General features: G+C 61.9%; 37 protein-coding genes, 1 tRNA gene and 2 pseudogenes. 18 read left to right on the top strand and 22 right to left on the bottom strand.

From position 1 onward, the window contains the following. The 7 genes and pseudogenes from DI606_RS09510 to DI606_RS09540 all read right to left on the bottom strand — a co-directional run. The coding region (locus DI606_RS09510) for a LysR family transcriptional regulator (protein ID WP_367119468.1) at positions 1-785 on the bottom strand (785 nt) is incomplete at its 3' end. A 12-nt stretch (positions 786-797) separates the two neighbouring features. Continuing rightward, positions 798-1,664: a nucleotidyl transferase AbiEii/AbiGii toxin family protein gene (locus DI606_RS09515; protein ID WP_293982056.1), complete on the bottom strand. Its 867-nt coding sequence runs from the start codon at positions 1,662-1,664 to the stop codon at positions 798-800. Further along, positions 1,657-2,343, bottom strand: coding sequence for a hypothetical protein (locus DI606_RS09520; RefSeq protein ID WP_293982059.1), 687 nt, complete (start codon positions 2,341-2,343; stop codon positions 1,657-1,659). The genes DI606_RS09515 and DI606_RS09520 overlap by 8 nt, the downstream gene beginning before the upstream one ends. A gap of 244 nt (positions 2,344-2,587) precedes the next feature. Beyond that, entirely contained in the window at positions 2,588-2,719 is a 132-nt protein-coding gene (locus DI606_RS09525; RefSeq protein WP_293982062.1) for a hypothetical protein, read from the bottom strand. Next, positions 2,706-3,623: a recombinase family protein gene (locus DI606_RS09530; RefSeq protein WP_367119469.1), complete on the bottom strand. Its 918-nt coding sequence runs from the start codon at positions 3,621-3,623 to the stop codon at positions 2,706-2,708. Before DI606_RS09530 ends, DI606_RS09525 begins: the two co-directional genes overlap by 14 nt. A 153-nt stretch (positions 3,624-3,776) precedes the next feature. Further along, positions 3,777-4,183: pseudogene (locus tag DI606_RS20340) on the bottom strand (recombinase family protein); the annotation flags it as partial. A 225-nt stretch (positions 4,184-4,408) separates the two neighbouring features. Next, entirely contained in the window at positions 4,409-5,221 is an 813-nt protein-coding gene (locus tag DI606_RS09540; RefSeq protein ID WP_293982070.1) for a hypothetical protein, read from the bottom strand. Between the two features lie 637 nt (positions 5,222-5,858). Between DI606_RS09540 and DI606_RS09545 the strand changes: the two genes are divergently transcribed. Together DI606_RS09545 and DI606_RS09550 are read left to right on the top strand one after the other, a co-directional pair. Continuing rightward, complete coding sequence (locus tag DI606_RS09545) at positions 5,859-6,338, top strand: TonB-dependent receptor plug domain-containing protein (protein WP_293982073.1); 480 nt, start codon at positions 5,859-5,861, stop codon at positions 6,336-6,338. Between the two features lie 143 nt (positions 6,339-6,481). After that, a complete protein-coding gene (locus DI606_RS09550; RefSeq protein WP_293982076.1) occupies positions 6,482-6,631 on the top strand; it encodes a hypothetical protein in 150 nt (49 codons plus the stop codon). Positions 6,632-6,825: 194 nt separating this feature from the next. Here the strand turns inward: DI606_RS09550 and DI606_RS09555 are convergent, their stop codons facing one another. Continuing rightward, positions 6,826-7,668 carry a shikimate 5-dehydrogenase gene (locus DI606_RS09555; RefSeq protein WP_293982078.1) on the bottom strand — a complete coding sequence of 281 codons (843 nt, stop codon included), beginning with the start codon at positions 7,666-7,668 and terminating at the stop codon, positions 6,826-6,828. Continuing rightward, positions 7,665-8,669 (bottom strand): LacI family DNA-binding transcriptional regulator, encoded by a 1,005-nt coding sequence (locus tag DI606_RS09560; protein ID WP_293982081.1) that lies wholly within the window; start codon positions 8,667-8,669, stop codon positions 7,665-7,667. Before DI606_RS09560 ends, DI606_RS09555 begins: the two co-directional genes overlap by 4 nt. 157 nt (positions 8,670-8,826) lie before the next feature. Between DI606_RS09560 and ptsP the strand changes: the two genes are divergently transcribed. The 4 genes from ptsP to DI606_RS09580 all read left to right on the top strand — a co-directional run bounded on the left by ptsP (position 8,827) and on the right by DI606_RS09580 (position 15,489). Continuing rightward, on the top strand, positions 8,827-11,367 hold the full coding sequence (ptsP, locus tag DI606_RS09565) for a phosphoenolpyruvate--protein phosphotransferase (protein ID WP_293982083.1): 2,541 nt from the start codon (positions 8,827-8,829) through the stop codon (positions 11,365-11,367). Further along, on the top strand, positions 11,367-12,338 hold the full coding sequence (gene pfkB / locus DI606_RS09570) for a 1-phosphofructokinase (RefSeq protein WP_293982085.1): 972 nt from the start codon (positions 11,367-11,369) through the stop codon (positions 12,336-12,338). The genes ptsP and pfkB overlap by 1 nt, the downstream gene beginning before the upstream one ends. Further along, positions 12,335-14,032, top strand: coding sequence for a PTS fructose transporter subunit IIC (locus DI606_RS09575; protein WP_293982088.1), 1,698 nt, complete (start codon positions 12,335-12,337; stop codon positions 14,030-14,032). The genes pfkB and DI606_RS09575 overlap by 4 nt, the downstream gene beginning before the upstream one ends. 62 nt (positions 14,033-14,094) lie before the next feature. Beyond that, positions 14,095-15,489, top strand: coding sequence for a carbohydrate porin (locus tag DI606_RS09580; RefSeq protein WP_293982153.1), 1,395 nt, complete (start codon positions 14,095-14,097; stop codon positions 15,487-15,489). A 65-nt stretch (positions 15,490-15,554) separates the two neighbouring features. On the opposite strand, the gene DI606_RS09585 is transcribed toward DI606_RS09580, so the two are convergent. Then, a complete protein-coding gene (locus DI606_RS09585) occupies positions 15,555-17,846 on the bottom strand; it encodes a TonB-dependent siderophore receptor (protein WP_293982091.1) in 2,292 nt (763 codons plus the stop codon). A 189-nt stretch (positions 17,847-18,035) separates the two neighbouring features. Here DI606_RS09585 and DI606_RS09590 point away from each other — a divergent pair, with 189 nt between their 5' ends. From DI606_RS09590 to DI606_RS09600, 3 genes are read left to right on the top strand one after another with little or no spacing between them, the layout of a single operon-like run. Next, entirely contained in the window at positions 18,036-18,290 is a 255-nt protein-coding gene (locus DI606_RS09590; protein WP_293982094.1) for a hypothetical protein, read from the top strand. After that, the gene (locus DI606_RS09595; protein WP_293982097.1) at positions 18,287-19,885 is read left to right on the top strand and encodes a PepSY domain-containing protein; all 1,599 of its coding nucleotides are present in this window, start codon (positions 18,287-18,289) and stop codon (positions 19,883-19,885) included. The genes DI606_RS09590 and DI606_RS09595 overlap by 4 nt, the downstream gene beginning before the upstream one ends. After that, on the top strand, positions 19,875-20,192 hold the full coding sequence (locus tag DI606_RS09600) for a DUF3325 family protein (protein ID WP_293982099.1): 318 nt from the start codon (positions 19,875-19,877) through the stop codon (positions 20,190-20,192). Before DI606_RS09595 ends, DI606_RS09600 begins: the two co-directional genes overlap by 11 nt. A 174-nt stretch (positions 20,193-20,366) precedes the next feature. Here the strand turns inward: DI606_RS09600 and DI606_RS09605 are convergent. Continuing rightward, positions 20,367-20,461 (bottom strand): annotated as a pseudogene (locus DI606_RS09605) (IS5/IS1182 family transposase); the annotation flags it as partial. A 462-nt stretch (positions 20,462-20,923) separates the two neighbouring features. On the opposite strand from DI606_RS09605, the gene DI606_RS09610 reads away from it, so the two are divergent. From DI606_RS09610 to DI606_RS09620, 3 genes are all read left to right on the top strand, one after another. Continuing rightward, positions 20,924-22,882: a CocE/NonD family hydrolase gene (locus DI606_RS09610; protein WP_293982101.1), complete on the top strand. Its 1,959-nt coding sequence runs from the start codon at positions 20,924-20,926 to the stop codon at positions 22,880-22,882. 317 nt (positions 22,883-23,199) lie between these two features. Beyond that, positions 23,200-23,691, top strand: coding sequence for a DUF3299 domain-containing protein (locus DI606_RS09615; protein ID WP_293982103.1), 492 nt, complete (start codon positions 23,200-23,202; stop codon positions 23,689-23,691). Between the two features lie 854 nt (positions 23,692-24,545). Then, the gene (locus tag DI606_RS09620; protein WP_293982106.1) at positions 24,546-26,675 is read left to right on the top strand and encodes a TonB-dependent receptor; all 2,130 of its coding nucleotides are present in this window, start codon (positions 24,546-24,548) and stop codon (positions 26,673-26,675) included. A gap of 76 nt (positions 26,676-26,751) precedes the next feature. Here DI606_RS09620 and DI606_RS09625 read toward each other — a convergent pair whose 3' ends face one another. Next, entirely contained in the window at positions 26,752-27,177 is a 426-nt protein-coding gene (locus DI606_RS09625) for a MerC domain-containing protein (protein ID WP_293982108.1), read from the bottom strand. 307 nt (positions 27,178-27,484) lie between these two features. Here DI606_RS09625 and DI606_RS09630 point away from each other — a divergent pair, with 307 nt between their 5' ends. Then, positions 27,485-27,949, top strand: coding sequence for a hypothetical protein (locus DI606_RS09630; protein ID WP_293982110.1), 465 nt, complete (start codon positions 27,485-27,487; stop codon positions 27,947-27,949). 216 nt (positions 27,950-28,165) lie between these two features. Next, positions 28,166-28,729, top strand: coding sequence for a DUF1826 domain-containing protein (locus DI606_RS09635; protein ID WP_293982112.1), 564 nt, complete (start codon positions 28,166-28,168; stop codon positions 28,727-28,729). 45 nt (positions 28,730-28,774) lie between these two features. Here DI606_RS09635 and DI606_RS09640 read toward each other — a convergent pair whose 3' ends face one another. The 8 genes from DI606_RS09640 to DI606_RS09675 are packed head-to-tail and all read right to left on the bottom strand — an operon-like array spanning position 28,775 to position 36,832. Beyond that, on the bottom strand, positions 28,775-30,547 hold the full coding sequence (locus DI606_RS09640) for a M14 family metallopeptidase (RefSeq protein ID WP_293982115.1): 1,773 nt from the start codon (positions 30,545-30,547) through the stop codon (positions 28,775-28,777). A gap of 12 nt (positions 30,548-30,559) precedes the next feature. Beyond that, positions 30,560-31,939 (bottom strand): alkaline phosphatase PhoX, encoded by a 1,380-nt coding sequence (locus DI606_RS09645; protein WP_293982118.1) that lies wholly within the window; start codon positions 31,937-31,939, stop codon positions 30,560-30,562. Beyond that, positions 31,936-34,056 (bottom strand): M3 family metallopeptidase, encoded by a 2,121-nt coding sequence (locus DI606_RS09650; RefSeq protein WP_293982121.1) that lies wholly within the window; start codon positions 34,054-34,056, stop codon positions 31,936-31,938. Before DI606_RS09650 ends, DI606_RS09645 begins: the two co-directional genes overlap by 4 nt. Before the next feature lie 2 nt (positions 34,057-34,058). Next, a complete protein-coding gene (locus DI606_RS09655) occupies positions 34,059-34,520 on the bottom strand; it encodes a Fur family transcriptional regulator (protein WP_293982123.1) in 462 nt (153 codons plus the stop codon). Between the two features lie 44 nt (positions 34,521-34,564). Next, a complete protein-coding gene (gene hisI, locus DI606_RS09660; RefSeq protein WP_367119470.1) occupies positions 34,565-35,032 on the bottom strand; it encodes a phosphoribosyl-AMP cyclohydrolase in 468 nt (155 codons plus the stop codon). 2 nt (positions 35,033-35,034) lie between these two features. Then, positions 35,035-36,195 carry a GTP-binding protein gene (locus DI606_RS09665; protein ID WP_293982127.1) on the bottom strand — a complete coding sequence of 387 codons (1,161 nt, stop codon included), beginning with the start codon at positions 36,193-36,195 and terminating at the stop codon, positions 35,035-35,037. Beyond that, positions 36,192-36,425, bottom strand: coding sequence for a hypothetical protein (locus DI606_RS09670; protein WP_293982130.1), 234 nt, complete (start codon positions 36,423-36,425; stop codon positions 36,192-36,194). The genes DI606_RS09665 and DI606_RS09670 overlap by 4 nt, the downstream gene beginning before the upstream one ends. Beyond that, positions 36,422-36,832 (bottom strand): MerC domain-containing protein, encoded by a 411-nt coding sequence (locus DI606_RS09675; protein ID WP_293982133.1) that lies wholly within the window; start codon positions 36,830-36,832, stop codon positions 36,422-36,424. Before DI606_RS09675 ends, DI606_RS09670 begins: the two co-directional genes overlap by 4 nt. 86 nt (positions 36,833-36,918) lie before the next feature. Between DI606_RS09675 and DI606_RS09680 the strand changes: the two genes are divergently transcribed. The 4 genes from DI606_RS09680 to DI606_RS09695 all read left to right on the top strand — a co-directional run bounded on the left by DI606_RS09680 (position 36,919) and on the right by DI606_RS09695 (position 40,671). After that, positions 36,919-38,142: a GTP-binding protein gene (locus DI606_RS09680; RefSeq protein ID WP_293982136.1), complete on the top strand. Its 1,224-nt coding sequence runs from the start codon at positions 36,919-36,921 to the stop codon at positions 38,140-38,142. Further along, positions 38,139-38,735 (top strand): DUF1826 domain-containing protein, encoded by a 597-nt coding sequence (locus tag DI606_RS09685; RefSeq protein WP_293982139.1) that lies wholly within the window; start codon positions 38,139-38,141, stop codon positions 38,733-38,735. Before DI606_RS09680 ends, DI606_RS09685 begins: the two co-directional genes overlap by 4 nt. Then, positions 38,732-39,883 (top strand): TonB-dependent receptor, encoded by a 1,152-nt coding sequence (locus DI606_RS09690; RefSeq protein ID WP_293982142.1) that lies wholly within the window; start codon positions 38,732-38,734, stop codon positions 39,881-39,883. The genes DI606_RS09685 and DI606_RS09690 overlap by 4 nt, the downstream gene beginning before the upstream one ends. An 80-nt stretch (positions 39,884-39,963) precedes the next feature. Continuing rightward, on the top strand, positions 39,964-40,671 hold the full coding sequence (locus DI606_RS09695; RefSeq protein WP_293982145.1) for a superoxide dismutase: 708 nt from the start codon (positions 39,964-39,966) through the stop codon (positions 40,669-40,671). 296 nt (positions 40,672-40,967) lie between these two features. Here DI606_RS09695 and DI606_RS09700 read toward each other — a convergent pair whose 3' ends face one another. Beyond that, positions 40,968-41,384, bottom strand: coding sequence for a hypothetical protein (locus DI606_RS09700; RefSeq protein WP_293982147.1), 417 nt, complete (start codon positions 41,382-41,384; stop codon positions 40,968-40,970). 231 nt (positions 41,385-41,615) lie between these two features. Further along, positions 41,616-41,702, bottom strand: a tRNA-Leu gene (locus tag DI606_RS09705). Positions 41,703-41,714 lie beyond the last annotated feature (12 nt).

Below are 41,714 nucleotides of genomic sequence, written 5' to 3' on the forward strand. Positions count from 1 at the left end.
AAGGCTGCTGGCGCACGCGTCGAGATGAGCATCGGCGAGACCGCCGCGTGATATTGGGTGAAACGCGAGGTTGCGATGGCAACCAGTCTGCGGTTGAGAACAAGATGAGGCAAAACGTCGAGCTTTCTGGCCGTCGCAACGATGTGGCGCCGGGCGAGCAGATGGCGGGCCGGCGAATCCTCGGGCCAGAAAAATCGTTCGCGGTCAGTCGGCAGGGCTGCGTGATCGAGCTTTGCGAACATCGCCTCGTCCGGTTCCTGAATGCCAGCATCGGCGTGAAGCAGGCAGGAAAATTCCTCGTGAAAAATGGGATGGCTGGGTTCGGCGGGATTGGCGGCCCATTCGGGCAGGATGAACAGATCCGGCCTTGGTTCCTCCACGCCCTGGAGCGGATAGGCCACCGCCTCGACCGTGATGCCGGGCGCGTCGAGAGCGAGTGCGGCAACCAGCTTGGGCATCAGGAAAAACAATGTCGTCTCAGGCGCGGCCAGCCTGAATGTGCGCGTTTCGGAAGAAGGATCGAAAGCCCTGGACATTTCAAGCACTTCGCGGGATTTGAGCAGGATTTCGGCAACTCGGGGCTTGAGTTGTTGTGCCAGCGGGGTGAATTCTGTTCGTCCGTGATCGTAGCGCACGATCTCGTCGTTGAAAGTTTCCCGCAGTCGCTTCAGTGCCAGACTCATGGCCGGCTGGCTTAGATGAATACTGCGAGCCGCCTCGGTTAAAGTGTCGGACCGCAATATGGCGTCGAGTGCAAAGTAGATATTGAGATTGAATCGAGCCAAGCAAAATTCCCTTTACTGATAGACACCTTTAGTAGCCCCGATTTTTTCAAGCTTTGCGAGGAAGAAGCGGTCGCTCCATAATTCCAGCGACTTCGCCTCCGCTGGGCGCAGGAAGCGCATGACGTCGTTGGCGGCGGCTTTCCAGTCGATAGTGGCTATGGTGTTCCGCAGCGTGGCCTCCAGCCATGCCATATTGATCTTGAGGTCTTCCTGCCCCGCCCATGGGCCCGCCTGGATGAGGGCCGCCTGGAGATGCGCCAGATTGGGAGACACCCCGTTCGAAACATACCAGGAAAAGTCATACCAATCCCTGCCCTTCAGATATCCTCGGCAAAGGAGCGCATGGATTTTCAGCGCGAAGTTGGACGGCAGATTTTGATGCCGTACCTCATAGTCGGCGGGGAAATCGAGAAAGGTGCCGGCTTCGCCGGACCCGGGCGGTGGATTGGTGTCGATCTCCAGCTTAATCCTGATCGTTCGGCGGCGTCCCGTGCCCGCAAAGGTCAGATCGAGCTGACTCGCGATGGAGTCATCCTTGAGCACTGCCTCCCGAACCGCCTTGTCCATCCTCTCCTTGGGCTGGGCATCGAGCTTCAATCCGAACTGCGCGAAAACCTCGACCAGAATTTTGAGATAGGGCGCCCAGTCAAACTCGGGGTTCGGCGACCTGAGCATGAAATCGAGGTCTTCGGAGAACCTGGGCAGGCGGTGCAGAATGCGCAGGCTGGTGCCACCCTGGAAAAGAGCGACGTCGAAAAAGTCGCTACGCCAGAGCGCGTACAGGGCGATCTCCTGGATGATCTCCTTGGTCGCATTCTCCTCCTCGACCGCGTTGGTCGCTCGATATTGGCGAAGCTTCTCCTGAATGATTTCAATCATCCGCGAGGCGTCCTTTGGCTACGCCTTTGTTCGCCAAAATAGCGCCCTCGAGTGAATGGAGAAAATCGTTGGCGGCTTTGTGCTTGTACACGGGCCGGAGTGCCGAGAAATCCTTGCGCTTAAGCGACAGCAGCCGATCCAAGTCAATCCGCATGCCGGTGATGAGCCAATCCAAACCGGACCAATGCTCCTTTCGTAATGCGACAAGATCCATCAGCGCCCTCAAAGGCTGCGCGACGAATGCCGTGAGCTTGCCGAACTTTTCCCGTTCCACGCTCGTCAGGAATTGGTATTCCCGGAGCGCGAGTGGATGAAAGCTGAATTGCCCGAGGGATGGCGTATCATAGGTAATCGTCTTGCGGCCCGGTGAAACGCTTGCCGTGGTAAAGACGGCCTCCGGAATCCAGCCGTGATAGGCCAACGCTGTTTCAAAGGAGATATAGCTCCCTGGCAAGAGCGCCTGCGCCACGGAGAAGGGATGACCCGCCTCGCTGCGGCTGCTTTGGCCGAGCATATAGGTGGCCCGCTTGAGACGGATCAGCGAACCGTCTTTCAGCGCCCTGTTGACCAGAGCATAGCGGCGGGCATCGCTGTCGCCCAGCAGTTCACGAAGCTGGCTTTCGTTGAAGACCCGCTCAGCGAGGCTCGACCCCATAATCTGTTCAGAAAGCGCGCTCATAAAATTCCAGATACTTTCAAATGATGAAAGTTTCAAGAATTTCTTGAATCGGCAACGAGGGCGACCACCTCCCCAAAGCAGCTTATCGAATCACTTGAGCACACTCATAATTTCGGGGCTTCAGGACCCGAACCGCTCCGACAAAAAGTCCCTGGGTATCGATCATGGTATCAGCTTGCGGCAATGCTGAAGAAATGGCGGTTTTCCGTGCCAGAATCACTTGTTTTTGAGTCCTCTTCTGGCATCATTCCCGGTCAAAGATGGGCACCATGCCCATCAGGCGCGGGACACCGTTGCAGACGCCATTCTCGAGCACGGCCTTCGGGCCAGAGATGGTGATCTGCGCATTGGAAACGGTGATCTCAGACACCAGCATGCGCAGATAGTCCTTCCGCAGCGTCATCGCGCAGTCTGGCTGAAAGCAGTTCGCCAAAGCGGCTGATAGTTGCAGGCGTGATCTTGCGCGATCCTTTTGCAAGCTGCGTCTCAAGAGCATTGATGCGCGTGGTGGCCGCAGCAAGCGCAGATCGATTCTCGTCCATCCGCTTTGCGAAAATGGGATCACGGGACCCCATCTGCCCGGTCTCCACCAGGATGAGCAGGCGTTCGATGCCTGTTCTCAGGCGGGTCTGCTCGGCTCTGGCGTGAGACAATTCCTGCTCGCGCTGGACGCGCTTCTGATCGGAGAGGTTTAGCACGTCGGCAAGGAGTGATTGCAGACGCTCGGGTGCAAGCAATTGCTTTTCGACGGTGTCCAGCACGAGGTTGTCCAGCACCTCCCGCCGCATGCTCGGGGTCGCGCAAGCCTGTCCCTTGTTCACGCGGTTAGCGCAGACATAATAGCTGTATCGCCCACCCTTTCCGGTGCGGATCGTCATTGCGTAGGCGCAGCCGGCCGTCCCGCACTTCGCGATGCCGGTCAGCATCGTAGTGCCGGCGACGATATGGGGAGGGTTGCGGCGCGGATTGCGAGACGCGCGCAGCGCATTGACACGGTCGTACCGGGCCTGATCGATAATCGCCGGGCATGGTACTGCGATCCAGTCTTCCGGATCAGGCGCATTGCCGTCATCGTCCATGGTCTTGTCGTAATAGACCCCGGTATAGGTGATCCGGCTCAGGATCCCGGCGAGATTCCCGTTGGAGAACTTGGCCCCGCGCAGCGTCGTGCCACGCGCATTGAGCGTCTTGACGATCCAGCGTCCGCCACGTCCCATGTCGGCCCAGTCAAAAATCTGATCGACCACCGCAGCTTCCGCAGGGACCGCGCGCAGCTTCATCCGCTCTTTGTCGCCATCCTTTCTCGCGACATAGGTCTCATAACCAAAGGGCACTGGACCGCCATTATAGAAGCCTTGGCGGGCATTTTCCCGTCGGCTCTTGGCGGTGAAGATGGATGCCTCGACAGCGCCCTGTTCGGCGACGAAAGCCGTGAAGGTCTGTCCGAGACGTTTGGCGCGTCCTTGGCCAAAATTCTCGGTAATGGAGACGACTTCGACACCCTCGTCGGCAAGACCATCCAGTGCATTGAAGAAGATACGCATATTACGCGCCATGCGGGAAAGACGATAGAGCAGCACGATGCCGACGGGATTGGTGCCGTCGGTTGCCTGGGCGATCATCCGGTTGAAGGCTGGACGTTTGTCGGACTGGCCGCTCTGCCACTATCGACGAACTCCTCGACGATCTCGATGCCGTTTTTCAGTGCATAAGCGTTGATGGCATGGCGCTGCGCCTCGATGCTCTGCGCCTTGCCATCCTCCTTGTCGACGCTGAGCCGCAGATAGACATAGGCCCGCAATCTGCTGCTGCCCTTGGATCCACGGCCACGCTTCATCATCCATCCTCCAAAAATAAGGCTGCGAGGTCAGGACCCAGCGCCGCCAGAACGATTTGAATCTCTTCGCGGGCAATAGGCAAGTCGGAAGCGAACTGGCTGTAGACTGGAATGGTACGCGTGCCGCCACGCGTGGATTTCCCACGCGCAGCGGCCTTGCGACCCGCTCCGGAGCCATCATACTGAGGATGTCGGGCCACAGCCGTTCGCTCCGCCTGCCTCCTTTCCTCAGGCCAGGCCGAAGTGCCGCCGGATCTCGGCGATGAAGGCTTCGGCGGCGACCTCGCGCTCCATCACACTCATGTCGGCGACGTTCGGCAGGCGCAGACGTTCGATATTGTCGGCAAGCCTCTCGCGGGCACCGACCGGCTGCTCGTCATGGCCCAGGATTTCATCGCTTTCGACCGGGGTGATCGGCTTGGGCTGCGCTGTGCGAGCTCTGGCCATCGGTACCATGCCAAGCAGTTCGAGGGCATCTGCCGGCTTGAAGCGCATCCCGTCACCGATGGCGCGCTCGGCGATATCGAGGGTCTGCCGAACTTGCGCCATGCCCAAGCCTCGCAGCGCGGCTGACGCGGTCACGCCGTAGGAGATCGGCGCCTTGTGCGGCGCTTCGAGGATGTCGAAGACTATGGGAAAGTCCTGCTGAAGCCGCGCAGCTATGAGCATGCGGCTGACTTTGTCCTGGTTGAGGCCGGGATAGCGTTCGGCCAGCGCGATCTGGCTGATGTGGCAGGCACGCTGGAGGCTAAGCAGGCCATGAGCCATTTTCATCTTGGTGGCGACGGCCGAACCCAGCACATCGTCGCACATGGCGACCACGGCTTCCGCCTCCGTGCCGGGAAATACGACCGCCCGGATCAGGATGGTATCGTCATCGGGGTATGCGGCCTTGATGGCCTCAAGGATGTACCGTCCATTCTTGAGATGATAGCGGCCATCCTTCGCGGAGGCGCGTGTCCGGCGCGACGAAGCCAAGAAGAAGATTGCCGAGGGGATCGATCCGGCGCTGGAGAAAAAGCGCGCGAGGATCGCCGCCAAATATGCCGCGGCCAATACTTTCGAGGCGGTGGCGGAGGAATGGCTCGTCAAATGCGAGCGCGACGGCCTCGCGCCCGTTACTATCGACAAGATTCGCTGGTTGCTTGCCAAGGCCTATCGAAACGGGCAACGGCTGACTTGGCCCCCACCAGCCTGCCGTGTTGCGGCCAATAGCGCGTTGGCATCGTCAGCCGCGCTGCGTACAGCAATAGGATCTCCGGAGGGAAACGGGAGGATTGTAGCCGCCTGAAATACAGCAATGTCAACGGCGGTCGAAAAGGACAGTATATCGACGACGACCAGGACGGCGACACGCTCCCGGAACATCTCTACCCCAGTCAATCCCCACTCGCTGTGTGCCAACGTCATGTGGACCGCACTTCATAAATATCGATTGTTCAGATGCCGGATGACATCGTGGGGGACAAGTAATTGAAGCGCCTGCTCCTTCGGCAAGCGTCCTGTCGACACTTCCGAAGGCCCTCGAACCTTCATGCGATCTGTATCTCGATCGCACGGTCGAGCTTCCGAGCTTCGCTTCCGTTATTGAGCCGTAAATAAAATATAACCTGCCGCTATCCCGCGACCAGGGTGATGCGTCCTGCACTTCGATAGCCATTTCTAATCGGGGGACGACATGACGATCAGCGGAAATCATCTTTTCGGCATTTCTCTTGCAGCGCTGGTTGCCATGCAGGCTATAACCGTTGCGGCTCAGCAGAACGCCGCCGTAGCCGCGCGGCCGGCCGCCAACGACGAAATGGCAGGCGGGCGCGATGACGAGATCGTCGTGACGGCGCGCAAACGCGAAGAGCGCGCTATCGACGTGCCAATCGCCCTCACCGCCATCAGCGGCGAGGCCCTCGAACAGCGCGGCGCTAAGAATCTGTCCGACTTTCTCCAGGAGGCACCCGGTGTAGGCGCGTACGACCAAGGCTTGCGGAACCAGAAGATCACGATTCGGGGAATTTCAACTTCGCTTGTGGCGAACGAGAACGGCTATTATCTCAATGACTTGCCGTTCACGGGGGTAGCGGTGCAGATCGCACCCGACGTGCGCGCATGGATCTCGACCGCGTTGAAATTCTGCGCGATCCGCAGGGGGCGCTGTTCGTAGAAGGCTCCATGGGCGGAACGATGCGCATTCTGACCAAGGGGGCGGATCTTGAAAAATAGGAAGCGAAGGGCTCGGCTTCCATTTCGCAAACCCAAGACGGTGGTACCAATCGCGGCATCAAGGGAGCTTTCAATGCGCCGATAGTGCCTGGCGTACTCGCGGTTCGCGTCAGCGGCACCGCGGAGCGCTTCCCGGGTTGGATCGACAATGCAGTGACCGGCGAGACCAATATCAACGACCAGACTTTCAAGACCTTTCGCGCCAAGGCGCGCTTCGATACCCGTTACGATTGACGAACCGTCCACTTCAACGGCTTAGTCCATCTCGCCGCCGCCATGGCCTGGCAACGTTCAATTGCGATCCCGCCTTAGCGCGGTGGCGGACACTTCATAGGTCGGTTCCGGCAGCGTCGGCGTAAGGCGACATTGATTGCAAATACTCTGAACCCGTTATCTTGCAGGCGACACGGCGAAGCGCCGCCCCATATTCAGTCGATCAGGCTGGCGGCGACCGCTTCGCCGTGCGCGAATGCCGCCGCGTCGCGGATCTGGTCGGGCGACGGACGAATGCCGGTGTAAAGTACGAACTGTTCGATGGCCTGCAGGACGATGACCTCCGCGCCCGAGATGACCGTCTTGCCTGCAGCCTGCGCGGCCTTGAGAAAAGGCGTTTCTGCTGGCTGCGCGACGACGTCGAACGCAATCTGCGCGGCGGCGATCATTTCCTTGGGGAACGCCAGTATGTCTGCATCGGCACCGTCCATGCCGAGCGGCGTTACGTTGATCAGAAGCGGTGCGCCCTGTTCCGAAAGATCCGCCACCCAATCATAGCCATAGGATGCAGCGAGTGCAGAGCCCGCATCGCCGTTACGCGCCACGATCAAACCCTTGCCGAACCCCAGATCGCGCAACGCCGCTACGACCGCCTTCGCCATACCGCCGCTGCCGCGCAGTATGAACGGAAGTGCCGGATCGATCTCTCGCCGTTCCAGCAAAGCGCGCACGGCCACAAAGTCGGTGTTATAGCCCGTCAGAATGCCCCCATCGTTGACGATGGTATTGACACTCTCGATCGCACGGGCGCTCGGTTCGAGGCGATCGATCAGCGGGATGACCGCTTCCTTGAATGGCATAGAGATCGCGCAGCCGCGAATATCGAGTGCGCGAATGCCGCCGATTGCTGCCGGCAGGTCTCGGGTCGAGAAAGATTTGTAGACGAAATCGAGGCCGAGCGCTTCGTAAAGGTAGTTATGAAGGCGCGAGCCCGCATTGCCGGGCCGTGCCGACAAAGACATGCATAATCGTGTGTCGCGGCCTATGGGCGGTTTCATCCTGTCGCCTTATCGCAAACGGGCGCGCGGCTGGAGCCGCGTGCGACGAGACGTCCGGCAAGCACGACCTTGCGCGCCGCAGCGTCGGGGTGATCGAGTCGGTCGGCCAGCATCGCCATGGCCGTGCGACCGATCTCCTCCACCGGTTGTTCGATCACCGAAAGACCGCCGCCGACCAGATCCATCCAGCCTTCATTGTCAAACCCGGCGAGCGCGATATCCTGCGGCACGCGCAAGCCGAGGCCATGGAGCGTGCGCAAGGTGGCCATCAGCGCGACACCGTTGCTGGCGACGAGAGCCTGCGGTGGAGCCGACCGCGCAAGAAGATCCGTCACGACCCGTGCGGCTTCGCCTTCGCCATGGGGAACGGCAACGGCGTCGGCATAAAGGCCCAGCCGCGCCGAGGCCGTCTCGAATCCAGCGCGACGCTCGACTCCGGTGCTGCTGGAGGCACCGAAGAGGCCGGCGATTCGGCGAAAGCCCCGATCGTTGAGATGCTCGACCAGCAACTCCGCCATCGCACCATTGTCGAGCACGACACAATCATGGGTAATGCCGGGCGCGGTACGGTCGATCAGGATCATCGGATAGTCGGGCTTGGCCTTCGCGACCTTGGCCAGGCCCTGTCGGGTGGGCGCGAGAATGACGCCGGTTACTCGCTCCTCTTGCATCAGTTGTAGGTACATCGCCTCCCTCGCGGGATCTTCGTCCGTGTTGCAGAGGATGACCCGCAGCCCGCGCGCATAGGCCTGATCCTCGATTGTGCGTGAAACGGCGGTAAAGAACGGATTGCGGATATCGGCAACGATCAGGCCGATGGTGTTGCTATGCTGCGAGCGTAGTCGACGGGCAGCGAGGTTGGGACGATAGCCGGTTGCCTTAACGGCGGCGTGAACGCGTTCCTGCATGGCCGCATCGACGCTGCGCCCCGCAAGCACGCGTGAAACCGTGGCGGGGGATACGTTGGCAACCCGAGCTACGTCCTTGATGCCGACGCTCATGGAAATCGTTCTCTCCGGTAATCACCGCTGCGGCCTCGTATGACTCCCCATATGCCTTTCACGCAAACATTCTTCAAGATCTATTGACAAGAGTTTGAGAAAACGTTTTCTATAAGGCAAGTGCGAAGACAGACTCGCGCTGGAGAGGCGGAAAGACATGCTCACCAAAGCCCCATTGCCTGCGGTCCGTCCGGACCTGATCCGCCTGGACGTCAAGGCGGTCGACAAGGAGGACGCCATCCGTCAGGCAGGCCAGCTGCTGGTCGCCGCCGGGTGCGTTGCCGCCGGTTACGAAGACAGTATGATCGCCCGGGAGGCTGTGGCTAATACCTTTCTCGGCGCTGGCGTCGCGATCCCCCACGGGCTGGGCGAGGACAGGGCGCTTGTTCGTCGGGACGGGATTGCGGTCCTTCAATTCGTCGATGGAATCGAATGGAATCCCGGCCAGATAGCGCATCTGGTGGTCGGCATTGCCGCCAATTCGGACAGCCATATCGCGATCCTGCGCCGCCTTACCCGCCTGATCCAAGACGAGGCGCGCCTGCGCCAGCTTGCCGCTACCGACGATCCGGCACTCATTGCCCAGGCGCTTGCGGACGAACCTGCCGGTCCTGGCATCGCGCGACTCGCTGCCGAGGATCTTGACGAGCGCATGTCCTGGACGGTCGATTATCCAGCGGGCCTCCACGCTCGGCCCGCTGCAGCCTGGGCAGAGGCGGCAAAGGCTCTTTCCGTTCCGATCCGGGTCCGTAACGGTACCGAGACGGCCGATCCCCGCAGCCTCGTCGCCCTGCTTCAGCTCGGTCTGAAGGCGGGCGACACTGTCACGATCTCCGCTTCGGGGGCGGGAGCGCGGAACGCCCTGGAAATCTTCCGAGACGCGATCAGCCGCCTCACGATCCGTGAAAAGGCCGATGCGGAGCGCGCTGCGCAAAAGGCAGTGGCCCCGGTGAATGGATGGAAACCCGTGGGCACGCCAACGATGGTCGCAGGCGTGGCCGCCAGTCCGGGTCTTGCAATCGGCAAAGTCCATGTCCTCGCCGCAGCAGAGCTTCATGTGCCTGATCGCCCGGTCGATCTCGCCATCGGCGGCACGATGCTCGACGATGCGCTCGTGCGCACCCGCGCGCAGATGAAAGCGCTGATTGACGACACGACCCGTCGCCTGGGGGCGGGCGACGCAACGATCTTCAAGGCGCAGGCCGGGCTTCTCGACGATACCGACCTTATCACGCTCACCTGCCAGATCATGGTGGAAGGCCATGGCGTCGCCTGGTCCTGGCACCAGGCCATCGACCGTATGGCAGGTCAACTCTCGGCACTGGGCAATCCGGTGCTGGCTGCACGCGCCGCCGACCTGCACGACATAGGGCGGCGCGTGCTAGGCCAGATCGATCCGGGGCTTGCGGCGGGCAGCTTGAGCGATCTTCCCGACGAGCCTTGTATTCTGGTTTCGACCGACCTCTCTCCATCCGATACGGCGACGCTCGACACCGCCCGCGTCGTTGGCATTGCCACCGCATTGGGCGGACCGACGTCGCATAGCGCTATTCTTGCACGCACGCTCGGCATCCCGTCGGTGGTGGCCGGTGGCGCGAGCCTGCTCTCGCAGGCCGCCGGGGCGGTCGCAATCGTCGATGGCGATACGGGGCGGGTGTGGCTCAATCCTTCCGACGACGATCTTGCATCTGCTCGCGATTGGATCGCGGACATTGCAGCGAAACGTGCCGCGGAGGAGGCTGAACGCGGCCAGCCCGCCACCACCGTCGACGGTTACAGCCTTGCGGTCGCCGCCAACGTCAACCGGCCCGATCAAGTCCCGTTCGCGATATCGCAGGGCGGGGAGGGCGTCGGCCTCATGCGCACCGAATTCCTGTTTCTCGAGCGAGGCGAAAGCCCCAGCGAAGACGAACAGTTCGAAGTCTATCGCGGCATGATCGAAGCGCTTGAAGGCCGACCGCTGATCGTCCGCGCGCTCGACATCGGCGGGGATAAACAAGTGCCGCATCTCGACCTGCCCCAGGAGGAAAATCCTTTCCTCGGAGTGCGCGGTGCGCGCCTTCTACTGCGCCGTCCCGATCTTCTGGAACCGCAGCTGCGCGCATTGTACCGCGCGGCGAAGGTCGGGGGCGACCTGTCGATCATGTTTCCGATGATTACTTCGGCGAGCGAACTGCTGGTGCTGCGCGAACGGTGCGAGGCGGTGCGGATCGCGCTGGATGCCCCGACCGTGCCCATCGGCATCATGATCGAAGTGCCCGCCGCCGCCGTTCAAGCCCACGCGCTGGCTGCCCATGCCGATTTCTTTTCGATCGGCACCAACGATCTGACCCAATATGCGCTGGCGATCGACCGGCAAAATCCTGAGCTCGCCAGTGAAGCCGATAGCATGCACCCTGCCGTCCTGCGCTTGATCGCGATGACGGTGGAAGGCGCGCGGCGGCATGACCGCTGGGTAGGGGTGTGCGGTGGCCTTGCCGGGGACCCATTCGGCGCAGCGCTGCTGGCGGGGCTTGGCGTCACCGAATTGTCGATGACGCCACGAGACCTCCCTGCTGTGAAGGCGCGCATCCGAAAAAGCGAGCTGACAGCGCTCAAGGCGTTGGCGGCGCGAGCGCTCGACATGGAGAGCGCCGCCGATGTGCGCGCGCTGGACGTTGCACCAGAGGATGGGGCACAGGCGAGGGATGCCGCTTGATGCGTATCGCTACCGTCACCTTCAACCCCGCCATCGATCAGACGATCGTGCTCGACCGACTGGTGCCGGGCGAAGTCCACAGGGCTCGCTCGATCCGCCAGGATGTCGGGGGCAAGGGGGTCAATGTCGCGAGTTGCCTTGCCGATCGCGGTGAAAGTGTCAGCGTTTTCGGCCTGCTGGGCGAGGGTAACGCGGCCCTGTTCGAAAACCTGTTCGTGCAGAAAGGGATTGCGGATCATTTCTTGCGTATAGCCGGCGATACGCGCGTCAACATGAAGATCGTCGACGCCGCGACCACTACGGACATCAATATGAACGGTGCGGCGGTCGAAGATGCCGAGGTCGCCAAGGTGGAGACAGCTGTCGCAGACTTCGCCGGAGGGGATGCGCTCGTGATCCTGTCAGGCAGCCTTCCGCCGGGATGCCCACCGGATATTTATGCTGATATGGTCCGCACGCTGAACGCCCGCGGTGCGCGCGTCGTGCTCGATACCAGCGGCGCGCCGCTCACCCAGGCGCTTCGTCCGGGCGTGCCTCTTCCTTTTGCGGTCAAGCCCAATCGCGGCGAACTCGCCGCCTGGGCCGACCGGCCACTCGATAACATCGACGATGTTATATCCTGCGCGGAAGCGCTCCATCGGCGCGGCGTCGAGCTTGTCGCGGTTTCGATGGGTGAGGATGGTGCAATGTTCCTGTCGAGCGAAGGCGCGGTCACCGCGCATGTGCCGGTCGGGCAGATCAGCAGCACGGTCGGGGCTGGCGACGCCATGGTTGCAGGGCTTGCCGCCGCGCTTGCCGAAGGCGGAGACCTTGAGCGGATCGCGCGCCTGTCCACGGCGTTCGCCGTCGGCAAGCTGGGGCGGCCGGGGCCCCATTTGCCGGATTTCGCGACCGTCGAAGCGATCGCCGACCGGGTCACGATCACCCGGGCCAAAACCGTTGGCCCGGTCCTGCTGGGAGAGGTGAAATGAAGCGGTTCTTTGCAATCGTCGATGCCGGTGACGCTGGCGTCACGGGCGTGCTCGCCAGCGAGGCGCTACGCCGCGTCGCGCGTGAGGCAGGACATTCGATCGAAATCGAACTGCGGACCGCGCAGGGCGTGGTCAATCCCGTGGCGCCGGGACCGGCAGCGGATGGCGACATGCTGTTGTTTGTGGGCAATGAGACGCGCGCAGATCAGGCGATCCGTACGCGCGCCGATCGTTTGCTCACGGTCGAAGCCGTGCTGGCCGATCCGGCAGCAGCGCTCGAGGGAACCGAAGCCGTCGACCGTACCCGTAACGCATCGGTGAAGAAGATCGTCGCGATCACCTCTTGCCCGACGGGTATCGCTCACACCTTCATGGCGGCAGAGGGGTTGCAGGAGGGCGCGCGTCAGCTCGGCTACCACATCCATGTCGAGACACAGGGTTCTGTGGGGGCCGGTACCCCGCTCACCTCAGAACAGATCGCCGAAGCCGATGTCGTCATCATCGCTGCCGACCGGGAGGTCGATCGCGGTCGCTTTGACGGCAAGCATGTCTTTGCCGGCGGCACGAAGCCCGCGATTACCGGCGGAGCCGCGCTGATCGAAAAGGCGTTGGTCGAGGCCAGGGTTCAGGGCGGAACTGCCGGACAAGGCGCAGTTCCTTCGTCCGCCGCCGATCGCGCCGGTCCCTACAAACACCTGATGACCGGCGTGTCCTTCATGCTGCCCTTCGTGGTGGCAGGCGGCTTGCTGATCGCGCTCGCCTTCGCACTGGGCGGCATCCACGCCAATGAGGACGCCGCCGCAGGCACGCTCGCGCACGCCTTGTTCGAGATCGGCGCGAAGGGCGGGTTCGCGCTGATGGTCCCGGCACTCGCCGGTTATATCGCCTATTCGGTCGCAGATCGGCCCGGCATTGCGCCCGGCATGATCGGCGGCATGCTGGCCAGTAGTCTGGGGGCCGGTTTCCTCGGCGGCATCGTTGCAGGCTTCATCGCAGGCTACGGCGTCCATTGGCTGAACCGGGCGATCCGTTTGCCCAAGAACCTGCAAGGTCTCAAACCGGTATTGATCCTTCCGTTGTTGGGATCGCTGCTGACCGGGCTGCTCATGATCTACGCTGTGGGAACGCCGGTTGCCGCGGCCCTTACCTTCCTCACCGAATGGCTGCGCGGCATGCAGGGTTCGAGCGCCATTCTTCTCGGGTTGATCCTTGGCGCGATGTCCGCCTTCGACATGGGCGGCCCTGTCAACAAAGCCGGCTATGCCTTCTCAGTCGGGCTGATCGCAAGCCAGGTTTACACGCCGATGGCCGCGACCATGGCAGCGGGCATGACTCCGCCGCTCGCAGTCGCGCTCGCCACGCGGCTTTTCCGCAACCGCTTCACCGAGGACGAGCGCGAGGCCGGAGCCGCGGCCGCAGTGCTGGGCCTGGCCTTCATAACCGAGGGCGCGATCCCCTTCGCCGCGCGCGCTCCGTTTCGGGTGATCCCGTCGCTGATGGCAGGATCGGCGGTCACCGGCGCCATTTCGATGGTCGTGGGTGTGGAACTGAGAGTGCCCCATGGTGGCATCTTCGTGCTGCCGATCCCCGGCGCCGTCTCTCACCTCGTTGCCTATGTCGTGGCGCTTGCTGCCGGGGTCCTTGTGAGTGCGCTCCTCCTAGGGTTTCTCAAGCGTCCCCTGACGCAGAGCTGAACCGGGCCCGAAGAGGCCATACGCACAACCATTATCTTGGAGGGGTATTCGACATGGCTGGGATGAAGAGCCTCGCGGCGATTGCGGCGCTTGGCATGGGGATAGTCGCGTTCGGCGCTCGCGCTCAGGATATCGAGCCAGGCGCTGCTGAGCCGACAACGAAACAGGCCCCCCGGCAGGTGGCGAAAACCGTTCCGCCTGCCCTTAGGACACAGAAGAGCGGGGCCGCTACCTGGCAGCCCCTCGCTGAAGATGGCATCGCCCTGGCGTTGAACTACACAGGCGAGGCCGCCGCCAACGCGACCGGCGGCTTGCGCCGGGATGCCGCCTATACCGGGCAGATCTACATCGGGGCCGATCTCGATTTCGGAAAGATCGCCGGGCTGGACGGGGGCACTCTTCACTTTGCCGTTACCAACCGCCACGGCAAGAGCCTTTCGCAGATCGCCATCGGCAACAACACTTCGGTTCAGGAGGTGTGGGGCACGCAAAACACCCACCTCGCCATTCTCACATGGGAGCAGAAGCTGTTTGGCGGTGCGCTCGATATCGAGGCAGGCAAGAGCCAGGCGAACATCCATTTCCTGAATTCGCCGCTCTATTGCAACTTCCAGTCCAACTCGACCTGCGGCAATCCGACCTTCGTCTTCAAGAACAGCAATTTCACCTACTTTCCGGCGTCGAGCTGGATGGCCAGGGCTAAAGTGAACATTGCCGACCGCTGGTTCGCGCATGTGGGCATCTATGAGGTCAATCCCAACCGCAAGCGCGCGAACGACGACGGGTTCAGTTTCAGCTTCAAGGGCGGCACCGGCTTTATCGTGCCTTACGAGCTTGGCTATGCCTCCGACTTCACCACCGATCGGCTGCCTCGTCATTATATCCTGGGCGGCTGGATAGATCGCGGCGACTATGCCGACCCGCTGCGCGACGACCGCGGTGGCGTCGCTATCCTGACGGGGCGGCCTGCCGCCACGCTCAAGGGACGAAGCGGCATCTACGTCCGGTTCGACCAGATGCTGACGCGACCCGATCCGGCGTCCGAACGAGGGCTGTCGATATTCGGAGTGGCAATGACCAACCTTTCCGGACGGGTGGAAGAGCGGCATTTTCTGGAGCTGGGCCTGCTCCAGACCGGCACCTTCGCGGGACGGGAACATGATACGATCGGGTTCGTGGTGAATCGGCAGAGCTTCTCCGACCTGGCAATGGAGCGCATGCGGGCCGCCCGCATTTCAGCGGGCGGCGACGGCAATATCCATCGCAATCAATATATGATGGAACTTGCCTACGGCGCACAGATCGGGGCGGCCATCCGTCTGTCGCCGAACATCCAGTACATCCTCAATCCCGACCAGACCGGCGCACCCTTCCGATCCACCGGTATCAAGAACGCGCTGGTATTCGGGTTCAAGTTTACCATAGACGCGTTGCCGTTGATCGGCGGTATGCGGTGACGATCCACCGCAGCATCCGGGAATAGTTCCCCGAATGTCCCTTGTCGGCGCAGCCGTCTGGATATCTACCAGTTGAACCGGAGTGACGCCATAACCGTCCGCGCTGCGCCGTAGTAGCAGCTGTTATTGAAGGGGCAGGCCGTGATGTGTGTCTTGTCGAACAGGTTGGCCGCATTCACCGCCAAGCTCCAACCCTCCAGGCCGGGTGCGGCCTTGCCGAGATCGTATCCCAGCATCGCATCGACCAGCGCGAACGCCTTGGTGTCGAACCGCCGGAATGTGGTCACGTTGTTGACGATCGCGTAGGTCGTCGTGCCGTCTGACCCTCCCACATAGCGCAGGCCCGCGCCGAAACTAAATCCAGCCAACGCTCCGCTTGCCGCGCCGCTCTTGCCGAAATCGTAGGAGAGGAAGGTGGAGGCATTCCATTTGGGTGTGCCAAGCTGGCGCGTGCCGGTGGTTGTCGGCGTGCCGGAGTTGGTCGCGGTTGCCGGAATGGCAGGGGTGCCCTGCGTTATGATCGCATCGGTATAGCTTGCCGCCGCCACGACATCGAAGCCCGGAACTATTTCGCCCCGCCCTTCGAATTCCACGCCGCGAACGCGTGTTTCGCCGATCTGTATTTGCGAGGTCGAGGGGATGCCGTTGGTGCCAGCTGCCGGATCGGAAACCGGTACGTTCTGCCGCCGCAGGTCATAGGCGGAAAGGGTAAAAATCGCACCCGTGCCGACAGGCTGATATTTGAAGCCGCCCTCGTAGCTACGCCCCGTCACCGGAACGAATGGTGTGCCTTGCCAAGTGGCGCCTGCCTGCGGCTCGAACGATTCTGAATAGCTGAAGAACGGCGAGACGCCGAAGGAGAATTCGTAAAGCGCACCCAGCCGCATCGTGAATGCTTTTTGCGAAAGCAGAGCAACGCTCCTGTTTTTCAGATTGAGCGTGTTCTGATCATACCAGTCCTGTCGACCGCTTGCGATCAGCTGAAGGCGTCCAATCGAAATCTGGTCCTGAAAATAGATGCCGAGCTGATCGCGTTTGCTGTGGCCATTCGTGTAGGCACTCGATAGCAGCCTGAGGTCGAAGCTCGGCATGACGCCGCCGTACACGGGGTTGAACAGGTTGAGATTGGGGATGCTGGTCAACGGGTTTGCGGTCTGGCCCGCGTTGAACTGCTGAACATTCTCACCGGTGATGCGCTGATAGTCGACGCCGACCAGGATATTGTGCGCGATGCTGCCGGTATCGAAGCGGGCATTGATGCTGTTGTCGATCGTCGTCGTGTCGAAATCCTCGTCCGCCCCGCCGCCGCCGCGGACGATGGTGCCGAAGTCCGAATTGCGGTTCGCTCCGGTACCCGTGGTCGTGAAGCCGGTGATATAAAGTTGGCGATAGGAGAGCTTGTTGTTTTGAAAGCGCGCGCTCGACCGAACGGTGAGGTGTTCGTTCAAGGCATGACGGAAGAAGAAGGCGACCGACTTCGCCTTGTGGTTGTAGCGCTCATAAGCCGGATCGCCGGTATTGATGTCGCGGGGCAAGGTTCCGCGCCCGCCGTTGTCGAGCACCGTGCCATAAGCGGGAACGCCGGAATAGCCGCCGCCGCTCGGCGAATGCTGATAAGATGTGACGAGGGTGAAGCTGGTGTCCGCATCGGGCGCAAAGGTGACCATCGGGCTGACATGATAGCGCTCGCTGAACGTCCCGCTCGTCAGGCCGTCGCCCTTTTGCCAGCCGCCGACAATGCGAGCGAGCAGTCGCCCGTCCTTATCCAGAGGCTGGTTCACATCGCCTGTAAAGCGTAGCGTGTCATAATTGCCGATCTGACCTTCGAAGCGCCCCGATGCCTGCTCTTCGGGCATTTTGCTGGTGAGGTTTACAAGGCCGCCGGGCGTGGAATTGCCGTAGAGCACCGATGCGGGCCCTTTCACCACATCGATATGGTCGATGCGGTTGAAGTCGATCTGCGGCATCGAATAGGGGCCGGCGAGAAGGCGCATGCCGTCCAGAAACACGCCTGGCGCAAAACCGCGTAGTATGAGCTGGTCGTAACGCGTCACCATGCCGCCGCGCTGATTGGGCGAGACACCCGCGACATAGCCAAGCGCCTGGTTTATCGAGAGTGCGTTGCGGCGAACGAGTTCCTCATTGTCGATGACAGTGATGGACTGAGCGGTCGCCATCAGCGGCGTATCAGTCTTGGTTCCCGATCCGGTCTGCTTGTCCTTCAGGCCGGTCACGACGATCGCTTCACTCGAACGTGCGGCTTCGGCATTCGCGCCTGCATCGCCCGCCGCATGGACAGGCATTGCAACAAGTGCGACGACCGCGATCGGGGCGGCACCGAGAAGGCGAGTGCGCATGTGATGCCGCTTGGCTAAAGCCGGACGATGTGCAGCGTCGATCATATATCCCCCTGATCTGTTACGACTGATTCGCATTTGCAGTTATTGGCATCATTAGCTAGACGCAACCCACTTGCACGAGGGGGAGCAGTTTTGACCGGAAGACGCGCTGCTGGAGGAAAGCCAAACGTACGCGGCGCTGCCGCCATGGGGCTGCGCGCCTTCACCGCTCTAGTCGGCGGCTACGCCGCGGCGGCAGGCGTCGCATCGCTGCTGGCCAGATCGCTTCCTGTCGCTCGTGTCGAAGCAACGGCATGGGGCATGATTTTTTCTTTTGCGATCTTTGCAGCTCTTGGGCTTTGGGCCTTTCACGAGGCGAGGCTGTCGCGCGTTGTCCTGCTGATCTGGGGACTGTCGGCTGCCTGCATTGCGGTCACGGCGATGCTGGGGCCGCGCGCGTGAAGACAGTGTTGCCCGATCAGAAAAGCCTTCGCCAGTCGATGGCGTGGGTGCATACTTGGCTCGGCCTGCTGGCTGGCTGGATCCTGTTCGCCATGTTCCTCACCGGAACCGCAAGCTATTTTCGGCCTGAAATCACGACATGGATGCAGCCGGAAATTCACTCCGGAACAGTCTCGCAAGGGCATGCGGCCGAGGCAGCGGTGCGATACCTCCGGTCGACCACGCCCGACGATTTGCAATGGTACATCTATCTGCCCGACGACAGGACGCGCGTAACCAGGGTGTTTGCGCAGTCACGGCCCGATCCTGACCCAAAGGCGCCGCCGCCGCCGCGTCGGCCCGAGTTCAAGCTCGATCCGGCCACCGGTCGGCCGGTCGCTGCGCGCGACACGCGCGGCGGTGAGCATTTCTACCGTTTCCATTTCCAGCTCCAGCTACCGCATCCCTGGGGGCGCTGGCTGGCGGGCCTTTGTGCGATGTTCATGCTGGCCGCGATCATATCCGGCGTGATCACCCACAAGCGGATCTTCATCGATTTCTTCACCCTGCGATGGGGCAAGGGGCAACGTAGCTGGCTCGACGCTCATAATGTCTCGGCGGTGCTCGCGCTGCCCTATCATGCCATGATCACCTATACCGGCCTCATTACCTTGGTGATGATGTATATGCCGTGGCCGATAGCGGCCAACTATGCCAACCCGGCGGACTTCGGCGTGGAAGCCTTCGGTCGGGAGCTGGAGGATGCAGCGACGGGCCGCGCCGCGCCGCTCGTCTCGGTCGGGTCATTGATCGACAAGGCGTCTCGCGAATGGACCGGCGGCGCGGTTAGCGCCGTCATCGTCCGCAATCCGGGCGATGCAGCCTCCACCGTGACGGTCCAGCGCAGTTCGGCCGATGGCCTCAATGCGCGCAGCGGTTCGATCACCTATGCCGGCGCCACGGGTCAAAAGATTTCCGCCTCGCCACCGGTCGGGCCGGCGATCGGCACTGCCGGCGTCATGCTTGGCCTGCATGAGGGCCATTTCGCCGGCCCCTTGCTGCGCTGGATATGCTTTCTGCTTGGCTTGACCGGCACGGCAATGGTGGGGACCGGCCTCATTCTCTGGACGGCCAAACGCACGAAGAAGGATGCCAGCCCGTTCTTGGGCATGCGGATCGTCCAGCGCCTCAATGTGGGGGCCATCGCCTGTTTGCCTGCGGGCATGGCGGCATTTCTGCTCGCCAACCGCTTGATCCCGGTCGAAGTGGCGGGACGTGCTGCATTGGAGGTTTCGGCAATGTATTGGGTGTGGTTCGGCATGGCGGCGTTGTTGTGTTTCCGGCCGATCGACCGCGCATGGCCCGAAGGGCTGGCGATTTCCTCGATGGCGTTTCTGGCGATACCGTGGGTCAATATGGCGACCACGGACCGTGGCTTGTTCGTGAGCCTGGCAGCAGGTGACTGGCTGTTCGTCGCTTTCGATCTTGCGGTGATCGCGATAGGCGCTGTGCTTGCATTCGCGGCATGGAAGGCCGCCGCGCGCCGCAAAACAACACCCGGCGTCGTCAGGACCCGCCGCGCGCAGATCGGACGGAAGGTTGCCGATGCAACTTGAACCAGGACTGGTGGCTTATGCCGCGTTGGCGACCCTCTCACTCACACAGAACAAGCACAGGCCGCATCGATCGGACCGCTTGATTCCGACCCGTGGCGCGGCGAAGCCGCTTGGCATCGCCCTGTTGTTTCTGTCGGTCCTTTCGGCATGGCTCCTTCAGGGGCCTGCGCTTGGCAGCGTCATATGGTTCGCGCAAACGTCCATCGCTGCTGTCGCGCTGGTGCTGCTCCTGTCGTGGAAGCCGCCCTTGGCTTTCTTCCTTGCACGGTTCGCCGCGATCATCGGTGTGGTCGGAGCCATTGTGTAAATGGGTCGTGGTCTTCGATCTCGACTTGTAATGGTTCTGTGCCGGTCACCTGTGGGATTGAAGCTCGCATCAAGAAACCGACGGGGTGATCAAACATACAAACGAGTTTAGGCAAGAGGCGGTGCGCATCGAGCTGCCGGCGGGTTGCCACGCGACAGGCTCGGCACCTTCTCGCCAACACAGCCCATGGCGGTTGACTGAGGAAATCCCGCTCGGCACGCGCCGATCATAGACCCGGGGCCTGCCGTGGCTCGGGGGAAAACGGCCATCGCCGCTACCGGTCGATGACTACGCGAGTAGAGAGGGCTATTCGCCTGTGCGGCAAACGATTGAAGCTCGCTGCATAGAGCGTAATCTTGTTGAGTGAATCATGAGGGGGATTCACGCGGCCTGATTTTTCTGATTCAAACCGTTGGCTGGGCAGGAGGGTAGCAGGGATGAGTCGAGGCTATTCGATAGACCTTCGTGAGCGTGTAGTAGCGGCGATGTCGTTGGGCGCTTCGGCCCGAGCGGCTGCGTCGCAGTTTGGACGCGTCTTGAAGGAAGATGAACTGATCGGCTGTGTGAGATAAGGAAGAGGGCGTGCGGCCATCTTCCGCACCGATTCGCTCCGCCGATATCTGTGGATCGGTCCGGTCGCCTCAGTTGCAAATCTATGGGAGGAGTGCGTAACGTTACAACATGACGAAGCGGTGAATTTCGGGAACTGCGCTCTACCGAGGGAGGACGTTATGACCAATGACATGTATCGCGCGGGGATTGCTCGGTCCGGATTGAAACTGGCAGCACTGTCGCGCCCTATATTGCTGGCGGCGGCGGCGCTCCTGATGACCGCCGCGCAGGACCCGGCACGCGTGACGCCGATGACGCCAGACGTCATCGACCATTTCGAACAGACGCTGCCGTCGGCGGACTTCATCCGGCGCGAGGTGATGATCCCGATGCGCGACGGGACCAAGCTCTACACCGTCATCATGATGAAGAAGGGCGCCAAAGACGCGCCCATCCTGTTGTCCCGCAGTCCCTATGACGCCCACGCCGCCGCGAACCGCGTTCCCAGCCAGCGCATCGTCGACAATCTCGACGTCATGGACACGGAGTTCGCGCAAGACGGCTATGTTATCGTTCATCAGGACATACGCGGCCTGCACCGGTCGGAAGGCACATATATCATGAACCGGCCGATCGTCGGGCCGCTCAACGACACCGGCATCGACGAATCCACCGACGCCTACGACACGATCGACTGGCTGGTGAAGAACGTGCCCGAATCGAACGGCAAGGTCGGGATCATCGGGTCTTCCTATCTGGGCTTCACCACGCTGATGGCGGAAATCAACCCGCATCCGGCGCTCAAGGCCGCGGTGCCCGAAAGCCCGATGGTCGACGGCTGGATGGGCGACGACTGGTTCCATAACGGTGCCTTCCGCATCAGTTCGTTTGACTATGCGGTTAGCCAGGGGTTCAACAAGGGTGACGGCGGCGGCGAGTTCGCTCTGGGCAAGGGCGACCATTATACCCGCTATCTCGAGGCCGGATCGGCGGGCGATTTCGCAAAGATGCTGGGCATCGAGAAGGTCCCCGGCGTCCGCAAGTTCCTTGAAAACCCCGCCTATACCGATTTTTGGTCGCTCCAGGCGGTCGACAAGTGGCTCGCTGCGCGGCCGCTCACGGTCCCGACCATGCTGGAGGTCGGGCAGTGGGACCAGGAAGACAGCTATGGCGCACCGGCGGTCTATCGCGCGCTGGAGCCCAAGGACAGGAATAACGATATGGTCACGCTGGTGATCGGGCCATGGCGACATTCGGGCGCCAACCATGGCGGCTGGAGCCTGGGCGCGCTCGACTTCACCGGCGACACCGCGCGCGAATGGCGCGTGAAGTGGTTGAAGCCGTTCCTCGACCATCATTTGAAAGGTGCGCCCGATCCGCACACGCCGCCGGTGCTGACCTACGCGACCGGCATCGACCAATGGCAGACATCGCCGCGCTGGCCGATGGGCACGCAAACGCCGCTCTATCTGGCGGCCGATGGCAAGGCAGGGTTCGAGAAGCCGACGGCGGCGGGCCATGACGACTATGTCAGCGATCCGGCGCATCCCGTTCCCTTCATCCCCCGCCCGATCGACATGGGCGACGCAAAGCAATGGAAGCCCTGGCTGGTGCACGACCAGCGCTTCGTGTCGGATCGCCCGGACGTTGCGGTGTGGCAAACCGCGCCGCTCGACAAGCCGGTTCACATCATGGGCGCGCCGCAGGTCGAGCTGTTCGCCGCGACCAGCGGCACCGACAGCGATTGGGTGGTAAAGCTGATCGACGTCTATCCCAACGACGTGCCCGAACCCGCCGACCAGGGCGGCAAACCCTCCATGGCTGGCTATGAACTACCCATCGGGATTGAGATTTTCCGGGGCCGCTATGTCGACAGCTTCGCCAAGCCCGTTGCGCTCAAGCCCGGCAAGGTCGAGCATTACAGCTGGGCGCTCCCCAATGTGAACCATGTGTTCCTGCCCGGACATCGGATCATGGTGCAGGTGCAGTCCAGCCTGTTCCCGCTCTACGATCGCAATCCCCAGACCTTCGTCGACAATATCATGTGGGCAAAACCGGGAGACTATAAGACAGCCACGCAGAGCATATGGCGCGGCGGCGCCACGGCCAGCGCGGTCATGCTGCCGGTGGTGCCATGACCTGGAGGCCATGAAGAAATATGTGTTAGGCGTCGGCGGTCGATATGTCGGCCAAAGCTTGCCTCTCCACTATGGCATGCCGCGATCCGGCGTCACCGCGGGGCTCGTCCTGGGTCACGGCGCCTGGCGCTCGTACGTGCCAATTTCGCGCAGCTTAGGGACTTCGGCTTCGATCCGCTCGCCATGCTGCCGGGCGAATGGGCTATCATGCTCGTCGTACTCGGCATCGGCTTCGCCGCGGCGCTGGTCCCCGCCATTCGCGTATTTCGCCTCAACCTTGCGGACACGCTTTCCCGGTCGAGTTAGGAACTTTGTCCATGCGCATGCCCCTTCTAGCCACGATTCTGGTCGTTGCGGCCATTCCTGCCGGCGCTGCCATGCAATTGGGCAAGCAGGCACCAACGAAGGATATCTGGCAACCGGCGAAGACCCCGCCGGGAGCCACGCCTTGGTCCCTGTTGCAGCAAGCCAAGATCAACGACCGCAGGGACGAAGCGACGATGGCGATCTTCACGAAGCCGACGTTCCCGGCGGCGGTCAAGGCGCTCGATGGCAAGCGGGTCAAGGTTGCCGGTTGGATGATGCCGCTGGAAAATGGCCGCAAGCAGGAACATTGGGTGTTGCTTGGCTACCCTCCAGGCTGTCCGTTCCACATGCACGCGCTGCCAAATCAATTCATGGAGATTAAATCCGCAGTCCCTTTTCCGACCGATGAGAGCAAGGTGCATGTGGTCACCGGCACGCTCCAACTGACCGGCTACGATGAAAGCGGCATCTTTTATCGTCTCGTCAACGCCCGGCCCGGGTGAGCCACGATGGAGCGGCACGCTTTGAGCGCAGCATAGCGGCAACTCGACGTGACTTCGTCATACCGGAATATCATGTCATCCCATGTCCGCGCTTAGATATTCGTTGCGTAATGCCGCTTTGTCCTTTCGTCATGCCATGATGATTGCGCCAGCCGCGGTCTCGCAGCGTCCCGACAATCTGAAACCGTCCGGGTCGATCTGGACGCCCGCCGCCACGCCGCCGGGGGTATATCCTGGGCAGTGCTGGAATCGACCAAGGAAATCCGGCGGCGTCAGGCTGGTACCATCTGTTTCAAGCCCGCCTTCTCGTCCCACGATGCGCGAACGCCGCGAGATGTGATCGCGGACTTAAAGAGTATGCGACCATGTGTCTGCCTGTTTCAACCGTTTGTCGCATCGCATCCGGCGCCTCGCTGCTCCTTGGCGCGCCAGCGCTTGCTTGCTGCATGCACGGCTTTGGCTTCGGTGAGGCGGATATAGCGGTGGCCATCGATTATACCGGAATGACGTACGGGCAACAGCTTGCAGCTTAGGAGGAAGCGCTCGCGCAGTACGAGCGAGAAAAGGCTGCCAAACTGGAGCGCACGAAAGCCGCCTTCGCCTCAAGATTCAAAGCCGATCCCGCGCCTACTAAGGTCGCACAAACCAACATCGGATCGCGATTGCCGGCGGTTTGAGCGCCCAGTTTGCACGTTTCGGTTCATGAAAACAAAGGCAACATCTGGTTACAATCTGTAGCATGTTATATTGTAACGTATGAAAATTGAGGGTAGAGCCGCTGCCGCAGCGGTGAGCGCCACATGCGCCACGGCAATAGGATCCAAAAGGACGTGGATCGGCAAAGGGGTATTTTCATGCGCATCAGCTTCTTTCTATCGACCTGCTCGGCGATCGCCGTGCTCGCTTCCGCCCAGTCCACGCTGGCTCAGCAGGTGACCGCGTCGCAAGGAGCGGGCACCCGTCATGAGCAGCGATCCGCGGACATCATCGTGACCGCACCCTTCGAGCGCGAGCGAACCGACATTCTATCCGGCACTTCCGTGCTTCAAGGAAGCGCGCTGACGCAGGCCGTACGCCCCTCGATCGGTGAAACGTTGCAGCATACGCCGGGCGTATCCGCCACCTCCTTCGGCCCCAGCGCGTCGCGCCCGGTGTTGCGCGGTCTGCAGGGTGAGCGCGTGCGCGTTCTGGTGGACGGGATCGGATCGATCGACGTGTCCAACACCAGTGTCGACCATGCGCCGGTTGTGAACCCGTTGCTTGCCGAGCGCATCGAGGTGCTGCGCGGTCCGCAATCGCTGCTATACGGCGCGTCGGCCATCGGCGGCGTCGTCAATGTCATCGACAAGCGCATTCCGCGCACCGTTCCCGACGAACCCGTCCATGTCGATGCGCTGGCCACCTATGGCAGTGCCGCCGACGAGCGCAGCGGCGCAGGATCGATCGACGTGCCGCTGGGCGACCGGTTCGTTGTCCATGCCGACGGCAGTTACCTCAAGTCGGACAATATGCGCATCGGCGGCTACGCCCTGTCGCCGCAGGCCCGCGCCCAGGCGCTCGCCTCCAGCATGCTCCCGCCCGAAGAGGGGGCAGGGGAAGAGGAGCCGATCGATTTCGCGGCCAACGCCGCCGTCAGGGGAAAGCTGCCCAACAGCCAGAGCAAGACCTGGACGGCTGGCGTCGGCGCCGCCTTCATCACCGATACCGGCAATCTGGGCGTGTCGTACAGCCATTATGACAGCCTCTACGGGGTGCCGATCCGTTATGCGACGCTGCCCGGGCAGGAGCAGGAAGCGCCCCGGCTCGACCTGGCGCAGGACCGGGTGGATCTGCGCGCCGAGGTTGAAACGGGCGGCACGATTCTCAAGAGCATCCGCGCCCGCGCCGGTTACGCCACATACCGCCATTTCGAACTGGAAGAGAATGGCGATGTCGGCACAGCCTTCTACAACAGGGGCATCGAGGCCCGCATCGAACTGGTTCAAGCCGATCATGGCGCCTGGAAGGGCGCCAGCGGCGTCCAATATTTCTCGCGCGACTTCAACGTCGTCGGCGACGAAGCCTTCCTGCCGAAGAACAGTACACAGCAGTTCGGCGTCTTCACGCTTCAGACGCTCGATTACGGCGCGCTGAAACTGGAGGGGGGCGCCCGCTACGAGCATAGCGAGCTTGAGGCGAAGCCGCTCCAAGACCAGCCGCAATTCTTCGCGGGCAGGCGGACATTCGACACGCTGTCACTGTCCGGTGGCGCGTCATACGGGCTGAGCGAGGATTGGCGTCTGGGCATCAACCTTTCGCGCACGGTACGCGCGCCATCGGCGGAGGAACTGTTCGCCAACGGTCCCCATGCGGGTACGCAGGCGTTCGAGGTCGGCAACCCCGATTTCAACACAGAGCGTGCCGTAGGCCTTGAAGCCGTGCTGCGCGGCAAGGGCGAAAATTACAGTTTCGAGGCATCGGCCTATCACAACTGGTTTTCCAACTTCATCTATGAAGGGCTGACCGGCGAGGAAGAGGACGGGCTGCCCGTCTACCAGTTCGCGCAGGCCAAGGCGCGCTACTACGGGTTGGAAGCTCAGGGATCGGTCACGCTGGCGAAGTTCGGCGACATGAACCTCGTCGCCGATGCGCTTGGCGACTATGTCCATGCGCAGATCGTGGGTGCCGGGCCTGCGCCCCGCATCCCTCCGCTACGCCTGCTCGGCGGCCTGGGCGTGACCAGCCCGAAGGTCGACGTGCGCGGCGAGGTCGAATGGACCGACGACCAGAAGCGTGTCTCCAACTTCGAGACAGAGACCAAGGGCTATACGCTGGTCAATGCCGCAGTGAACTTCCGCCCCTGGGGCAACGAGCGGCCCTTGAGCTTCGCGCTGTCGGCGAACAATATTTTCGATGTCGTCGCTCGTCGCCATGCGTCTTTCCTCAAGGACTTCGCTCCCCTGTCCGGACGAGATATTCGCGTGTCGGCGCGGGTCAGCTTCTGACGGATGGAAAAATCCCGCCGGGCTATAGTGGCCCGGCGGGATCTACGATGAGCGACAGACGATGGCTTCCGGAAAATCAGTGGCGATGCCCGGCATGCCGCAGCCGCCAGTTCCCGACATGCGCGGCGATTAGCGCGACACTGCCGAACACGCTGATTGGTACATCCCAGCGCGTTCCTTCGTAGAAAAGCGCGGCGATCGTCAGCAGCGTGAGGCCGATCATTCCCGCCACGATCGGCCACGAACGACCATGATGCGACCGTCCCATGAACAGGGCAGCGGCGCTGGAAGGAATTGCCACAATCAGCATCAGCAGATGGAAACTCTCTGGAATCGGAACCAGTCGTGAAAGTGCCGGCAGCGCGAGAAAAACCAGCGGAAGCGCCAGACAATGGGCGATGCACAGAAAAGAGGCGCCCAGGGCGACGCGTTCGAACCAATCCTCGGATGCATCTTCGCAGCCCGTAGATTGGGGAAACTCACCATTGCGCATCTTGGACATTGAAGCGTAATGTTGCAACGTACCCCATCCGGCAAGGAATTTATTGTTTAACGGGATGTAGGTCGGCCCGAACCGACCTTCGCTGTGCCGCCGTCCATATATCCTCATACGGCGCGAAACATGCCGACATCGGCTCCATGGGATATGGCACGGTAAAAGCGATGAACTGGCAACAAAAAGATACAGACTTTAAATTGTTATGATATAACATTTGCTATCATGATGTGGCATCCTGCGTATGCAAATCTCGACCTAAGGACAAGTTTTGCCCGCCCAATGCGAACGATATCGGGAGTTGATAGAAGCGATGTTTACTGAGGATATGGTGCACAAAGCTTTGCAAACCTGGTGCGACAACGTCGTGGCAGTGGGCAAGGCTCATTCCGAAGGCGGAGACGCCCGCGCCGTCGCCGCACAAGTCCTGCGCGACAATTATGACTATGACAATGGCAAGGTTCTGTTCAAGCCAACGCTGACCTTCGGCTCGCAGACCTATCGCACCACGAAAGAGGGTGCGCTTGCCTATTTCACCGGCGGGGACGAGAATTTCCCCGATGACAAAGGCTTCAAACTGAAGCCGTGGGTCAAGGTGTGGTATAGCAAGGAGGATTTCATCCTTCATGGCGATCTGGCCATCGTGCAATGCAACGTGCATTTCATCGGGGCGGATGACAGCCACATCTTTGTGAACAAGAGCTTTGTGTTCAAAGAGTGCGCGGATGGCAGGATCCGGATCATCCTGCACCAATCGTCTTTGCCTTATCAGCCTTGATGTTGGAGCGCGACGGATCCGTCTTCGCGCTATCCAGCGAGCCACCGGTAACGCGCCTGCATCCCCGAAGGCCGCGGTGAGAGTCACGATGGGTCGCCGTCACATATTCGAACAGCCCAGCTTGCTGCAAAATAGACGCGTCGGCTCCGGCGCGCTAAATTCTGTGCCTCGGGCGCACGGCCACCCTGATCGACCCGCGCCGTGACTGCGGCCAGGATGGAGCGGCTGGTGGCGATTGCGGGTGATCGTGCCGCCTTGGACTCCATTGCGCGCCCTGACGCGGCGCTGGCGATCTGGTGGCGCCAACTGCCGCTGCCAATCAGAATCGCACTGGAGGGTCTGGACCTTCAATCCCTTGCCGATCTTTCCGTAGAGATGGACCTCAGCGGCTCTGTTCTCAGCGCCTTGCGCTCTGCCGGGTATCCCGAACCATCTGCGACGGCATTGTCTCCAGACATTGACCTGCTTGTCCGGCGTCACGCAGCACTGACGGGAGACGATCGGCTGCACGTGCAGCTTGCGGTGGTCGAGAGCGATCCGGGCAGACGCTTTCACGCCGATAGCGTCTCATTGCGTTTGCAATGCACCTATGTGGGGACGGGCACGCAATGGTGTTGCACCGATGGTCAGGACGCGATCTGCGAAGTGCCGACCGGCTCGGTAGGCGTGTTCAAAGGCCGGTCGCTGCTCAACCCCCCACCTGTCCTCCATCGTCCACCGCCGTCCGGTGCACCCCGCCTTGTGCTGACAATCGATCCTGTCGAAGAACTGAACGCATGATCGCAGTCGTCAAGCAGGGACATGGTGGGTTCAGAGCATAGGCGTTTACTCGCGCCCTATCGGATAGAGCAGATAGCGATCGTCGAAATAGCGTGTGCGTTCGTAGAACCAGGCGAGGCGGGCATTGCCATCTGCCGCGAATGCAGGGTCGGCGGCGAGTTTCGCCTCGAACGCTTTTTTGAGCGCGGGATCGTTCGCCAGCATTCGCTCCGCCAGCGGCGCAATCGCATAAGCTTCGATATATTCGGTGCGCTGAAGCATGGCCGGAAAGAAGTTCCATGCCAGCACTCCGTCCGCGCTCTCCGGCTCGAGCAAGGCTGCCGCCAGCAGGCCAAGCGGCTGATCGGACGGCACCCGCACCGATCCGGCCGGGAATGTTTCGCTGCGGCGACTATGTATAAAGCCGCCGGCAGTGAGCGGCACCCGCCCCTCGTTTGCCGCCTCCAGCTTGGGATCTGCGATACGCACCATGTCGAGTTCCATCGTGCGCGGCGCATCGATGGTTTCGAAACGAATGCCGTGCAGCTTGAGCCGCGCGATCACTTCGGGCGCTGACACCGGCACCCACCAGGCCTTCGGCAATCGCACCGACTGGTCCGGCGCTTCCCCGAAGACCGGCATCTTCTGCGTGACCGGACGGCCCAGCCAGCGAATCTCATCGCGCCCCGAAGCGACCGAACGATAGCGCTCATGGGCAATGCCGAGGAAATCGACCGTATAGATCGGGTCCTTCAACGGCTTCCACCGGACCACCAGATCGGAAGGCCGCTCAGCCCGATCGGCATCGATCGCCGTCCGCAAGCCCGGTCCTTCGCTGCCGACCAATTTCAACGCTTCTTCGATAAACACATAGGTGCCGAGCACGCGCTGGCGATAGGGCCGCAGGGACAGCGTTTCGACAAGGATCGTCGGCACATGGCGATAGTCGCCGTAGCCGGTCGAAAAGCGCGGCGTGTCGGGATCGTGGCTGATCCCCTTGTCGGGATCGCGGTTGTCGACCGCGCTCACATAATGGCCTGGCGTGTGGCCCGCGCGCCTCAGCGCCACGTCCATAGCAGGGCGCAGTTGCGTGTCGAGCCAGCGACCGATGGCGGGCGATTTCGCATAATATCCGCGCCAGCCTGAAAAAGCATAGGCGACGTCATATTGATGATCCATGCCATCGGTAACGTGCAGGTCCAGGTAGAGCGTCGGGTCGAGGCGGGCGATGAGAGCGATCATCGCCTGCATTTCCGGCGCATCGGCCTTCAGATAGTCGCGGTTGAGGTTGAGATTCTGCGCGGTGGTGCGCCAGCCCATCGAATGCGGACCGCGCTGGTTCGGGCGGTTCCATGGGCTTGCGCGCTCATGCCCGTCGGCGTTGAAAATGGGCACGAAGACAAGGTCGACCTTGTCGAGCAGACTGTCCTTGCCGCGATGCGCGATATCGCGCAGCAGCATCATGCCTGCGTCCTTGCCATCGATCTCGCCCGAATGGATGCCAGCCTGAACCAGAAGCACCGGCTTGCCTGTCCCCCCTTTGCTCGCGCGCACAAAGTAAAGGTCGCGGCCTTGCGCCGTCTTGCCAAAGCTCTCGATGGAAAGAAGGCGGGGCGCGGATGCGACCAGCCGGTCGAGCCAAGCGCGCGTCGCGGCATAATTCGGCGTGTCGACAAAATTCACGCGCTCGGCCGGCGTAATCCAGGGATCATCGGTGCCGACGATCAGCTTTTCGCTGGCACCTTTCCATGGTGCGAGCGGCGGCAACGGCGCCTCAAGCGACTGGGCCAGCGCCGGATGCGCCGCTATGAACAAGGCCAGAGTCAAAAGCCGACGCATTGAAGATCCCCTTTATCCGATATGCTCCCATGGCCCCGTTATAGCCAATGTCTTGGCAGGACTATAGGCGTTGACATAGAGGGTGCGGCCATTTGGCGAGAAGCAGGCACCGGCAAGCTCGGTCTGAGCGGTAAGGGCACCGAGCACATAGGTAGCGCCAGCCGGTGTTACGCCGATCAGGCGATTGGCGACGACCTTCGTATATTGATCCTCGCACACGACAAGATGGCCGTTCGGCGCTACCGTCAGATTGTCCCCGAAGTCGAGCATCGCTTTGCTGCGCGACTCGACGAACAGCTGAAGGCGGTCGCCCGTTCGTCCGGGCCGCAGTCGCATGATCTGGCCCAGTTTGGCCGCACCCCCGGAAGTGCAGCAAAAGAACAGCTCGCCATCCCCCCAGTGAATGCCTTCGCCCCGCGCGAACTGCAATGCGCCGGCGCGGTTGCCGCGGAGGCGCAGATCGTCGTCCGGGGCATCGGTCCCGTCGAGGTCGATCCAGCGGACTGGTAGCCAGTCGCCCTCGACGATATCCGCGCCGGTCCAGTTGCGGCTGTCGGTTCGTGCGGGATCGAGCAGGGCCAGCGCTTGCAGGCGACCGCCCGCCATAAGCGTGCCGGGGCGGTCGGGCAGATATCGATAGAGCAGCCCATCGTCGCGATCTTCGGTCATATAGACGATGCCGGTACGCGGATCGACTGCTGCGGCTTCGTGGTTGAAGCGGCCCATGGCGCGGATCGGCTGCGGATCGACAAGTCCCCGCGCTGTCGCCGGAATTTCGAAGACCCAGCCATGATCCTGTCCGACGCCATTGCCGGCTCGTGTCATGTCCTCCTCGCAGGTCAGCCAGCTGCCCCACGGCGTCGTGCCCCCGGCGCAGTTGCGGATCGTGCCGGCGAGGCTCAGATGTTGCGAAAGCGTTCGACCGCTCGCACCGTCGACGACGATCGTAGTCGTGCCGCCGGGAAGCGCGCGACCGTCGTTCAGCCGGTCATAGGCCAGCAGATCGCCCGCCGCCCCGCGCAAGGCGCCTTGGTCGATGCCGTTCGGGGAGAGTTCGTGGTTGCGGACCAGCGCGTGACGTCCGCCGGGCAGCGGGAAGCAGCCCATGCCGTCGGCGCGGTCGGGCACGACGTGTCCATCGCTCATCGGCTCACCGAATTGCGAGACGATGCGATAGGAAAAACCCGCGGGCAGATCGAGCAGGCCCGCCGGATCTGGAAGTGTCGGCCCATAGCCGGTGGGTGGCGACCCTGCACCGGTCAGCAAAGCTGTCCGTTCAGCGCAGCCCGCGATGGCCAATCCGCCCAGCGCCGCCGCCACGCCGGTGGCGAAGCGGCGGCGATCGATCCGCATAGACTTTACGGCGATATCCTCCCGCTCTTCAGCCTTCATTCCAGTCCCCGGTTTCGCAGCAGCGCGTCAGGCGACGGCATCCTGCCTCGAAAAGCCGTATAGCTTTCGATCGGGTCACGGGTGTTACCCCGCTCAAGAACTTCGTGGCGCAGCTTTGCGGCCTGTGTGGGGTCGAAGATGTTGCCAGTTTCCTTGAACGCCTCGAAACCGTCGGCATCCATCACTTCCGCCCAGGTATAGGCGTAGTATCCCGCAGAATAGCCACCGTCGAAGATATGGCTGAAATGGGCAAGGCGATGCCGCATGCCGATTTCGTTCGGCACGCCGAGGTCCTTGAGCTGGGCCTCTTCCCACGCACGGGCGTTGAAATTTGCAGGCAGGCCGGTCAGCGAATGCAGACGCATGTCCAGGATCGCGGAGGACAACTGCTGGACCGTCAGATAGCCCTGGTTGAACGCTCGCGCCTTGATCAGGGACTGAATCATCGCCTCGGGCATGGGGTCGCCTGCGGCGTTGCGCGCATATTTGCGCAGCACTTCGGGTTCCAACACCCAATGTTCGTAAATCTGGCTTGGAAACTCCACAAAGTCGCGCGAGACGGCCGTGCCAGACAGGCTCGGATACCGCACCTTGCTGAGCAGGCCATGGAGACCATGGCCGAATTCGTGGAACAGCGTTTCGGCTTCGTCCACCGAGATCAGCGCCGGCTGCCCCGGGGCGGGCGGCACGATATTCTGGTTGTTCACGACGATTGCCAGCTCGCCAAACAGGCTGTTCTCGTCGCGCAGACTGTTCATCCAAGCACCCGGGCGCTTGGTGGGGCGAGCAAACCAGTCAGCGTAGAACAGGCCGATCTTGCGCCCGTCCGCTTCGCGCAGTTCCCAAACGCGCACCCCGTCGGCGTAGACGGGCACGTCCTTCCTTTCGTGCGCAGTAATACCGTAGAGCTTGTTCGTGGTATCGAACAGCGCGTCTACCCAGCCGTCGAGCGGCATATATTGTTTGATCGCCGCCTCATCGAGCGCATAGCGTTCCTTGCGCACCTGCTCGGCATAGTAGCGCCAGTCCCAGGGTTCGACCTTGACGATCCCGTCCTTGGCCGCGTGGGCGGCGATATCGCGCGACTCCTCTTTCGCGCGTTCCAATGCGGGGCGATAGACCTTCATCAGTAGGTCCATCGCCGCCGCCGGCGTCTTGGCCATTTGGTCTTCGAGCACGAAGTCGGCGTGGCTCTTTGCCCCCAGCAACTTTGCCCGCTCGATCCTCAGCGCGACCAGCTTGGCGATGGTGGCATTGGTATCGTTCGCATTGCCGTTGTCGCCGCGCATCACGAACGCGCGCCAGATTTTCTCGCGCGCTCCCCGGTTGGGCGATGCCGTCAGGAAGGGCTCCGCCGCCGATCGCGTGGCGGGGAACAGGAAGCTGCCGTCGCGCCCGGCCGCCTTGGCGGCAATTGCGGCGGCGCTTTGCTGGTCGCCGGGCAAGCCGGCGACCTCGGCCTTCGTCAGAACGACGTCGTTCGCCTTCTGGTCGGCCAGCAGCTTCTGCCCGAATATGACGCCGAGCGTCGCCAATTCCTCATTGATCGCCGCTACCCGCGTACGTGCGGCTGGTTGCAATGCCGCGCCTGCGCGGACAAATTTCTCATGCGTTTCTTCGAGCAGCCGGGCCTGTTCGGGCGTCAAGTCCAGCGTCGCGCGCGACTGCCACAGCCGATCGACCCGACCGAAGAGCTTCTGGTCGAGGAAAGTCTCGTTCGAGAGGCGTGTCAGCTTGGGCGTGACGTTCTCCTCGATCGCCTGGATCGCATCGGTCGCGTCGGCGGAAGCGACATTGAAAAAAACACTGGAAATGCGTCCGAGCGGGCGACCGGCACCCTCCATCGCCTCGATAGTGTTGGCAAAGGTAGGCGCGGCGGGATTGTCGGCAATGCGCCGATAATCTGCACGTGCGGCTAGAAGCGCGTCATCGAATGCCGGCTCATAATGTTCCGGCCGAATCCGGTCATAAGGCGGTACGCCATCGGGTGTCCTCCATTCGCCCAGCAGCGGGTTGGCCGACTGGTCGGCTGAATTGGTGGCGGCCGGTTCAGCGGCGGTGGCGGAGAGGGGCGATACCAGCATGGCAATAGGGGCGGTACAAGCAAGCAGACGCAAATTCAAACTCCACAAATGGGTGATGGGGAGGCCGTTGGCAAAGGCCGCGCGGCCTCATGGTCGCCAGCCGTGCGGCTGTCCGCAGCGCAATCTGTGCAAAGCCCGCGCAACTCGACAACGGTCCGGTCGACGGCAAAGCCGAACCGTTCCGCGCGATCCTTAAGCCCGGCAACGACTATGGGATCGGTGAGGAGCTGGACCGCATGGCAGTGATCGCAGACGAGGCACCCGTCGAAGGATTGCTGCCTCAGCATATAGGCCGACAGAGATTCCACACGATGGACCAGGCCCTGATCGATCAGCCGTGCGAGCGTTCGATAAACCTGGTTGGGCACGACCGGTTGGCCGGCGGCTATGGACCGGTCGGAAATGTCGTAGGCGCTGATCGGTCGGTTCGACCGGGCAAGCAGGTCGAGGATAAGCGCGTCCAGATCTTCTGGATGTCGCCGAGCGCGCAGTCGCAATTTCGTGCTAGCTTTATGGAGCGAAAGGGGCGCGGCTCGCACGATCAAACCCGTGTCGGATTTGGCAGACCTGCATAGACTGCCTCCGCATCGAATGCGGCTTCGCTCTCGACGCGATGCAATCTGGCAGGATTTTCGTCTGCAAGGGTATCGAGGTCGATCCGACGATAGAAGCAGGACCGGAAGCCGACATGGCAGCTTCCGGGTCCGTCGATCGTTACCGCCAGGACCAGGGAGTCCTGATCGTCGTCAATCAAGATGCGCTCTACCTTCTGCGTAAAGCCGCTATGTTCACCCTTGCGCCACAAGGCGCGGCGACTGCGCGACCAGAAATGCGCCTCGCGCGTCCGCAACGTTCGCTCCAATGCCTCGACGTTCATATAGCCCAGCATCAATATCGTCTGGTCTTCGGCATTGACGACGACGACGGGCATCAGCCCCTCAGCATCGAAGCGGGGTGCGAGATCGCCGCCTAGCTCTACCTGCTCGACGCTCGTGCGTTCGGCGAACATCGTCACGGTCCTACTCCTTCGGGCAGAATGCCAGGGGCGCGGTCGTTGAGCAGATCTTCGACATAACCGGCAAGATCGTAACGTTTGATACCGCTGGTCAGCAGCGTCAACGTGTCGCGCAGTTCGTCGGCGCTGATGTCGCGCGTGATGAAGACGAGTCGCGTCCGCCTGTCTTCGGATGGCCATGCATCGAGCAGTACCGGGGGATGGAAGATATGCTGGACACCGTGGATGACGACCGGCCGGGGCTCTCCAATCAGGTTCAGTATGCCCTTCACGCGCAGGATGTCCGGCCCCTTGAACGTGGTAAGGATATCGATCCAGCGTTCAAAGCCTTCGGCATCGAGCGGTTCGTCGAACGTCAGGCAGGTGGCGTGGATATGATCGTCATGCCGGTTCGGGTCATGATGATGGTGGTGATCATGATCGTGGTGGTGATGATCGTGGCCATGCCCGCGATGACCGTCCGTGTAGGCTTCGGCCTGGAGCCAGCGCTGGGCGTCGTTCGTCTTGGTCGCCGGGTCGTAGAGGCCGGCATCGAACAAGGACGCGAACTCGGCTTGGCCGTTCCTGACCGGAATGATCGGGGCGGCGGGATTGAGTGCGCGCAGTCGTCGTTCGATTGCCGCTCGCTCATCCTCCGACGCGAGGTCGGTCTTGGTCAGGAGGATGCGATCGGCCATCGCGGCTTGCTTGATCGCTTCCTCCTGGGCATCGAGCGTCGCCATGCCGGCGGCGGCATCCACCGTCGCGATCACGCCGTCGAGCCGATAGAGAGTCGCCAAATGGCTGTCGGTCATCAGCGTGTGCAGGATCGGCGCTGGATCGGCCAGCCCCGTCGTCTCTATCACCACCCGGTCGAACCAGCATTTGCCTTCGCGCGCGAAGCGCCAGGGCGCATCGCGCAGCGTCCGCAGCAGATCGCCCCTGATCGTGCAGCACAGGCATCCGCCCATCATTTCCACGACGAGATCGTCGTTCGATCGGGTGATGAGATCATGGTCGAGGCTGACCGCGCCAAACTCGTTGATGACGACCAACGCCCGGCTCATCTCCGGCGCATTGACCAGATGGTTGAGCAGCGTCGTTTTGCCGCTGCCCAGAAAACCGGTCAGGACCGAAACCGGGATCAGCGATTGCGGCCCGGCGAACAGGCTGCTCATGCGGCGTCCCCGGCGGCGAGTTCGGCGCGTGCCTCGAGGAACCAGGCTGTCACGCGGTCGCGATGCGCTTCACCCCAGGTCTCGACAAAACGCAGCGTTCCATAATCGCGCGGATTGGCAAGCGCCGCGATGCGCGCTTCGACGAAAGCAGGCGTCAGCGGAATGCGGCACAAGACGGTGATGCAATGTTTCCACTCATCGTAAGTGCAGGGGATGACGGGTGGCTTCATATCGTACGGCTTCCCTTCTTTAGCGCGCCGTTGTCATGCAATGCCTGCCAGTTGAGACCATGTCCAAGGGCAAGAAGCAGGGCACCGGCGACCGATAAAATGGTTTCCTTGCTCTCGTTCGGCGCCAGCAGCGCGCCCCCCGCCAGCAGGATGAGCCCCGGCAGCGCGACGATCGTAGGCTTGATCTTGCGATGGCGGCGGTAGCCGGTCGTCAAGGCGAGGACGCTGGTGGGCACGGCAAGCCCAAGCGCCCAGAGATGAAAGGCCTCAGGAACGATCAAAAAGGCTGTGAGGGTCGGCAGCAAAACGATCAGCACCGGCAAGACCAGGCAATGGATCAGGCACAGGATAGAGGCGCCGATCGCCACCCCGTCGAATAATCGTTGCCCTTCCGTATTTGCGGCCATGCGCGACTCCCATCGGCGCTGGACATCCCATGTCCTCCGCCTTATGCAGAGATGATATACTGTAACATAAAGGTCAAGGGTAGAATATGGCTTCCACTGACAATCGGCTCCCGGTCACGGTGCTTTCAGGTTTTCTGGGCGCGGGAAAGACGACGACGCTCAATCACATTCTCGCCAATCGCGAAGGGCGGCGCGTAGCCGTGATCGTCAACGATATGTCGGAAGTGAATATCGACGCCGACCTCGTGCGCGGCGGCGACGCGGCGTTGGCACGCAGCGAGGAGAGCCTGGTCGAGATGACCAATGGCTGCATCTGCTGCACCCTTCGCGACGACCTTTTGAAAGAAGTCCGTGCGCTCGCCGAGGCGGGACGATTCGATAGTCTGGTGATCGAGAGCACCGGCATCTCCGAGCCGCTGCCGGTGGCAACCACCTTCTCCTTCCGCGACGAGGAGGGGCATTGCCTGGGCGATGTCGCCCGGCTCGATACGATGGTGACCGTGGTCGATGCGCTCAATCTGCTCGCCGATTATTCAAGTCAGGATTTCCTGGCCGATCGCGGCGAGAGCCTGGGCGAGGACGATACGCGCAGCCTTGTCGGCCTGCTGGTCGAGCAGATCGAGTTTGCGGACGTGGTCGTGATCAACAAGGCGAGTGCCGTGTCGCCGGACCAGCTGGCGATCGTCAAGAAACTCGTCGCCTCGCTCAATGCCGATGCGCGCATCATCGCGTGCGATCGAGGCAAGGTGCCGCTTGATGCGATGCTCGACACCGGCCTGTTCGACGAAGAGAAGGCCGCGCAGCATCCGCTTTGGGCCAAGGAGCTTTACGGCTATGCCAGTCACCAGCCCGAGACCGAGGAATATGGGATCGAGAGCTTCGTCTATCGTGCGCGCCAGCCCTTCGATCCGGCAAAGCTTCATGCCTTCCTGACCGATGGCGGGCTCGACACCGTGGTGCGCGCCAAGGGCCATTTCTGGCTGGCAACGCGGCCCGAATGGGTCGGTGAACTGGCCGTTGCGGGCGCACAGACGATGATGGCCCGGATGGGCCGCTGGTGGGCCTCCATCCCCAAGAATCACTGGCCCGACGATGATCGCTTCGAGCGCTTCGTTTCGCAGCATTGGGACGGCATTTGGGGTGACCGGCGACAGGAACTGGTATTTATCGGCATAGGCATGGACGAAGCGCGCATTCGCGCTCGGCTCGATGCCTGCCTGCTCCCGGTCAAACGTTTTACGCCGGAGATGTGGACCGGCCTGCGCGATCCTTTCCCCAGTTGGGAGCCGCAGATGGAGGCTGCGGAATGAGCGTCGCACTGGCAGGCGAGAACCATGCGTTGGCCGATTCCGATCCGGCGGTGCTGGCCCGGATATGGGAACCCGACGTTCACCTCGCTATCTGGCGGCGTCCGCTCGCTTGCGATCTAGACGGTTTATGCGGTCTCGACTGGAATGTCATCGACGACATCGACGAAATCGTATCGAACATGGCACTGGCGCGCGATGTGCCAGAACTGATCGAAGCGGCCGGCTACGGCGATGTCGCGCCAGCGTTGGCGCGCGAGGTCGTGGCGATGGGCGAGCGTTTGGCGGCGATCTTGGAATGTACGATGCTGCGCCTGAGGCTCGAAGTGATCGAAACCGACGCCTGCAGGAAATTCCATGCAGATAATGTGACCGCCCGGCTGCTGATGCCCCTGGTCGGGCCGGGCACGCAATGGCTGCATGCGGGCAGCGAGGGGCCGATCGAATCGCTCCGCCCCGGCGAAGTCGGGCTGTTCAAGGGGCGGCTCTGGGCAGAGGAACCGTTCATCCTGCATCGTTCGCCGCCTGTTGCTGCCACAGGCGAAACGCGACTGCTTCTTGCGATGAATCCTTGCGCCAGGGATGAGATGGCTTGATCCGCTATCGGCGCTTCCTCGATCTGGGCTGGAAGGCGACCGTCATGTTCGTTGTAACTGTCCAGTTCGGTGTCGCACAAGCCTCCGGCGAGGTGCTGCCGGACACAACCCTCGCCGCACGGGCCTCCTCATCGCCTTCAGGCGACGAGGCGGGCGAAATCGTCGTGACGGCACGGGGGGAGCATCGGGTCGGGCATGACTTGTCGGCGAGCGTCGGCGCAATCTCGGGTGACGATATTCGCATGCGGCCGCTGTTGCGAACGAGCGAATTGGCCGAGGCTGTTCCGGGCCTGATCGCTGTCCAGCATTCGGGCGGCGGCAAGGCCGCGCGATATTATATCCGGGGCTATAATCTCGATCACGGCACCGATTTCAGCATTTCGCTGGATGGCGTACCGATGAATCTCCCGACCCATGCGCATGGCCAAGGCTATCTCGACCTGAATGGCCTCATCCCCGAAACGATCGATCGCATCGACTATCGCAAGGGGCCTTATTCACCGGCGGACGGCGATTTCTCGTTCATCGCGGCTGCATCGATGCGGACGGCCGATCGTGTCGACCGATCGTTCGTCACATTGGAGGGCGGAAGCTACGACTTTCGGCGGATCGCGGGCGTGACTTCGGTAAGCGCAGGCGGCGGAGACCTGCTGCTGGCGGGCGATTTCAGCGCCAGCAACGGCCCTTGGCAACTGCCCGAAGAGCTTCGCCACTATGCAGGCTTCGCCAAATATTCGACCGATACCGCCTGGGGCACGCTGCATGCCAGCCTTTCGGTTTACGATGCGACCTGGCGGCCCACAGAGCAGATTCCGGTCCGCGCGATGGGTTCGCTCGGCCTCACGGCCACCGGCGGTGACGGATGGGAAGGCGCGGTGCGCTTGCGCCATGTCGGCCCGCGCCCGCTGATCGAGGACAACAGCGTGCGCAGGCCGTCGACAACTGTCGTCAATCTGCGCTTTGCCAAGCATTTCGCGCGATTGGAGATTGCCGCCGACCTGCTTAACCTGTTCAATACTCGGCGGGCCGACGCCGACTATTTCTATGCCTCGCGCCTACCCGGAGAGCCGCTTGAAGGTGTGGACGGCGTTCACAGCCGACCGGTGGAATCTCGACAATTGAGGGTGAGTGGAAGGATATATTTGTAGTCCATGCGTTCATGACCCAAAGCAAGGTCACAAATGGCACTATTCCGAATGAAACCCCCGGCAACCATCAGGAGGACAGGATGAAGAAAATAGCATTGTTGATGGCAATGGCCACCGTCGTTCCGACCGTATCGCCAGTCGTAGCGCAGGCCGCCCCGGCCCCTGCCGTATTCACCCTGCCGCCCTTGCCCTATGCCGCCGGCGCGCTGGAACCGGCGATCGATGCGCAGACCATGACCATCCATCATGACAAGCATCATCAGGCCTATGTCGATGCGTTGAACAAGGCAGTCTCGGCCGACCCGGCACTTGCGGGCCAGTCGCTCGAACAGCTTGTTGCAAAAGCGGGAACCCTGCCCACCGCCGTCCGCAACAATGCCGGAGGGCATTGGAATCACAGCTTTTTCTGGAAATCCATGACACCGCCCGCGCAAAGTGGTGCGCCGTCGCCAGCGCTCGCCGCCGCGATCGATGCGGGCTTCGGGTCGCTCGTCAAGTTCAAGGCGGCTTTCAAGGCAGCCGGGACCGGGCGGTTCGGCTCGGGCTGGGTCTGGCTAATCGTCGGCACGGACGGTAAGCTTGCCATCGCTTCGACCCCTAATCAGGACAATCCACTGATGGATGTCGCGGAAACGAAGGGGACGCCGATCCTAGGCAATGACGTATGGGAACATGCCTATTACCTCAAATATCAAAACCGCCGCGGAGACTATCTCGACGGATGGTGGCAGGTGGTGAATTGGGATGTGGTCTCGCGCCGCTACGCAGACGCGACGGCACGAAAATAGATTGACGGCGTAACCGTTCCAAACGTCCGCTTACTGGGACGAGGGGGCGACTCTTACATCGCCAACGCCCGGCCGTTGATGGGCATATTGCGTCGCGATGCTATCTTGTTTGTCGGTATCGAGCTTGGCGTGACCCTGCTCGATACCGACAAGGGGTCACGGCTCCTGCACTGGCAGCGGTCGCGGGGAGCACGCACGTAACGACGGTCGATTTTTCGCCAGCGATGATCGATTGGCTGTAAGCGCCAAAACCTCCCCACATTTTCGTAGCTGCTGATCTGTCTATGTTTTGCCCCTCATCCGAGGGGTGTCGTAATGGCTGATGATGTAAAAACATTCGAAACAGGTTTCGAAGGCGGGAGGGCCAGCGGCCCTCGCGTAAGGATGTCATTCCAGCGGGACCGGCGCGTCGCCGCTGGTTGGCGGGGGCCAAGGCCCGGACCCTCGTTCGTCTTGGTGCGCTTGTCGGCCAAGCTCCAGACATCACTTTCGATCTCGTCGCTGGTCGCCAATCGCACTTCGCTTGTGCGCGCCAGGGTGAGCTTAAGAAAACGCAGCGCGCGAGAGGCTGTAGTATCGAGCGTGCACAGCCACCGGTAGAACTTGGGCGCCTCGGAATAGGGAAGCGCGGGAATGTGCTCGGTCTCGTGCCGCTGCTTCCCAAGCAGCGCCCGCGCCTTCATGCAGACCTGCAGATCGACCGACAGACCCATTTCCCGCAAGCGCGCTCACGCTTGTGCAGCCACAGGCCCGCGCCGTCCGCGTAGCGACGACCGGGCGGCGCGTTGCGAGCGGCGATTGCGAGACTTCCGATCGCGGAAGGGACCTTCGAGCCGGTCCCCCGTTTTGCGTGCGCTGGGAGGATACACGATGGGATCTAGTAAGGCAAGAAACGGCTGAATTCATCCATTCCTGGACTTCCTGAGCAGCCTTAAGAAGGCTGCTGGTGCGGTCGAGAAGACTCGAACTTCCACGGCCTTTCGGCCACAACGACCTCAACGTTGCGCGTCTACCAATTCCGCCACGACCGCACATCAACAGGG

The organism is Sphingobium sp. (assembly GCF_003248505.1).
Taxonomy (GTDB): domain Bacteria; phylum Pseudomonadota; class Alphaproteobacteria; order Sphingomonadales; family Sphingomonadaceae; genus Sphingobium.

Bases quoted from the DNA above. Each gene is read 5' to 3' on its own strand.
- DI606_RS09515 (WP_293982056.1), bottom strand. From the start codon at position 1,664: ATGATTGAAATCATTCAGGAGAAGCTTCGCCAATATCGAGCGACCAAC.
- DI606_RS09520 (WP_293982059.1), bottom strand. From the start codon at position 2,343: ATGAGCGCGCTTTCTGAACAGATTATGGGGTCGAGCCTCGCTGAGCGG.
- DI606_RS09525 (WP_293982062.1), bottom strand. From the start codon at position 2,719: ATGCTGGTGTCTGAGATCACCGTTTCCAATGCGCAGATCACCATCTCT.
- DI606_RS09530 (WP_367119469.1), bottom strand. From the start codon at position 3,623: ATGAAGCTGCGCGCGGTCCCTGCGGAAGCTGCGGTGGTCGATCAGATT.
- DI606_RS09545 (WP_293982073.1), top strand. From the start codon at position 5,859: ATGACGATCAGCGGAAATCATCTTTTCGGCATTTCTCTTGCAGCGCTG.
- DI606_RS09555 (WP_293982078.1), bottom strand. From the start codon at position 7,668: ATGAAACCGCCCATAGGCCGCGACACACGATTATGCATGTCTTTGTCG.
- DI606_RS09560 (WP_293982081.1), bottom strand. From the start codon at position 8,669: ATGAGCGTCGGCATCAAGGACGTAGCTCGGGTTGCCAACGTATCCCCC.
- ptsP (WP_293982083.1), top strand. From the start codon at position 8,827: ATGCTCACCAAAGCCCCATTGCCTGCGGTCCGTCCGGACCTGATCCGC.
- pfkB (WP_293982085.1), top strand. From the start codon at position 11,367: ATGCGTATCGCTACCGTCACCTTCAACCCCGCCATCGATCAGACGATC.
- DI606_RS09575 (WP_293982088.1), top strand. From the start codon at position 12,335: ATGAAGCGGTTCTTTGCAATCGTCGATGCCGGTGACGCTGGCGTCACG.
- DI606_RS09580 (WP_293982153.1), top strand. From the start codon at position 14,095: ATGAAGAGCCTCGCGGCGATTGCGGCGCTTGGCATGGGGATAGTCGCG.
- DI606_RS09585 (WP_293982091.1), bottom strand. From the start codon at position 17,846: ATGCGCACTCGCCTTCTCGGTGCCGCCCCGATCGCGGTCGTCGCACTT.
- DI606_RS09590 (WP_293982094.1), top strand. From the start codon at position 18,036: ATGGGGCTGCGCGCCTTCACCGCTCTAGTCGGCGGCTACGCCGCGGCG.
- DI606_RS09600 (WP_293982099.1), top strand. From the start codon at position 19,875: ATGCAACTTGAACCAGGACTGGTGGCTTATGCCGCGTTGGCGACCCTC.
- DI606_RS09610 (WP_293982101.1), top strand. From the start codon at position 20,924: ATGACCAATGACATGTATCGCGCGGGGATTGCTCGGTCCGGATTGAAA.
- DI606_RS09615 (WP_293982103.1), top strand. From the start codon at position 23,200: ATGCGCATGCCCCTTCTAGCCACGATTCTGGTCGTTGCGGCCATTCCT.
- DI606_RS09620 (WP_293982106.1), top strand. From the start codon at position 24,546: ATGCGCATCAGCTTCTTTCTATCGACCTGCTCGGCGATCGCCGTGCTC.
- DI606_RS09625 (WP_293982108.1), bottom strand. From the start codon at position 27,177: ATGTCCAAGATGCGCAATGGTGAGTTTCCCCAATCTACGGGCTGCGAA.
- DI606_RS09630 (WP_293982110.1), top strand. From the start codon at position 27,485: ATGTTTACTGAGGATATGGTGCACAAAGCTTTGCAAACCTGGTGCGAC.
- DI606_RS09635 (WP_293982112.1), top strand. From the start codon at position 28,166: ATGGAGCGGCTGGTGGCGATTGCGGGTGATCGTGCCGCCTTGGACTCC.
- DI606_RS09640 (WP_293982115.1), bottom strand. From the start codon at position 30,547: ATGCGTCGGCTTTTGACTCTGGCCTTGTTCATAGCGGCGCATCCGGCG.
- DI606_RS09645 (WP_293982118.1), bottom strand. From the start codon at position 31,939: ATGAAGGCTGAAGAGCGGGAGGATATCGCCGTAAAGTCTATGCGGATC.
- hisI (WP_367119470.1), bottom strand. From the start codon at position 35,032: ATGTTCGCCGAACGCACGAGCGTCGAGCAGGTAGAGCTAGGCGGCGAT.
- DI606_RS09665 (WP_293982127.1), bottom strand. From the start codon at position 36,195: ATGAGCAGCCTGTTCGCCGGGCCGCAATCGCTGATCCCGGTTTCGGTC.
- DI606_RS09670 (WP_293982130.1), bottom strand. From the start codon at position 36,425: ATGAAGCCACCCGTCATCCCCTGCACTTACGATGAGTGGAAACATTGC.
- DI606_RS09675 (WP_293982133.1), bottom strand. From the start codon at position 36,832: ATGGCCGCAAATACGGAAGGGCAACGATTATTCGACGGGGTGGCGATC.
- DI606_RS09680 (WP_293982136.1), top strand. From the start codon at position 36,919: ATGGCTTCCACTGACAATCGGCTCCCGGTCACGGTGCTTTCAGGTTTT.
- DI606_RS09685 (WP_293982139.1), top strand. From the start codon at position 38,139: ATGAGCGTCGCACTGGCAGGCGAGAACCATGCGTTGGCCGATTCCGAT.
- DI606_RS09695 (WP_293982145.1), top strand. From the start codon at position 39,964: ATGAAGAAAATAGCATTGTTGATGGCAATGGCCACCGTCGTTCCGACC.
- DI606_RS09700 (WP_293982147.1), bottom strand. From the start codon at position 41,384: ATGGGTCTGTCGGTCGATCTGCAGGTCTGCATGAAGGCGCGGGCGCTG.